The organism is Streptomyces flaveolus, from assembly GCF_000716535.1.
In the GTDB taxonomy this organism is placed as follows: domain Bacteria; phylum Actinomycetota; class Actinomycetes; order Streptomycetales; family Streptomycetaceae; genus Streptomyces; species Streptomyces flaveolus_A.
The window spans coordinates 1-40801 of the sequence record NZ_JNWV01000056.1; the positions used below are offsets into that span (position 1 = coordinate 1).

Below are 40801 nucleotides of genomic sequence, written 5' to 3' on the forward strand. Positions count from 1 at the left end.
GTCTTGCGTTTCCGACTCTATCAGATCTTTTCTCGACCCGATTTCCTCGGCGCTTTCCAGGTTCCCGCTCTCGCGTTTCCCTTTCCGGCGGTTCCGACTCTATCAGATCCTTTCGGCGTCTGACCCCCAGTCAGCGGGGTTTGCCTTCCCGGCCGTTGGGCCGTTCCGACGTCTCAAACCTTAGCGGATCCGCCCGGCGATTCCCAATCGGGCCGCCGAGTCCCTATTCGAATTGAATTCGGGCACGCCGAAATCAACCCGAAGGAGGGATCGTGCTGAAAGTATGAGTGGTGCCGCTCGAGGCGGCTGAGGTGCTACCGGAGAACCGTTACGGCTCCGCGGCAACCCGAAGAACTTTACGGATCGAGCAGGGGCGTGTCAACAGCCTGCTGTCAAGATCTTTTACGGGGCCTTCAGTCCAGGTCGCTGAGCCGGCCGCCGGCGTCCGGCTGGGCGTGCTCCACCCGGCGCAGCAGCCTGGTGAGGACCTCGCCGAGCACCAGGCGCTCCGCGGGAGTGAGGTCCTGGAGCAGGTCCTCCTCGAAGACCGTCGCGAGGCGCATCGCCTCCAGCCACTTCTCGCGGCCCTCGGGCGTCAGCTCGACGATGACGCGGACGCGGTTGGACTCGTCGCGCTCCCGGGTGACCAGTCCCTCGGCGACCATGCGGTCGATCCGGTGGGTCATGGCGGCCGGGGTGAGGCCGAGCCGCTTGGCCAGCTCGCTCGGGCCCATGCGGTAGGGGGCGCCGGAAAGGACCAGCGCCTTGAGGACCTCCCACTCGGCGTTGCTGATGCCGAGGGCGGCGGTCTGGCGGCCGTAGGCGACGTTCATCCGGCGGTTCAGCCGGGACAGCGCCGACACGATCTTCTCGACCTGGGGGTCCAGGTCCTGGAACTCGCGCTGGTAGGCGGCGATCTGTTCTTCGAGCGTCGGCTCTGTGACGCCGGGAGTGTCGGCCATGTCCGCAGTATCGCACGGAGGCCCTTTGCCTTGAAGTCCTTGACCATGTACTCTTTAGCCTTGAAGTTTAGCTTCTAAGTCTTCAGGTCTAACTAGTGAGAGAGGTGAACGTGACCAGGGCGATGGGCGCAGCGATGCGCCGGATCCACGTGGGCAACGCACTCAGCGCATTCGGGCTCGGCTTCACCGTCCCCTACCTGTACGTCTATGTGGCGCAGGTGCGGGGGCTGGGAGCCATGACGGCGGGACTCGTTCTCGCCGTCTTCGCCGTGGCCGCGCTGATCGTGCTGCCGTTCGCCGGCCGGGCGATCGTGCGGCGCGGCCCGCTGCCGGTCCTGCTCGCCGCCCTGGTGACCGCCGCTGTGGGCGCGCTGAGCCTCGGGCTGGCAGGCACGTCCGCGACCGTGCTGCTGTCCGCGGCGGCGCTCGGGGCCGGTCAGGCCGTGATGCAGCCGGCGCTGGCGACGATGATCGTGGACTGCTCCTCGGCGGACACGCGCTCGCGCGCGTTCGCGATGCAGTTCTTCCTGCAGAACCTGGGGCTGGGCGTCGGAGGCCTCATCGGCGGTCATCTCGTCGACACCACGCGCGTGTCCTCCTTCACGCTGCTGTTCGCGATCGAGGCCGCGATGTTCCTGCTGCTGATCTGCCTGCTGGCGACCGTGCGGATGCCGCGCTCGCCGCACCTGGCGGACGCTCCCGCAGGGTCGGCGAAGGGCAGCTGGAAGCAGTTGCTCGGAAACCGGGCGATGGTGCAGCTTTCCGTGCTGGGCTTCGTGATCTTCTTCGCCTGCTACGGGCAGTTCGAGTCGGGCTTGAGCGCGTACGGCGTGGAGGCGGCCGGGATATCCACGTCCGCTCTGGGTACGGCACTGGCCGCGAACACGCTGATGATCGTGGTCGCCCAGTTCGCCGTGCTGAAGTTCGTGGAGCGGCGCCGGCGGTCCCGGGTCATCGCCGCGGTGGGGCTGATCTGGGCCGTGGCCTGGCTGGCCGCCGGGTACGCGGGGCTGGGACACGGCAGCCAGGAGATGGCCACGGCCGCGTTCGTGTCGACGTACGCGCTGTTCGGACTGGGCGAGGCGATGCTGTCGCCGACGGTCGCCCCGCTGGTCGCCGATCTGGCACCGGAGGGCATGGCCGGGCAGTACAACTCCGCGTTCGCCCTGGTGAAGCAGCTGGCGCTGGCCGTCGGTCCGGCGGTGGGCGGTCCGCTCGGGGCCTCGCTGCACGGGCCGTACATCGTGACCTTCCTGCTGTTCTCGCTGGGGATCACCGTCCTGGCGCTCAGGCTTGGGCGGCGGCTCACCGCCGTACAGGACCGGCCCTGGCTGGCCCGCGGGACCCGGGTGGTCGCCCGGGGCGGGGCGTCCACGGGACCGGTGCCCGCGGAGGCGTGAGCCCGCGGTACGTCACGGCCGTCACCTCCGGGTGGCGGCCGTCGTCGTGTGCCGGGCGTGCCGGTCAGCGGGTCGCCGTGACCAGGACGGCCGTGAAGGGCAGCGTCGCCGTGCCGTCGGTACCGGCCCGGTCGGCGAGCTGCCCGCGGACCAGGCGGGCCGCCCGGGTGAGGGCCTCCTCGCCGCCGGCCTCCCGGATCAGGCCGCCCCAGAGGGTGGCCAGGTGGGCGGGGACGTACTGGTCCAGCGGGGGCAGGGTGATGCCGAAGGTGATCTCGCGGTGGGCGGTGTCGCCGTAGCCGGCCGTGCGCAGGGCGGTGGTGAGCTGCCCGGCGGTACGGGCGAAGGGGAGCGCGAAGTGCCGGGGCGCCTCCGGGCCGCCGTACTCCTCGACGGCCCGCTGCTGGGCGAGGAAGTAGGGCTGGCGGTCGAGGGGGGCCCACACCGTTGCCGCGAAGCGGCCCCCGGGGCGGGTGACGCGGGCGGCCTCGGCGAGGGCGGCGTCGAGGTCGGGGAAGAACTGGGCGCCCTGCTGGCAGACGACCGCGTCGAAGCCGGCGTCGGGGTACGGCAGCAGGTCGGCGGACGCCACCGTGAACTCGATGTCCGGGTAGAGGCGGGGGTGGCGGTCCCGGGCCACCCGGATCATGTCCGCGTCGATGTCGACGCCGAAGACCCGGCCGGCGGGACCGACCAGGGCAGCCGCCGCGCGGGCGGTGAAGCCGGTGCCGCAGGCGATGTCCAGGACGGTGGCCCCCGGACGCAGGTCCACGGCGTCCAGCAGCTCGCCGACGAATGGCGTCATGATCGGGGCGGAGTAGGTGTCGTAGCCCTCGGGGCCTTCGGGTGCGTCGCTCGGTACGCCGGATCCGTCTGCCATGGTCAGCTTCTAGCACCGCGCGGGCGTGTGGCCGCATCGCCGCGCTGACGGCTCCGGCAGCCGGTCAGTGCTTTGCCTTCGGCAGGACGAACTCGCACCACACCGCCTTTCCGCCGCCGGGGGTACGGCGGCAGCCCCAGTTGGAGGCGATCGTCGCCACGATGGCGATGCCCCGGCCCGACTCGTCGCCGGGCTCGGCGCGGCGGCGCCTGGGCAGATGGTCGTCGCCGTCGGTGACCTCCACGATGAGGCGGCGGTCTGTGCGGCGGAGGCGGAGCCGCATGGGCGGGGTGCCGTGCTGGAGGCTGTTGGCGACCAGCTCGCTGGTGGCGAGGACGCCGAGGTCGTGCAGCTCGGCGGGGAAGCGCCAACTGGTGAGGACACCGGAGGCGAAGGCACGCGCGCGGGGGGCCGCTTCGACGCCGCCGAGGAGTTCGAGGGCCGCGTTGCGGAAGAGGTCGCCGTCGGGGCCGGTCCGCGCGGGGTGCTGGAGGACGAGGACGGCCACGTCGTCGTCGTGGTCGGCGGTGACGCCGGCCGAGCGGACCAGGCGGTCGCAGACGACCTGCGGGGTGCCGGTGGCGCCGGCGAGGGCGCCCGCGAGCGCGGCGATGCCCTCGTCCAGGTCGGCGTCGCGGCGTTCGACCAGGCCGTCGGTGTAGAGGACGGCCGTGGAGCCGGGACCGAGGGCGATGGAGCCGGAGGAGTGCATCCAGCCGCCGGTGCCCAGCGGCGGGCCGGTGGGTTCGTCGGCGCGGGAGACCGTGCCGTTCTCGTCGCGGACCAGGATCGGCAGGTGGCCCGCGGACGCGTACACCAGGCGCCCCTCGTTCGGGTCGTGGACGGCGTAGACGCAGGTGGCGATCTGGTTGGCGTCGATCTCGGCGGCGAGGCCGTCGAGGAGTTGCAGGACCTCGTGCGGGGGCAGGTCGAGGCGGGCGTAGGCGCGGACGGCCGTGCGGAGCTGGCCCATGACGGCGGCGGCCCGCACCCCGCGGCCCATGACGTCGCCGATGACGAGGGCGGTCCGGCCGCCGCCGAGGGTGATCACGTCGTACCAGTCGCCGCCGACCGCGGCTTCGGTGCCGCCGGGCTGGTAGGTGGCGGCGATGCGCAGGTCGTCGGGCTGTTCCAGTTCCTGCGGGAGCAGGGAGCGCTGGAGGGTGACGGCGGTCTCGCGCTGGCGGCGCTCGCTGGCGCGCAGGCGCTCGGCGGCCTCGGCGTGGTCGGTGACGTCCGTGGCGAAGACGAGCACGCCGGCGTCGCGGTCGCCGTCCTCGGCGACCGGGGTGCAGGTGAAGGTGTACGAGCGGCCGTCCACGGCCTTGCGGGACTTCAGGGTGCGGGGCTTGCCGCTGCGCAGCACCTGGTCGAGCAGCGGGAACAGGCCCAGTTCGGCGAGTTCGGGCAGGGCCTCGCGGGCCGCCGCGCCGGTGGCGCGGGTGCCGAAGGCCGTCGTGTAGGCGTCGTTGACGTAGGCGATGCGGTGGTCGGGGCCGTGGACGAGGGCGACGAGGGCCGGGACGCGGTCCAGGACGTCACGCGCGGGCAGTTCGTCGACGGCGGGTACCGGGGGCGTGCCGTCGGCGGACTGTTCGGCGCGGGCCGCGGGCACGGAGCCTTCCCCCCGCCGGTCCGGGGAGACCGCCGTCTCGGTCCGCGCGGCGGCGCGGCGCTGCGTTCCGGGGAGCCGGGCGCTCCAGCGCGTGAAGTTCACTTGGGGAAAGCCTCATGGGTGCTAGGGCGGGCGGGTGCCCGTCCGACGTCGTAGGGCAGTCTGGCAGGGAGCGGGCCGCGGCGGGCGACAACCGTCAGACGCCGGGGCGGGCCGTGAAGTTCCTGAGTCCGGTCAGGACGACCCCTTCGGGTCGTCGGAGGGGCTGTGAGGAGGCTTTCCACCGGCCGCGAGTTCGAACTCCGCTCGGGGATGTTCGAGCGAACCGAGCGAGACGATCTCCCGTTTGAAGAGCCCGGCGAGGGTCCATTCGGCGAGCACCCGGGCCTTGCGGTTGACGGTGGGCACCCTGCTGAGGTGGTACACGCGGTGCATGAACCACGCAGGGTAGCCCTTCAGCTTGCGCCCGTAGACCTGCGCGACGCCCTTGTGCAGGCCGAGGGAGGCGACCGAGCCGACGTACTTGTGCGCGTACGTCTCCAGCGGCTCGCCGCGCAGGGAGTGGACGATGTTGTCGCCGAGGACCTTGGCCTGGCGGACCGCGTGCTGGGCGTTGGGCGCGGTCTCGGTGCCGGGTTCGGCGGCCGTGACGTCGGGTACGGCGGCGGCGTCGCCGGCGGCCCAGGCGTGCTCGGTGCCGTCGACGGTGAGCTGGGCGGTGCAGCGGAGCCGGCCGCGGTCGGTGCGCGGCAGGTCGGTGGCGGCGATCAGCGGGTGCGGTTTGACACCGGCCGTCCACACGACCGTGCGGGTCGGGAAGCGCTGGCCGTCGCTGAGGACGGCGACGCGGTCGGCGCAGGACTCCAGGCGGGTGTTCAGCAGCACCTGGATGTTGCGGCGGCGTAGCTGGGTGACGGTGTAGCGGCCCATCTCGGGGCCGACCTCCGGGAGGATGCGGTCGGTGGCCTCCACGAGGATCCACTTCATGTCCTCGGGGCGGAGGTTGTGGTAGTACCGCGCGGTGTAGCGGGCCATGTCCTCCAGCTCGCCGAGGGCCTCGACGCCCGCGTAGCCGCCGCCGACGAACACGAAGGTGAGGGCGGCGTCACGGACGGCCGGGTCACGGGTGGAGGAGGCGATGTCCATCTGCTCGATGACGTGGTTGCGCAGCCCGATGGCCTCTTCGACGGTCTTGAAGCCGATGCCGTACTCGGCGAGACCGGGGATGGGCAGGGCGCGGGAGACCGAGCCGGGGGCGAGGACGAGTTCGTCGTAGCCGAGGAGTTCGGCGGTCCTGCCCTCCTCGGCGGTGGCGAGGGTGGTGACGGCGGCGGTGCGTACGGCGTGGTCGATGGAGGTGACCTCACCGACGACGACGTGGCAGTGGTCCAGGACGCGGCGCAGCGGTACGACGACGTGGCGCGGGGAGATCGAGCCCGCGGCGGCTTCGGGGAGGAACGGCTGGTACGTCATGTACGGGTCGGGAGTGACGACGGTGATGTCGACCTCGCCTCTCCTCAGCTCGGCCTTCAGCTTCCGCTGGAGGCGCAGGGCCGTGTACATCCCGACGTAGCCGCCGCCGACAACCAGAATGCGCGCACGTTCCTTCACCATCCCATGACGCACCCGACGCTGTTGTTTGTCCACAGCCCCGGCAATTTGTGTGACCGGCGGCCTGATGTGCGCACGGCGGGCCGTGGCGTCCGCGCAGGACGAAAGGGGGCAGGTCAGCGGGGGCGGGCGACAGGGTGCGAAGGGCGGCAATCGGGACGTACGCACCCCGTACTCCGATCGGGGGGCGCACTGTGCGGAACCTGCCCCTTCTGAATTGACTTCCTCTCAACTATGTTCGTGTGTCGACGGGGTGTAGGGAATGTGGTCGAACGGGTCCGCGACGGGCGGATCCGGTCGGGACCGATGCCAGTTCCGCGCACCTCGCGTTCAGTGGCGGGGAGTCTCCGGGGGGAGACGTCATTACCGGGGGAAACACATGCATGTTCAGGACACGCATTGGGCATCGGCAGCTGCCGTCGCGCCCGGCGGCAAGGCGATGAGCGCGGCGGTGGGCAGCGGACGCGCGGACGCGCGGACGACCCCGCTGCGGGTGGACGCACAGCGCAACCTGGAGCACGTGCTGCGTGCGGCGCGTGAGGTGTTCGGCGAGCTGGGGTACGGCGCGCCGATGGAAGATGTGGCGCGACGGGCCCGGGTCGGGGTCGGCACGGTGTACCGGCGATTTCCCAGCAAGGACGTGCTGGTCCGGCGGATCGCCGAGGAGGAGACGGCTCGGCTGACCGAGCAGGCGCGGGCGGCGCTCGGGCAGGAGGACGAGCCGTGGTCGGCGCTGTCGCGGTTCCTGCGGACGTCCGTGGCGTCCGGGGCGGGGCGGTTGCTGCCGCCGCAGGTGCTCAGGGTGGGTTCCGGGGGGCCGGCCGAGGGCTCCGTCGGTTCCGCGGGTCCCTCCGGTTCCGCCGAGGAGGCTCGGGTGCCTCAGCAGCGGGTGCAGCCGGGGAGTGCCGAGCTGCGGCTCGTGGCGCAGGAGGCCGCGGTGGCCGATGACGCCGGGGCCGGGGCGCTGCTCGATGTGGTCGGGCAGTTGGTGGACCGGGCCCGGACGGCGGGTGAGCTGCGGGCGGACGTGTCCGTGGGTGACGTGCTGCTGGTGATCGCCACGGCGGCGCCGTCGCTGCCGGATGCGGCGCAGCAGGCGGCGGCGTCCGCGCGGTTGCTGGACATCCTGCTGGAGGGGCTGCGGTCCCGGGCCTAGACGAGCCCCGGTTTCGCCTTTGGGGGCGTTCCGTTGTGCACCGGCACCACCCGTACGACTGTCGCGATCGGGTGGTGCCGGTGACCCCTCCGGGGCGGATGCGCCGCCGGCGGCCGCGGACCGCCGCTGTGCGGCCGACGCACCGTCGGTGACCGCGGGGGCCTGGCGCGGTCGGTGGTTGCGGAGGCGCGGGCTCTTGGGGGCGTGGAGGGCGGGCAGGCCTTGCCGCCGGGACGTCGTGGCTCGTGAGGCCGCGGCAGCGAGCCGTCCACCAGCCTCCGGGCGAGCGGTGGACCCGGCCTTTGACGGCGGGCGCCGTGACGGGTGGTCCGGGGTGCGGCGGCTCACAGCCCCTCGCGGGGCCTGCTGCGGCCGGCACCGGCTCGGCCCGGGCGCTTCTCCGGTCGGCCCTGTGCCCCTCTCGTCGCCGCACACCCGGCACCCGGCTCGCCCGGCGCTCCTTGGGCCTCGCGACACCCCTGTCGGCGCCTCTCCGACCGGGTGCCTGCCCACCCCTGTCGGCGCCTCTCCGACCGGGTGCCTGCCCACCCCTGTCGGCACCCACTGACCGAGCGCCCCACTCGTCTCTGCCGGCACCCACCCTGACCCGCGCCTGTCTCTCCGTCGGGTGCCCCACGCGTCGGCTTCAACGTCCGTGTGTTCGACGGGTGTTCGGGGGTCGTGGGGGTAAGTGCGCTCGGATGAGTGGATGGGGTGTGCGCGGGGGCTCGGGGGGAGTTCGGTGTGGCAGGCTGAGGCGTGACGGGTTGGGCTGAGCCGGGGTCGGGGGCTGTCCGCGATGGGCGTTGACGGGTGGGACGAATCGCGCGGGGGCGACGGGGACGCGGAGTCCCGGGGGCTGACCTCACCCCAGGTGCCGCACCAGGGGGGGCGCCAGGCCTTCTCCGGCGGGGCCCGCGACGGGAACGTGCCGGCCCAGCGCGAGGGAAGCGGGCTGCCGCCTCCCCGGGGGACGCCGCCCGCCGACGCCGAGCTGATCGAGCGGATGCGCGGCGGTGACGACTCCGCCTACGAGGAGCTGTACCGACGGCACGCCGACGCGGTACGGCGCTACGCCCGCACTTGCTGCCGGGACGGGCACACCGCCGACGACCTCACCGCCGAGGTGTTCGCCCGCATGCTCCAGGCGGTGCGGGGAGGGTCCGGGCCGGAACACGCCGTACGGGCCTATCTGCTGACCTCCGTCCGACGCGTCGCCGCCCACTGGACGAAATCCGCCCGGCGGGAGCAACTCGTCGACGACTTCGCCGTCTTCGCCCAGCAGGCCGCCCGGGCCGCGGAGGCCTCCGACGACACCGCGTTCATCGGCTCCTCCGGAGCGGGCCTCGGTCTGGGCGCCGACGTGCGCGCCCTGCACGAGGCCGAGCAGTCCATGGCCATGCGGGCCTTCCGCTCACTGCCCGAGCGCTGGCAGGCCGTGCTGTGGCACACCGAGGTGGAGGACGAGTCCCCGAGCGAGGTGGCCGTCCTGTTCGGGCTGGACGCCAACGGCACCCGGGTGCTCGCCAGCCGCGCGCGCGAGGGGCTGAAGCAGGCGTATCTGCAGGCCCACGTCAGCGCCGCCCTCTCCCACGACGAGGAGTGCGCCCGCTACGCCGACCAGCTCGGCGGCTACGCCCGCCGCAAGCTGCGCGTCCGCGCCGAGCGGGGCCTGCGCAAACACCTGGAGGAGTGCGCCAAGTGCCGGCTGGCGGCGGCGCAGATCGAAGAGGTCGCGAGCGGTATCCCCGCTGTCGTCCCGGTCGCGGTCATCGGCTGGTTCGGGGCCGCCGGGTACGCCAAGGCCCTCGGGATCGTGGCCGGCGGCGCCGGGGTCGGGGCGGCCGGTGCCGCCGCCGCGGCCGGTGGCTCGTCCGGCAGGGCGAGCGGCGCGGGCGGGGCCGCGGCCTCCGAGGGGCTCGGGGCGCCGGTGAAGGCCGGCATCGCGGCCGGTGTCGTCGCGGTGGCCGCCGCCGCGGTCGCGCTGGCCCTGGTGAACGACGGCCGTCCGGCCGAGGAGGTCGCCCAGCCGGCCCCGGACCCCTCCCCGTCCGTGTCCGCGCCGGCCGTGCGGCCCGAGACGCCCACGCCCGCACCGCCTGCGCGCAAGCCCCCGCCGAAGCCCGTCGTCCTCGCACCCGAACCGGCGCCGACACCCACCCGCGCGCCCACCCCGGCACCTCCGGCACCCCCAGCACCCCCTGCGGAGCCCGCCCCCGAGCCCACCCCGACACCGACACCCACCCCCACGCCGAAGCCGAAGCCGAAACCCACTCCGACCCCGACGCCCACTCCGCCCCCGGCGCCCACCGTCTACGAGCTGAGCGAGCTGCGCTTCGACGTCGTCGGCGACGGCACCCGGCCCGAGATCACGCTCGGCGAGAGCACCTGGGTGTGGCAGCGGTACGGCATGTCCGTCGACGGCAAACGGTACGCACGCGGGGTCACCGTCCACGGCGACTCCTCCGTCACCGTCGCCCTCAACCGGCAGTGCACCGCGTACGACGCGCTGGCCGGCGTGGACGACATGACGCTCGGCCTCGGCAAGGTCTCCTTCTCCGTCTACGCCGACGGGGTCCGGCTGTGGCGGTCCGGCATGGTCAAGGGCCGCGACCCGGCCGTCCCTGTCCATGTCGACCTCACCGGGCGCACGACCGTACGGCTCGTGACGGAACCGCACAGCAACGCCTTCGACCGGGCGGCACTCGCGGACTGGGCGGAGTCCCGGTTCACCTGCCGGTAGCCGGGCCGCCCCCGGCTCCCGCGCCGGCCGCCGCCGCGGCGCCCAGCTCGCGCAGCACGTCCGCCACGCCGAAGGAGGCACCCCTGGCGCACTCGGCGGCGTAACGGTCGGCCGGGAGGACCGTGCGGGCCCGGGCGCGCACCCGGGCGGCCTCGCCGCGCTCCGGTTCGGGCCGGTCGAGGCCGTCGCGCCAGTGGTCCGCGGCGGCGAACAGCCGCAGCGCGCCCGGCAGATCGCCGAGCCGCGCCAGCAGACCGGCCGCCACGTCCACCAGACCGGCGGTGATCGACTCGGCGCACTGGTGGTCCACGGCCTCCCGCAGGGCCTCCGCCATGATCGGCAGCCCATGCACAGGCCCCGACTCGTCGGCCGCGAGCAGCGCCTCGACCACCCGCTGGGCCGCCACGAACTGCGGGGGCGGGGTGCCGTCCCGGATCACCGCGCGGATCGCCTCGTACAGCTCGCGGGCGTGTGCGTGCTGGTGGTCGTACAGGGCGATGTGGGCGCGCAGGAGCAGCACGAAGGCCCGGGACTCCGGTACCGCGTACCGGTCGGCGGCCGCTCCCGCCTCGTCCAGGGCGGCCAGCGCGGCCTCCCGGTCGCCGGAGCGGTAGGAGATCTCGGCGAGCCGGGCCATCAGGAACGGCGACTCGGCGTGGGCGCCCACCTCGTAGGCGAGCCGCAGCGCTTCCTCGTACTCGCCGCGCGCCTCGTCGTACCTGCCCCGGGTCATGGCCGCCTCGCCGGCCGCGCTGCACACCTGCGCCCGCATCCAGCGGTCGCCGACGTGCCGGCTGAGCGTCCGCAGCTCGGCCAGGTCCTCGTCGACGCCCCGCAGGTTGCCCGGGGAGTCGACGGTCACATGGGCGCGGTACATCAGGGCGACGCCGAGTTCCCAGTCGCCGCCGTAGCGGCGGCAGTTGGCGACGCACTCCGTCATCTGCGGGCGGATGTCCGTCGGGCCGCCCAGGTAGTAGGAGGTCAGCGGCCAGACGATGCCCGGGAGCCGGGCGGCCTGCGGTCCGCCGCGTTCATAGGCCGCCCGCACGCGCGCGAGGTACTCCCGGGCCCGCGCGTCGGCCGCGACGGTCTCCGTGCCCGTCTCGGCGGTCAGGAACAGGTCCAGCATGCGCAGGTCCATCCGCAGCTCGCGCAGCGGATGCCCGGCCTCGCCGTCGGGGGTGGCGAGGAAGGCGCCCACCGGGTCGACGGTCTCCGCCCGGGCCCTCACCTCGTCGGCCGGCGCGCCCGCGGGCAGGGTGTCCAGTGCGATGCCCAGGCGGAGCACCAGCCGCACCCAGGCCACCGCCTCCTGGCGGTGGTTGCGCAGCCACCAGAACCAGCCGGTGGCCAGGACGATGGCGCCCGCCTCCGCCTCGTCGCCCGCGCGGACCGCGCGGTCCAGGGCCGCGCGGATGTTGTCCAGTTCTGTCTCCAGGCGGGCGATCCAGGGCAGCTGGTCCGCCGACCGCAGCCGCGGCTCCGCCTCCTCCACCAGCGCCCGCACCCACGCGCGGTGGCGTCGCTCGGCCGCCGCGCGCAGCCCGGGGACCTCGGCCGCGCGCTCGGTGGCGTACTCGTGGATGGTCTCCAGCATGCGGTAGCGCATGCCGGCGCCGGTCCCGGAGCCATCCGGGTCGTGCGGGGCGGCGACCACCAGGGACTTGTCGACCAGCGCGCCGATCAGGTCCGCCGCCGGGCCGGTGCACACGGCCTCGGCCGCCGCGAGGTCCCAGCCGCCGGCGAACACCGACACCTCGCGCAGGACCGTCCGCTCCCGCTCGTCCAGCAGCTCCCAGGACCAGTCGACGACCGCGCGCAGAGTCTGCTGGCGGGGCAGGACCGTGCGGCTCCCGGAGGTGAGCAGGCGGAAGCGGTCGTCCAGGCGGTCGGCGATCTGCCGCGGGGTCAGCAGCCTGAGCCGGGCCGCGGCCAGCTCGATGGCCAGCGGCAGCCCGTCCAGACGGCGGCAGATCTCCGCGACAGCCCCGGTGTCGCCGAGCACCGCGTCGGCGTCGGGACGGACGGCTCTGGCGCGCTCGGCGAACAGGCGGTGCGCCTGCTCCGGGACGAGGGGCTCGACCGGGCGCACCGACTCACCCGGGACGCCCAGGGGTTCACGGCTGGTCGCGAGGATCGTGAGCCCCGGGCAGTGGGTGAGGAGGGTCTCGGCGAGGGCGGCTGCCGCGCCGATGACGTGCTCGCAGTTGTCAAGGATCAGGAGGTGGCTGCGCGGGGCGCAGTACTCGATCAGCAGGGCCGTGGGATCGGCCTGCGGGGTCGCCAGCTCGTTGGTCAGCAGCACGGTCTCGCGCAGACCGAGCGCGCTGACCACCGCGCCGGGCACCGCCTCCGGCCGGTCGAGCGGGGCGAGCTCCACCAGCCAGGCCGAGGGGAGCGGTGCGGCGGCCTCCTCGGCGAGGCGGGTCTTTCCCGAGCCGCCCGGTCCGGTGAGCGTGACCAGGCGGGCCCTGTGCAGGTCGGAACGGATGGCGTCGAGTTCTGGTTCCCGGCCGACGAAGGAGGTCAGGCGGGGGCGGAGGTTGCCGGTGCGTTCGGGGGGCTGCGGGGGCGCGGGGTGCGCCGGGGGTTCGGGGACGTCTGGTGACTGCTGCTTCAGCAACGAGGCGTGCAGGGACCGCAGTTCCGGGCCCGGGTCGGTGCCGAGGGAGTCGGCGAGGGTGCGGCGGGCGGACTCGTAGGCGGCGAGGGCGTCGGCCGGGCGGCCCGTGTCGCGCAGGGCGCGGATGAGGAGGGCGTGCAGGGGCTCGTCGTACGGGTGGGCGGTGGTCAGTTCCCGCAGCTCCGGTACGGCCTCCTGGGCGCGGCCCAGGGCCAGGGCCGCGGCGGCGCGGGCGCGGGTCGCCTCCAGGCGCAGGGCCTCGGGGCGGGCGGCGGCGGTGCGGTCGGGGAGGTCGGCGAGGGCGGGGCCGTGCCAGAGGGCGAGGGCCCGGGTGAGGGTGCGGTGGGCGGTGGCCGGGTCGCCGGCGGTGAGGGCCTGGGTGCCGGTGTGGGTGAGGCGTTCGAAGACGTGGAGGTCCACGTCGTCCTCGGTCGCTTCGAGGCGGTAGCCGCCGGGGGTGGAGGCGATGGCGTGTCGGCCGAGGGCACGGCGGAGGCGGCCGACGAGGGCCTGGAGGGCGGCGGGGGCGTCCTGGGGCGGGTCGTCCGCCCAGATCTCCTCGACGAGGGTGTCGGGGGCGGTGGTCCGGCCGGGGCGCAGGGCGAGGGCGGCGAGAAGGGTGCGCAGGCGCTGGCCGCCGATGGGTACGGGGGTGCCCTGGTCGTCCGTCGCTTGGGTCACGCCCAGGATTCTGTACCGCACCCGGTCATTGTGGCGGGGGGTGCGGGATGGGGCACGGGGGTTTCGGGGGTCGGCTCCCCCGCCGGCACCGTGCCGCCGACGGCGCCGCGGCTCCCCCCAGGGGCGCGGGGAACTGCGCGATCAGCCCTCGCGGACCCGCGGCCGCACGCCGAGCCGAGCCACCTCACCGCCCTCGCCCCACCGCTCCAGCCGTCACCTCTCACACGCCCACCACTCCGACCCCACCGCTCACGCCCCCGGCGTAAGCGCGCTTCGCCTCGGCTGAATCCCCGAAGGGACCGCGCGGGAGCGGGTCGGGGTGCCCGTCCAGCAGGTGCCGCGGCGGGAGAGGAGGCGACGGAGCCAGAGTTCGAGGGAGACGAGGTCGGCCAGGCCGTCCAGCGGAAGGGCCTCGCCCGCCGCGGCGGAGCGCAGCGCCTTGCGGACGACCCGCGCCTCCACCAGGCCCGCGTCGGCCAGCAGCGGCGTGGAGAACAGGTCGAGGAGGGGGTCGGCGGCCGCACGCAGCCCCGCGCGCGCTGCCGCCGCCGAGGATCCGTGGGAGGGCGCGCCCCAGCCGGGCGGGAGGTCGGTGACGCCGGCGCCTTCCAGGACCGTACGCAGGATGGCGGCGCGGGCGCCGGGCCGGACGCGCAGGGCCTCGGGGAGGTCACGGCAGGCGCGCACGACCTGGTTGTCGAGGAACGGCGCGTGCAGCCGCTGGGAGCGGATCTCCGCGGCCTGCTCCAGGACGCGGAGGTCGGCGGCGTGCCGGGCGAGTGCCGCACGCGCGCGGTAGTCGCCGGGGCGCTGCACGCCGGTCGCGGAGCGGTCCGCCTCCGCCTGGAGCAGAACCGATACTTCAGCCAGCGCCTCCCCCGTCAGCCACCGCGCGGCGGGCCCGGGTCTCGCCCAGGCCAGCGCGGCGAGGGACGCGCCGACCGCCCCCTTGGGCTCGTCGAAGCGGCGCCGCATCAGCCGCTCGGCCAGCACCTCCAGGCCCGCCCGGTAGGGGGTGCGGGCCAGGCGCCGGGCCGCGCTGTACACGCGCGCGGGGACCATCACGGAGCCGTCCGCGCGGGTGAGCGCGGCGACCGGCCGGACCAGGTGGCGCCGCTTGCGGTCCACCAGCAGGTCGGCGAGGCGGGCGGGGTGGGCGTCCAGGACCTGGCGGGCGCCGTGGCCGGTGAAGTGGTCGGCGCTGCCGGCGGCGAGCCGCGCGCGGTGCCGGGCCGCCTGGACCAGGGAGGGGCCGGGTTCGTCGGTCAGCGGGCCGTCGAGGTCGGCGTACGGCAGGGTCTCCTCGCCGCCGGTGACGACGACGTGGTGCAGCCGGGGATTGGCGGCCAGGGCCCCGGCGCTTTCGAGTTCGGCCTCGCGGCCGGTCACGGCCAGATCGTTGAACGTGACGGCGAGGAGCCGTTCGCCCGCGCCCGTGCCGTGGCCGAGGAGCGTGCCGGGTCGGCCGGGCAGCCCGGCGGCCAGCAGGGCGAGCGTGCCGGAGGCGGGTCCGCCGGACAGGTCGGCGCCGATGCCGGGGACCGGCATCCCGCGCGCGGCCCGCCGCTCGGCCGGCCCCATGCCGGGCACCGGCCCAGGGTCCAGGTCGGGCACGTGCCGGGGGGCCGCCAGCCGGGTGCGGACGGCCTCCACGAGCGCGTCCCGGACGGCGTCCACGGCGCGGCCGGGGTCGGCCGGGGGCGCGGCCACGGCGAGGGAGGCGACCGGCTCGTACCCGGCGACCTCCCGCGCCCCGGCGCGCAGCACCAACGCGTGCCCCGGCGGAATGCGCCGTACGCCGTCGTACGGGGTGCTGTCGCGCAGCGCGGCCGGGACGTCCGGGGCGGCGAGCAGGGCGGCGAGGTGGGTGAAGTCGAGGTTGGCCTCGACGAGGTCGGCGAGGGGCAGCGCGGCGGTGGCGTAGGCGGTGCCGCCGGCCCAGGGGGTGTAGAACACCGGCCGGGCGCCCGCGAGATCGCCGCAGACGGTGATGCGGCGGCCGGCCTGGACGACGGCCGTGTAGCTGCCGGGCCAGGTGGTCAGGTGGCGCACCGCGCCCCCGCGCGCGGTGAACAGGCCGCGCCGCAGCTCCTCGTCGGTGGCACCGCAGATGCCGAGGACGGCGATCCGGTGCTGTGCGTCGGCGTGCACCACGCGCACCTCGTCCGGGCGCCAGTCGCCGACGGCCCACAGCGGATCCGGGTCGCCCCACAGGAGTTGGGAGCCGACCGGGTGCAGGGTCTCGCCGTCGTACCCGACGGCACCGGCGAAGCCGATCCCGGCGGCGCCCGCGGCGGTGCTGCTCCAACCCACCAACCACCGCATCGACGCCTCCACAGGCTGTGGACGAACAGTGCACCGTACGAACCGGACCCCATGCTGCCATGAAGGGCGCACGGGAGAGGGACGGCGGCACCGCCTTCGATCGAGGGAAAGTCCCGGGCAACACGCGGGAAACAGGCGGCGCGGGCCTGGGGAGTTGGCGGACTGCCGTCGCGTGCGAGGTGGGCGCCACCAGGACGGAACCGCACGAGCCCGGCGCGAATGCGCCCCCTGTGCGCTCCCCCAAACCGCCCTTCACGCCCTCAAGTTGCATGGTCGGAGCGGCAATTGAGCACACTCACCAGGGGGCGGTTTTCGGCCAATTAAATGGAGGGGCACCGGAGATGAGCACGCTCCGTACAGGCCTGCGGAGCGCGCGGCGGTCCACACGCGCGCACGGTCCGGGAGGCGGGCATCGCCTCCCGGACCGGTCCGCCACCCGCGGGGATGTAGGTGGCGGTGTCCCCCAGCCCACTGGATCCAGTACAGCGGGCCGACCCACGCAAGAGCCATGGAACCGCTCCCCGGGTGGCCGGAGAAGAGCGCACGGACGGGCGCACGGCCACACGTGCGGGGGCACGCGGCGGCAGTCCGTGCACGGTGCGTACAGGGCCCGGACTTGCGTACGGACCACAATCCCGCCAACCGGAACAATGCCCCTTAACGCTTGGGATGCGGCGAACTACGCTGGGTTTACGAATGCCGCGTGGTTATGCCAGCGCGGCAGCCGTCTGTGTCGAGGGGTGGCGCATGTCCAGGGAGCAACGCGGGCCGAACGAAAAACTCGGCGCCGTTCTCGCCCTCGCGGGAATCAGCAACGCGGGTCTCGCCCGCCGCGTCAACGACCTCGGCGCACAACGCGGGTTGACGCTTCGCTACGACAAGACGTCCGTGGCGCGCTGGGTGTCGAAGGGCATGGTGCCGCAGGGTGCGGCACCGCACCTCATCGCCGCCGCCATCGGCCAGAAGCTCGGCCGGCCGGTGCCGCTCCACGAGATCGGCCTGGCGGACGCGGATCCCGCGCCCGAAGTGGGCCTCGCCTTCCCGAGGGACGTGGGCCAGGCGGTGAAGTCCGCGACGGAGCTGTACCGCCTCGACCTCGCCGGCCGCCGCGCCGGCTCCGGCGGCATCTGGCAGTCGCTCGCCGGGTCGTTCGCAGTCAGCGCATACGCAACGCCCGCCTCACGCTGGCTGATAACCCCCGCCGACAGCTCGGTCGCGCGGGAGGCGGGCTCCGCCGAGGGGTCCGGCGCACCGATCAAAGTCGGCCACAGCGATGTGCAGAAGCTCCGGGAGGCCGCCGAGGACGCCAGACGGTGGGACTCCAAGTACGGCGGCGGGGACTGGCGTTCGTCGATGGTGCCGGAGTGCCTGCGGGTGGAGGCGGCCCCGCTGCTGCTCGGCTCCTACTCCGACGAGGTCGGCCGCGCCCTGTTCGGCGCCTCGGCCGAACTCACCCGGCTCGCCGGGTGGATGGCCTTCGACACCGGGCAGCAGGAGGCCGCGCAGCGGTACTACATCCAGGCGCTGCGGCTCGCGCGCGCGGCGGCGGACGTCCCGCTGGGGGGTTACGTCCTCGCCTCCATGTCGTTGCAGGCGACCTACCGGGGCTTCGGCGACGAGGGCGTCGACCTCGCGCAGGCCGCGCTGGAGCGGAACCGCGGGCTGGCGACCGCGCGGACGATGAGCTTCTTCCGGCTGGTCGAGGCGCGGGCACACGCGCGCGCGGGAGACGCGCAGGCGGCCGGCGCGGCGCTGAAGGCGGCGGAGGGGTGGCTGGAACGCTCCCGACCCGGCGACAACGACCCGACCTGGCTCGGTTTCTACGGGTACGACCGGTTCGCCGCGGACGCCGCCGAGTGCTACCGCGATCTGAAGGCGCCGCGTCAGGTGCGGAGGTTCACCGAGCAGGCGCTGTCGAAGCCGACGGAGGAGTTCGTGCGGTCGCACGGGCTGCGGCTCGTCGTCTCCGCGGTCGCCGAGCTGGAGTCCGGCAACCTCGACGCGGCGTGCGAGCAGGGGGTGCGGGCCGTGGAGGTGGCCGGGCGGATCTCGTCGGCCCGGACGACGGAGTACGTGAAGGATCTCCTGCACCGGCTGGAGCCGTACGGCGACGAGCCGCGGGTGGTGGAGCTGCGGGAGCGGGCCCGGCCCCTTCTGATGGCGCCGGCGTAGGGGCCGCTCCCCCGCGCCCCCTGGGCGGTCCTGCCGTGACCCGTGTTTGAAGGCGTTCTCAGTGGCGCAGTGCACTATCGGAGGCGGAGGTGGTGCAGGTGCGGGCCGGGGCGTACGACTGTGATGTGCTCGTGATCGGTGGGGGGATCGTCGGGCTGTCGACGGCGTACGCGATCACGCGGGCCGCGCCGGGCACGCCCGTGACGGTGCTGGAGAAGGAGCCGGGGCCGGCCCGGCACCAGACGGGGCGGAACAGCGGGGTCATCCACAGCGGGATCTACTACCGGCCGGACTCGCTCAAGGCGCGGTACGCGGTGCGGGGCGCCGCCGAGATGGTGAAGTTCTGCGCCGAGTACGGCATCGCGCACGCCGTCACCGGCAAGCTGATCGTCGCCACCGGGCGGGAGGAGCTGCCACGGCTGCACGCGCTGGTGCAGCGGGGGCGCGAGAACGGCATTCCGGTGCGGGAGCTGGGACCCGCGCAGATCACCGAGTACGAACCGGAGGTGCGCGGCCTCGCCGCCATACACGTCGCCACGACCGGGGTGTGCGACTTCGTGGGCGTCGCGCGCGAGCTCGCGCGGGCCTCCGGGGCGGAGATCCGTTACGGCGCCCGGGTCGTGCGGGTGGACCGGCGGCCGGAGCGGGGCGTGGCCGTGCTCACCGCGAGCGGGGACGTCGTCCGCGCGCGCGTGCTGGTGAACTGCGCCGGGCTGCACTGCGACGAGGTGGCGCGGCTGACCGGTGACGACCCCGAGGTGCGGATCGTGCCATTCCGCGGGGAGTACTACGAGCTGGCGCGGCCGGAGCTGGTGCGGGGGCTGGTGTATCCGGTGCCGGACCCGGCGTTCCCGTTCCTCGGGGTGCATCTGACGCGCGGGATCGACGGGGGCGTGCACATCGGGCCCAACGCGGTGCCGGCGCTCGCCCGGGAGGGCTACGACTGGGGGGTCGTACGGCCCCGCGAGCTGGCCGGGACGGTCGCCTGGCCGGGTTCCTGGGCGATCGCCCGGCGGCACTGGCGGTACGGCGCCGGTGAGCTGCGCCGGTCGGTGTCCAAGGGGGCGTTCCTGGAGGCCGTGCGAAGACTGCTGCCCGCCGCGGAGGCGGAGGACCTGGTGCGGGCCCCGGCCGGGGTGCGGGCGCAGGCGGTGCTGCGGGACGGGACGCTGGTGGACGACTTCCTGATCCGGGAAGGGGCGCGGGCGGTGCACGTGCTGAACGCGCCGTCTCCCGCGGCCACGGCTTCGCTGCCGATCGGGCGGGAGATCGGGCGCCGGGCGCTGGCGATGCTCGGCTCGCTGTAGTGGGCCGTCGGCACCCGTAAAATCGGTCGTACTGTGTCTGACTCCCTGAACACCCCCGCCCCGCCCCCGGCCGCCCACGGCCCCGGTGTCGCCGTCCGGCACACCCGGGCCAAGGGGGAGCCGCGTTTTCCCGACGGGCCCAAGGCCGATCCGGCCGGGTCGCACTTCGAGCGGCGGATCCGGAGCTTCCAGCCGCGGCGGAGCCGGGTGACGGCCGGGCAGGCCGACGCGTTGCAGCGGCTGTGGCCCACGTGGGGGCTGGACATCGACGGGCAGCGGGTGATCGACTTCGGCGCGCTGTTCGGCAACGACCACCCCGTGGTCCTGGAGATCGGGTTCGGGATGGGCGAGGCCACCGCGCAGATGGCCGCGGGCGACCCGGACACCAACATCCTGGCCGTCGACGTGCACACCCCCGGCCAGGGCAACCTGCTGGCTCTCGCCGACCGCAACGGCCTGTCCAACGTCCGGGTGGGCAACGGCGACGCGATCATCCTGCTCCGGGAGATGCTCCGCCCGGACTCGCTGGACGGGCTGCGCGTCTACTTCCCCGACCCCTGGCCCAAGAAGCGGCACCACAAGCGGCGGCTGATCCAGCCCGAGTTCCTGACGCTCGCCGCGTCCCGGATGAGGCCCGGCGCGCTGCTGCACTGCGCGACCGACTGGGAGCCGTACGCCGAGCAGATGCTGGAGGTGCTCACCGCGCACCCCGACTTCGAGAACACCCAGGCGGACGGCGGTTTCGCGCCACGCCCTGAGTTCCGGCCACTGACCCGTTTCGAGGGGCAGGGACTGGACAAGGGTCATGTGGTGAACGACCTGCTGTTCCGGCGCGTACCGCACAGGACCGCTGAGCAGGGCCGATAATCCGCTCCAGCCCCTCGCCCCGTCACCGTTAGGGTCGATGCCGTGGCCACCAGTCCTCCGTTTCCGACGTATCCCCCGCGCCCCGGCGACGGTGTGCTCCGCCACCCGCACTGGTGGCAGCGCAGGTGGGTGCGATACGGGGCACTGAGCACGCTGCTGGCCCTGTCCGGCCTGGTCATCCTGGCGCTCGTACGGCGGCAGACCGGCACGGAGGGCTTCCTCGTCGGCCTCGGGCTGGCCGTTCTGCCCGTGCCCTGGCTGATAGCCGCCTTCCGGTGGCTGGACCGGGTGGAGCCGGGCCCCTGGCGGAACCTGGTCTTCTCGTTCGCCTGGGGGGCCTGTGCGGCGGCGCTGATAGCCATCGTCGCCAACAGCTTCGCGACCAAGTGGATCGCCACCTCGACCGCGGATCCGGCCAGTGCCGACACGCTCGGCGCCACCGTGATAGCCCCGATCGTGGAGGAGTCCGCGAAGGCCGCCGCCGTCCTGCTGGTGTTCCTCTTCCGCCGACGCCACTTCACCGGGATCGTGGACGGGGTGGTGATAGCGGGCGTCACCGCCACCGGGTTCGCGTTCACCGAGAACATCCTCTACCTCGGTACGGCCTTCGGGACCGACCAGCTCACCGGCGACCGCGGCATCGCCTCCGTCACCGCCGCCACCTTCTTCGTGCGCATCGTGATGTCCCCGTTCGCGCACCCCCTGTTCACCGTCCTCACCGGCATCGGCTTCGGCGTCGCCGCGCTGTCCGCCGAGCGGCAGCACGCGCGGCGGGTGCTGCTGCCGGTCTGCGGGCTGCTGCTGGCGATGGGCATGCACGCCTTCTGGAACGGCTCCTCCACCTTCGGCGAGTACGGCTTCTTCGCGGTCTACGGCGCGTTCATGGTGCCCGCGTTCGCGCTGGTGACCTGGCTCGCGATCTGGACCCGGCAGCGGGAGCTGCGGACCGTGCGGGCGGAGCTGCCCACGTATGTGCTGGCCGGGTGGCTGGGGCCGGCCGAGCCGCTCGCGCTCGGGTCGATGCGGGCGCGCCGGATGGCCCGGGACTACGCCCGGCACCACCACGGGCGACAGGCGGCGCGGGAGGTGGCCCGGTACGAGGCGTGCGCGACCTCGCTGGCGTTCCTGCGGCACCGGGGCCGGAAGGGGAAGGCCGGGCCCGACTTCGTCGCCCGGGAGCGGGAGCTGCTGGACGAGCTGTGGAAGCGCAGGCAGGTGGCCCGGCCCGCGCTGGAGTACGCGAGCAGGGCGTCCGTTCCGGCGCCCGTGCCCTGGGGGGCGGCGCCGTACGGGTATCCGGCGGTGCCGTATCCCGCGTACAACCCGTACCGGACGTAGCCGCGGGGGCTGACGAGGGACGGCGCCGCCGGGCCGCGCCGTCGTGGCGGAAGGGGTCAGCGGCGCAGAACGGTCAGGCGGACGCCTCCGTCAGCCGGGCCACCTCGGCCTCGGTCAGGTTCAGCTCCGCCACGCCCAGCAGCGCCGGGAGCTGTTCCACCGTCCTCGCCGAGGCGATCGGGGCCGTGACCGTGGGCTGGGCGGCGAGCCAGGCCAGGGCGACCGTCGCGACCGGGGCCTCGTGGGCCGCGGCGATCTCGTCCAGGGCCGTGAGGACCTTCTGGCCGCGCTCGGACTCCGCGTGCTTCTGGGCTCCTTCGGCGCGGGCGCTGTCGACGGTCTTGCCGGGCCGGTACTTGCCGGTCAGGAAGCCCGAGGCGAGGGAGAAGTACGGGACGGCGGACAGGCCCTCGCGGGCGACGAGGTCCTGCAACGGGCCCTCGTAGGTGTCCCGGGAGACCAGGTTGTAGTGCGGCTGGAGGGCGACGTAGCGGGCGAGACCCTCGCGGTCGGAGAAGTCGAGGGAGGCCCGCAGCCGCTCGGGGCTGATGTTGGAGGCGGCGATGTGCCGGACCTTCCCGGCCTTCACCAGCTCGTCCAGCGCGCCGATGATCTCCTCGACCGGCACCTCGGGCTTGTCGAAGTGGGTGTAGTAGAGGTCGATGTAGTCGGTGTCCAGGCGGCGCAGAGAGGCGTCGGCGGCGGCCTTGATGTTGGCGGCGGACAGGCCCTGGTACTCCGGGTGCTGGCTGACCTTGGTGGCGATGACGACGTCGGAGCGGTTGCCGCGGGCCTTGACCCACTTGCCGATGATCGTCTCCGACTCGCCGCCCTGGTTGCCCTCGATCCAGGCGGAGTAGGAGTCGGCGGTGTCGATGAAGTTGCCGCCCGCGGCGGTGTAGGCGTCGAGGACGGCGAAGGAGGTCTGTTCGTCGGCGGTCCAGCCGAAGACGTTGCCGCCGAGGGAGAGCGGGAAGACCTCGAGGTCGGAAGAGCCGAGTTTACGAAGTGACGTCATACGTCATGCCAACACCGGCGGTGGGTGATCGCATCCCACCGCCGGTGCGGAGTGCCCGCCAAGATCCGGCAAAGGTTCCCGCGCGGACGGGACCGTCAGGGGGTGAGGCCCTTGTCGCGCAGCCACACCATCGGGTCGATGCCGGTGGCCTGACCGCCGGGGTGGACCTCCAGGTGGAGGTGCGGGCCGGTGACGTTGCCGGTCGCGCCGACGCGGCCGATGACCTCGCCGGTGGTGACCTTCTGGCCGACGGAGACGTTGATGGAGGACTGGTGGCAGAACCACAGCTCGGTGCCGTCGTCCAGGGTGAGGATCGTGCGGTAGCCGTAGGAGCCGGCCCAGCCCGCCTCGGTGATCGTGCCGCTGTGCACGGCCTTGATCAGGGTGCCGGTGGGAGCGGCGAAGTCGAGACCGGTGTGGTAGCCGGAGGACCACATCGCACCGGCCTGGCCGAAGGTCGAGGTGATCGTGTACGAGGAGGTGGGCAGCGTGTACTGCTTGGCCAGCCGGGCCAGCCGCTCCTCCTCGGCCTTCTTCGCGGCGGCGGCCTCCGCCTTCTCCTTGGCCGCGGCGGCCTTGGCGGCGGCCTCCTTCTCGGCCTGGGCGGCGGCGTCGGCGCTCTGCTTCTCGGCGGCGGCGAGCGCGGCGGCGGTGGCCTTGCTCTCGGCCTGGCCCTGCTGCTGCTCGGCCTGGGCCATGATCCGGTTGCGCAGCGCCTCGCCCGCGTCGGCGGTGTCCTCACCGGCGGCCGTGGTCACGCCGACGCCGCTCAGCGTGGTCGTGGCGGCCTCGGCCGGCTGGGGGTCGGCGGAGTCGTCGTCGAAGAGGGAGCCGACCGAGGGCAGGTCCGGCAGGGAGATGGAGACCGGCGGCTTGCCGGTGTTGGCGCTCGCCATGCCGCCCGCGCCGACCGCGGCCATGACACCGACGCCGAGGACGGTGGAGCTGCGCGCGAAGCCGCCGCGCTGCTTGGCGACGCGGTGCCGGCCGCGCACCGGGGCGACGGACTCCTCGGTGGGGTTCCACTCCTCCCAGGGGCCCTCCTCGGCGTGGTAGGCGCCGTAGCCGAAGGTCTCGGGCTCGCGCTGTGCCGGGATGAACGGGGCTTCTGGGACAGGCCGGTTGGACGCCACGCGGGCGTGCTCCTTTCCTTCCTTTCGCCTACCGGGTTAGCTGACGGGTTCGGAGCAGGAAGGTCTCCTACGCGCGTATACCGGTCGTGGACTCCGTGAGTTCACGGCGGCATCCGCGTGATTCACCCCAGGGTGGTGGTTCCCCGGCTCCCTTGCGGGATTCGGCGCGTGCGCACGGAGCCGCCTCTTGTGACGGCTGTGACGACCGCGCTGCGTTATCGAACGTTAATAGACCTGACAGTCACTTTCCAAGCCGTTCGGCTTGATCATTCGCGTCTTTACCCGCGGAGTTATCGGCCACTACCCCGTCAAAACGGGCGAGTTGACCGGGCGTCGGTCCCGTTCAGCAGTCACTTTCGGTTTTGATGGTGACTCAGATGTTATGCGTACGGCGCTCGTCCGGTCACCTTCCGTGAGGTTCAGGGCCGCCGTACGGCGAGCAGCGCCATGTCGTCGGTCATGCCGCCACCGGAGTGCCGGCGCACCTCCTCGGCGAGTCGGCCGACGAGCGCGGCCGGCCCGGGGAAGGTGCGTCCCGCGAGCCGCCGTTCGGGCTCGTAGAACCGCCCGTGGGCGTCCCGGGCCTCGGACAGGCCGTCGGTGTGGAGCAGCAGGGTGGCGCCGCTCGGGAAGGCGGTCTCGGTGGCCCGGTCCGGCCACAGCCCGAGGTCGCCCATGCCGAGCGGCAGCGCGGGCTCGGCGGGGGCCAGGGTGCGCAGGGTGCCGTCGGCGTGCAGCAGCAGCGGAGGCGGATGGCCGCGGTTGACGATCCGTACGACGCCGTCGCCGTGCGGGAGTTCGGCGAGGACCGCGGTGGTGAACCCCTCGAAGGCGTCGATCCCGTCGCGCCGGGTGCCCTCGCGGGCCAGCGCCCGCTCCAGCCGCTCGGCGACCGCCTCCAGCGTGGCCTCCTGCTCGGCCGCCTCCCGGAACGCGCCGATCACCACGGCCACCGCGGCGACCGCGCCCATGCCCTTGCCGCGCACGTCCCCCACGACCAGCCGGACGCCGTAGGGGCTGTCCTGCACCGCGTACAGGTCGCCGCCGATGAACGCGTCCTGCCGTGCCGCCTCGTAGCAGGCGGCGATCTCGTAGCCGCCGATCCGCTCGTCCGGCTCCGGCAGGACGGCCCGCTGGGCGGCCTCGGCGATCTCCCGGGCGGAGGCGAGCCGCCGGTCGCCCCGGCGGACCACCCGGTTGATGGCGACGGCCAGCAGGGCGACCGTGGCCACGGTGACCACGTCGGTGAGGGTGCCCACGGCCGGATGGACCCCGGCGTCGGTGTGCACGGCGTAGGCGGCGGCGAGGGAGGCGAGTCCGGTCAGGACGGTGGTGCGCAGCGACGACAGGGGTGCGGCGACCAGCGGGGCCGCGGTGAAGAACGGGACGGCGGTGAAGTCGTCCGGGGCGAGCAGGCCGTACAGGACACCGCAGACGACGAGGAGGGCGGGCAGGGCGCGGGCCAGGGCACGGGGGCCCGGGCGGCGGCGGGCGCGCACCGGAACCGGTTCGTCGCCGAGGCCCGGATCGGGCACGGGGTCGCCGGGGAGCCGGCCGCCCGCCCTGGCGTACGGGGTCTCCTCCACCTTTCCAGGGCGCACCGCGTGTCTCCCAGTTGTCCGACGTACCTCCAGGTTTCCGGGCCCCGGGACGGGCGGCGACCGGTGTGGGCCGAAAGGGGTGTGCGAGCGGTCCCGCGCATGGCGTACACTGGAGTCACAACGACGCGGGGTGGAGCAGCTCGGTAGCTCGCTGGGCTCATAACCCAGAGGTCGCAGGTTCAAATCCTGTCCCCGCTACTGAAGGCTCAGGGCCCGGAATCCACTGGATTCCGGGCCCTGAGTCGTTTCGGGCTCGGCCGAGCGCCCCATCAGGGGCGCGGGGACCGCGCGACCAGCCGAAACGCGCCCGCACCCGCCCACCATGCGGCCATGGCGGGCGGGCAGGACCTCACAGCAGGTGAACGTTCGGCGCCTTGGCAAGCTCCTCCAGCTCGGGAAGCACGACGACCCGGGCACCCCCCGCGACCAGGACCCCGCTTCCGTCGGCCCCCGCCACGAAGGTGTCCGGCTCACGCCAAGCGGTGACCACCCTCCGCACCCCCGCCCGCAGGATCAGCTCGGCACAGGGCGCCGGCCGGGACGCACGACGCGCACACGGCTCCAGGCTGCTGTACACCGTGGCACCGGCCAGCCGCGCATCGCCCGCGTCGATCTTCGCGAGCGCCGCCTCCTCCGCGTGCACGACGGGATCGGCGCCCTCCCGCGAATGGCCCCGGGCCAGCTCCGTACCGTCGGCGGCGACGACCACCGCACCGACGCTGAACGCCGTCTCCGACGGGGGACACAAGGCCGCCAGTTCGCAGGCGGTCCGCAGCCAGTGGCGGTCGGCGGCGGTGGCGACCGCCCCGGTGCCGGGGGCCGTCGGCAGGTACCGCACGAGTACGACGTCCTCGATCCGGCGGGTGTCGAGCAGGCGCAGCCGGCCGGGCTGGTAGGCCCCCGGCCCGAACAGGCGGGGCGCCGCGGGGTCGCCGACGAACAGCGGGGCGAGGACGAGCTGGAGTTCGTCGGCGAGGCCCTGGTGCAGGAGCTGGGTGTGGACCGTGCCGCCGCCCTCGACCATCAGGCGGCCGACGCCGCGCACGTCGTGCAGGTGCTCCAGCAGGGCCCGCCAGCCCAGGGCGGGACCGAGCGGGACGACGTCGGCGGTGCGCCCGAGGAGGCGGGCGGCCCGCTCGGCGCCCCGGTCGGTGGTGTACACGATCTTGTCGCCGCCGGTGTGCCAGAAGTTGGCCCCGGGGTCGAGGTCGCCGGTGGCGGTGACCGTGACCTTCAGCGGGTACTCCGGCTTGCCCTCCGCCACCCGGGCCGCGCGCCGCTCGGCGGAGTTGACCAGCAGGCGGGGGTTGTCGGCGCGGATCGTGCCGGCGCCGATGAGGATCGCGTCGGCCGAGGCCCGTACCTCGTCGACCCGGTCGAAGTCGGCCGGGCTGGACAGCAGCAGGCGCTCGGGGCCGGTGTCGTCCAGGTAGCCGTCGAGGGAGACGGCGGCGGACAGCAGCACGTACGGCAGGGGCATCGGCGCCCTCTCTTCCGGAGGCCGACGGGATCGGCTTGGTTCAAGTTTTAAACAAACCTACACTGGCGGCATGACGACCCGCTGGCTCACCCCCGAGGAGCAGCGCGCCTGGCGCGCCTACATGGCCGCCTCCCGCCTCCTGGAGGACGCGATCGACCGTCAGCTCCAGCAGGAGGGCGGTATGCCGCACCTGTTCTACTCGGTGCTGGCCAACCTCTCCGAGGCCCCCGACCGGCGGCTGCGCATGACCGATCTCGCGGAGACGCTCAAGATCACCCGCAGCCGGCTGACGTACGCGGTGACCCGGCTGGAGCGGGACGGCCTGGTGCGCCGGGAGAACTGCCGCTGGGACAAGCGCAGCTCGCTCGCGGTGCTGACGGACGAGGGGATGGCCGTCCTGGAGCGTACGGCACCCGGACACGTCGAGACGGTCCGCAGCACCCTGTTCGACCGGCTCACCCCGGAGCAGGTGGGGCAGTTGGAGGAGATCTGCACGGGGATCGCGCGCGGGCTGCAGGGCGAGGACGACGCGTCCGGTACCGACGACGTCCCCTGGCGGCGCCGCTCGTCCTGCTCGTCACCGCCGGCGTCCTCCTGAGCGGGCCGGGCCGGTCGCCTGGGGCCGGGCCAGGCCAATTGCTTTAACTTTTAAGCAGGAGTAGGGTCCATGCGAACCGCTGCTTCAAATCTGAAGCAACTGTCCCGGAGGACCCGCATGCCCGACATCCCCGCCGCCACTCCGCGTGCCCGCGTCCGGGTACCGCTGCGCTTCGCCGACGGCTACGGCGCCGACGCCGAACTCGTCACCTTCCACGGCCTCGTCGACGGCCGGGAGCACCTGGCCGTCGTCCTCGGCGACCCCGGCCCGGTCCCGCTGGTGCGCCTGCACTCCGAGTGCCTGACCGGGGACGTCTTCGGCTCGGCCCGCTGCGACTGCGGACCGCAGCTGCGCGAGGCGGTCGAGCGCATCGCCGGCCGCGGCGGCGTCCTGCTCTACCTCCGCCAGGAGGGCCGGGGCATCGGCCTCTACAACAAGCTCGACGCGTACGCCCTCCAGGACGAGGGTCTCGACACCTACGCGGCGAACGCCGCCCTCGGCCTGCCCGAGGACGCCCGCGACTACACGGCCGCCGCCCAGATGCTCGGCGCCCTCGGCATCGGCGAGCTGGACCTGCTCTCCAACAACCCCGACAAGGCCGAACAGCTTCGCTCGCTGGGGATCGCAGTACGGGACCGGGTGCCGACCGGCGTCTTCACCACGGCCCACAACGTCCGCTACCTGCGCGCGAAGGTGCTCCAGACCCAGCACACGCTCCCGCTGGCCGAACTGACCGAGCTGACGGCGGGCTAGCCGGCCGCCGGACGCCCGGGGAGCCGGAGGGCCGAGAGGATGCCGAGGGCGAGCAGGGCCGCCGTCACGGCGTAGGTGAGGCGGAAGCCGGCCGGGGAGAGGGCGGTCGAGGAGGCGGTGGCCGGGCTCGCCGCGTCGGGGGAGGGAGCGGACCGGGCCGGACCGGCGGGCCGCGGACCGCTCATCGCGCCGCTCCCCGGGCCGGTACGGGGGTGCTCGTCGCGCCGCTCCCCACAGGCCGTACGGGAATGCTCATCGAAGCCACCCCTCAGCCCGCGTAGGGCCGCTCGGCGCGCGCGGTCCGCAGAACCCGGCCCCACCAGGTGAGCTGGCCGAGCATGCCCTTGGCCGCGCCCGCGCACACGTCGGCGTCACGCGGGACACCGTCCTCGCCCAGGCCGGACCAGGGGCCGTGCAGGCTGACCGAGTCGCGCACGGTCACGGCGTGCAGCTCGGCGAAGACCAGCCTCAGCTGCTCCACCGCGCGCAGCCCGCCGCCGAGACCGCCGTACGACACGAAGCCGACCGGCTTGGCCTGCCACTCCCGGTGGTGCCAGTCGATGAGGTTCTTCAGGGCCGCGGGGAAGCTGTGGTTGTACTCGGGCGTGACGATCACGAAGGCGTCGGCGGCGGCGAGCCGCGGAGTCACCTCCTTCAGCGCGGCGACGGTCTCGGGGCCCGGGGTACCGCCCCAGCCGGGCAGCACCAGCGGCAGGTCCACCTCGGCGAGGTCGACGACGTCGAGGTCGAGGCCCGGGTCGGCGGCGGTGGTGAGGAACCAGTCGGCGACGGCCCTCCCCAGGCGCCCCTCACGCACGCTGCCGACGACGACGGTGACGCGAAGCGGATCAGAAACGGACACGGCTGTCCCCCTTGTGGATGTGGGTCCGGCGGCCGCATCCGGCGACCGCCCCGAGATGAAAGTACAACGCTCGTTGTAAAAATTACAACGCTCGTTGTTACTCGGTTAGAGTGGGCTCGTCACGACGGAAGGGGCCACAGCGTGGGCGAGACGAACGAGTCCCGGCTGGAGCAGGCACGGCGCGAGGTGTCACCGCGCAAACTGCAGAAGCAGATGGCCATCGCGAGCGCGGCCTGCACGGTCTTCGGCCGCGAGGGCTACGCCCGCGCCTCGGTCGACGCGCTCGCCGCCGCGGCCGGTGTGTCCACCCGCACGCTCTACAACCACTTCCCCGGCGGCAAGGCCCAGCTCTTCCAGACGGTCGTGACCTGGACGTCGAGCGAGGTCCGGGACGCCCAACTGGCGCGCCTGCACGCCGTACTGGATCCGGAGCGCCCGCCGCACCCCGACGACCTGGAACGCGACCTGGTCGCGCTGGCCCGCGCCTTCCACGGGCTCATGACCGACTACGCGAACCACTTCGCCCTGGTCCGGCACATCCATGCGGAGGCCGACCACGTCCCGCCCGAGGTCCTCGAGGCCTGGCAGGAGGCAGGCTCGGAACCGGTCGGCCGGGCCCTCACCGAGGCGATGGCCCACCTCGAGGACGCCGGCCTGCTGGACCTCCACGGCGACGCGGCCGTGGCCGCCGGCCACTTCACGGCCCTGATCTCGCACCGCATCGTCCAGACGACCCACTACGGCGTCCTGCCCCTGCCGGAACCGGAGACGGACCGCCTGCTCAGGGCCGGTGTGAGCGCGTTCCTGCGGGCGTACGGGGCGGCGTAGCGCGAGGGCGAGTCCCCTTTGCCCCGGATCGCGGATTACCTCACCTCGTATCACCATGGATCTGGTCTGTACCAGGACTGACGGGCCCCGTGCCCGCATCACCGTGGAGGTCGCCGTGTCGGAATCCAACGTGACCGGCCAGGACGCCGCGCCGTCCCGCACCGCACGCTCGCGCCCGAGACGGATCATGTACGGCATGGGCGCGGCCCTCACCGGCGTACTGGCCGTCTCCTCCTGCGGCGGAGGCAACGGCGCCGGCGGGACCTCCACCCTCACCCCGACCGCGCCCGCCACGTCGAACTTCTCCGGCACCGTGCCGTCCGGCATGTCGTCCTGGGCGGAGTCGAAGAAGGCGGAGGCCAGCGCGTCCGCGTCCGCCGCGGCCTCGTCGGCCTCCGCCCGCGCGTCCGAGTTCGAGGCATCCGTGTCCGCGGACACCGAACGCGCCCGCGCGGAGGCCCAGAAGCAGCTCGCCAAGGTGAAGGGGCGGGGCAACGCGACGAACGACGTCTCCATGACGGGCGTCCCCCTGTCCCAGACCAACAACGTGCGCGCTCTCCTCGTCACGATGACCAACCGCACCGACAAACCCGCGTCGTTCGCGGTCCAGGTCGACTTCAGCGACTCCCACGGGAAGGTCGTCGAGACCGTCGTCGTGGGCGCGCAGAACGTCAAGCCGGGGCAGAAGGCGGAGCGCTACGCCATCAGCCACAAGCCTCCCGAGCCCCACCTGACCGCCGAACTGGCCAAGGCGCAGAGGTACTGACAGCGCGGGGGCCGGCACCGAGGCACCGGCAACAGCGGCCCGGGAACGCGACAGCGCCCGAGCCGGCCGAAGCCGTCCCGGGCGCTGTGCCGCAGGACGGAGGGGACGACCCCCCGGGCCCGCGGACGGTAGGCCGTGTGGGACTCGAACCCACAACCAAGGGATTAAAAGTCCCCTGCTCTGCCAATTGAGCTAACGGCCCGTGCGATGTTGCCTGTCCGAGCATAGCCGGACGAGGCCGTGTCGCCGATCGGGTATCGGGGACACGGCCACGTCGGATGACGCCGGAGTGGGGGGATGGTTACTTTTCGGCCGGGATGGGAGCCGGGGCGGGGCGCCGGGTGAGGAACCAGTGGCGGGCCGAGGCCAGCCACCAGGTCGCCGCGAAGCCGAGGACGACCAGGACGGCGACCGGGGCGTAGTTGAACGTCTTCCAGGTGACCGGGGAGACCTGCGGGAGCATGAACAGGACGGTGATCGCCAGCACCCAGGTCACCGAGAGCACTCCGACGAGGCGGGACCAGCGGCCCAGGTGCCAGGGGCCGGGGGTGAACGCGGTGCCCTTGCGGACGCGGAGGAAGGTCGGGATGACGTACGCGATGTAGAGGCCGATCACCGCGATGGACGTCACCGCCGCGTAGGCCGTCGTGTTGATCAGGTACGGCAGGCCGAGGGCGAGCGCGCCGAGCGCGGCCAGCCACACCGCCGCGACCGGGGTCCGGGTGCGCGGGCTGACCGTGTGCCAGACGCGGGAGAGGGGCAGCGCGCCGTCCCGTGAAAAGGCGTAGATCATGCGGCTGTTGGCGGTGACCGAGGCCATGCCGCAGAAGAGCTGGGCGCCGATCACCACCAGCAGCAGGAGCTTGCCGGCCGTGGCGCCGAGGGCGTCCAGGAGGATCTGGGCGGGCGGCGCGCCGGTGGGGGACGTGAGGGCCCCGTCGTACGACTGGATCGCGAACGTGAAGCCCAGCAGGAGGACGAAGCCCGCGATCCACGACGTCCAGATGGAGCGGACGATGCCCTTCGGGCCCGCGGTGGCCGCGTCGTGGGTCTCCTCGGTCATGTGGGCGGAGGCGTCGTAACCGGTGAAGGTGTACTGGGCCATCAGGAGACCCAGGAGCACCACGTACGCGCTGCTGCCCCAGCCCGTCTCGTTGACGAAGTGCGTGAAGACGAAGGACGCCGACTGGTGGTGGTCGGGGACGAACGCCAGCGCGCCGACGATCACCGCCACGCCGAGCACGTGCCACCACACGCTCACGCTGTTCAGGAGCGCGACGATCCGGACGCCGAAGGTGTTCAGCAGGCCGTGCAGGAGGAGGATCGCCGCGAACAGCAGCACCGTGCGCCCGGGGGTCACCTCGAAGCCGAACTGGAGGTTCAGGTAGGCGCCGAGGAAGGAGGCCGCGCCGAAGTCGATGCCGGCGGTCACCGCCACCTGGCCCAGCACGTTGAACCAGCCCGTGAACCACGCCCAGGCCGCCGCCGAACGCGGGGGCGCCAGGCGGTGCGCCCAGAAGTACAGGCCCGCCGAGGTCGGGTAGGCCGAGCAGATCTCCGCCATCGACAGGCCCACGAACAGCGTCATCAGGCCCACCGCCACCCAGCCCCAGGTGATCACCGCGGGGCCGCCGGTGGTCATGCCGAAGAGGTACAGGGTCAGGCAGCCGGACAGCACCGAGATGATCGTGAAGGAGACGGCGTAGTTCGAGAACGCCGACATACGGCGGGCGAGGACCTGGGTGTAGCCGAGCTGGGCCAGCCGTTCCTCGTCCGACAGGCCACCGGCGCTCACGTCATCTGTCATGCCCCCAGCAATTCCCTCCCTGCGGGCGTGACATGCGTCACTCGGTGACCGGAAACCGACCCCGGGCATGCGGAAGGGCCCGTACGAACGGTGTCGTACGGGCCCTTGCTCAGCTCACTCGGTGTCAGCCGTTGCGCTTCCAGCGCGGCTTGTCGTCGCGGCGGCCGAAGGAGCCGGTGCCGCGGTGGTCGTCACGACGGCCGTAGGGGCGCTCGTGGCCGCCGGCGCGGAAGCCCGGGCGGTCGTCGCGGCGGTCGCGGTTGAACGGGCGGTCGCTGCCCCGGTGGCCACCGCGCTCGTCCCGGCGGAAGCCACCGCGGTCGTCACGGCGCTCGAAGGAACGACCACCGCGGTCACGGTCGAACGGACGGCGCTCGCCCCGCTCGCCGCGGTCGTCGCGACGCTCGAAGCCACGGCCACCGCGGTCGTCCCGACGGTCGTCACGGCGCTCGAAACCACGGCCGCCCCGGTCGTCACGACGCTCGAAACCACGGCCACCGCGGTCGTCCCGACGGTCGTCACGGCGGTCGTCACGGCGCTCGAAGCCACGGCCGCCCCGGTCGTCGCGACGGTCGTCACGACGCTCGAAACCACGGTCCCGGTCGAACGGACGGCGCTCGCCCCGGTCACCCCGGTCGTCCCGGCGCTCGAAACCACGGGCACCCCGATCGTCCCGGCGCTCGTCACGGCGCTCGAAGCCACGGTCGCGGTCGAAGCCGCGCCGCTCCCGGCGCTCGTACGGCGCCGAAGCCGCCGGACGCTCCTCGCGCTCGGTCTCGCGCGCCGCGGGCTCCTCGGCCACGGCGAGCTGCTCCGCCGCCGTCGCCTGGGCCTCGGCCACCGCCGCCTCCGGGTCGTCGCCGCGCTCGCGGGCGACCCGGGCGACCAGCCGGTCGGCCTCCTCGCGCAGCTCGGTCGCGCGGCGCTGGGCGCGCTCGAGCTGCTTGGTGAGCTGGGCCACCTCGCGCTCGGCCTGCTGGGCGGCGTTGGCGGCGGACTCGGCCTGGACCTCGGTCATGGAGCGGGCGCCGGTGATCTCGGCGACCTCCGGGTCGAAGGCGCCGGCGCCCTGGATGATGTGGCGGGCCGCGTCGACGCCGGCGTCCTCCATCAGGCGGAAGATCTGGCGCCGCTGGTGCGGGAGGGAGAGCGACACGACCGTGCCGGTGCGGCCGGCCCGGGCGGTACGGCCCGCGCGGTGCAGGTAGTCCTTGTGGTCGCCGGCCGGGTCCACGTTGAGGACCAGGTCGATGCCGTCGACGTGGATGCCGCGCGCGGCGACGTCGGTGGCGACCAGGACGTTGACGTAGCCGTCCTTGAAGTCGGCCAGGGTGCGGGTACGGGCGCCCTGGGTCATGCCGCCGTGCAGCGCGTCGGCCTTCACACCGGCCTCGCGAAGCTGCTCGGCAACGCGGTCGGCGCCGAGCTGGGTGCGGACGAAGATGATCGTGCGGCCCTTGCGGGAGGCGATCGCGGCCGTGACCGGCGCCTTGTCCTTGGGCTTCACGATGAGGATGTGGTGCGACATGGTCGTCACCGCGCCCTGGGCCGCGTCCACCTCGTGCAGGACGGGCTCGTTCAAGTAGCGGTCGACCAGGGTCTTGATCTCGTTCTCCATCGTGGCGGAGAAGAGCATGCGCTGGCCGCCGGCCGGGACCTGGTCGAGCAGCTCGGTGACCTCGGGCAGGAAGCCCAGGTCGGACATCTGGTCGGCCTCGTCCAGGACGGCGATCTGCACGTCCTCGAGCGAGCAGGCGCCGCGGTTGATGATGTCGCGCAGGCGGCCGGGGGTGGCGACGAGGATGTCGACGCCGCGCTCCAGGGCGTAGATCTGGTTGCCCATGGAGGTGCCGCCGCAGACGACCTTCATCTTCAGGCCGAGGACGTCGCCGTACGGCTGGAGGGCGTCGGCGACCTGCATGGCCAGCTCGCGGGTCGGGGTGAGGATGACCGCGCGGGGCTTGTGCTTCTGCGTCCGGCCGCCGGCCAGCTGGGCCAGGGTCGGCAGGCCGAAGGAGAGGGTCTTGCCGGAGCCGGTGCGGCCACGGCCGAGGATGTCCTTGCCGGCCAGGGCGTCCGGGATGGTCGCGGCCTGGATCGGGAAGGGGGTCGTCACGCCGTTCTGTGCGAGCTTGCGCACGATGCCCTCGGGGAGGCCGAGGTCGGCGAAGGTGGTCTGGGGGGTGTCAGCGGCCTCGGGGGCCTGGGTGACCTCGGTCGTCTCGTCGACGAGGGCGTTCTCGATCTCGGTGGTGTTCTCGATCTCGATCTCGTTCTCGGACACGACGATCTGGTCAGTACTGGACACGGACATGCGAATGCGAAACCTTCCGGAGTCTCTTCGGCACGCGCCCGTCAACTCCGTGAATCGCTCACGACCGCCTCAATGCGGTCCGCCACGGCAAAGGAGAGTACGCGCCACACGGCGCGCTCTGTGGTGGCGCCGGGCAAATGGGATCAAACGATCTACCACCATACGCACCTACCACCCCCGAAGGCAAACCGAGCCGCAGAGGCGCAGCTCACACTCTCCTTTCCGCCGCAACGGCGCTCCGCCACGCCGACGTGACACCTGGCGTCGGCCGGCCGGCCGACGGCTCTCACGCCGGCACGCCCGCCGCCGGTGCCGGCTCCCGCTGGACCAGTTGCGGCCCCGTCTCCTCGTGCGCCGACGAGGACGGCTCGGCCGACGGCGGCTCGGAGACGGGCGGCGGCGGGGTGGAGGCCGGCGGCTCGGGCGGGGCGGAGGTCACGGGGGGAGTCGGGGGAGCCTGCGTCGGCACCGGCTCGCCGGGCTCGGCGGTCTGCCCCGGCTCGGCCGGCGCGTGGGAGGCGCTGCGCGCGGCGGACGGGGTGGCCGACGCCGAGCCCGGCTTGCCCCGCTTCGCCTTGCCGCCGTGCCCGTGCTTGCCGTCACCGGACCCGCCGCCCTCCTCGGCGAAGCCGCCCGCGCCGGCCACCGGGCCGCCGTCGGGCGCCTCGCCGCCGCGCTGCCCCGCCGAGTGGGAGGGCCGGGCCCGGCCCGCGTCGTCGCCCACGTTCACACAACCGGCGGCGGCGGTGACGGCCAGTACCGCGACGGCGAGACGGACGGGTACGTACATGGGGCGCACGGCGGCCACCTCCGGGGGCAAGGAAAGGAGTCAACCTCCCCAACTCCCGCCGCCCACAAGAGGACACGCGCCCCACCCGCATCGACACCCAGCACCCGCACACCCGAGCGCGACCCGACCCCCGCCCGGCCCACGCGAACTGGCTCCGGCCCAGCACCCAGACCCACGCCTCGCCATCCGGTCACCGGCGCCCACCACACGCTGCCCCGCCCACCGGAGCATCCCGGCCCGCTCAACACCACGGCCCGCACTCAGCCGCGCGACGCGATCCCCGCCAGCACACCGGCTACGCGAATCAGGCCGCCCTCGCGAGTCGGTCCCCGTGTGCGCCGCCGTGCTCAGCCGTAGCCGAGGGCGTGCAGGCGGGCGTCGTCGATTCCGAAGTGGTGGGCGATCTCGTGCACCACGGTCACCTCGGTCTCCGCGACGACGTCCTCGCGGCTGTCGCACATCCTGAGCGTGGGCCCGCGGTAGATGGTGATCCGGTCCGGCAGGACACCGGCGTACCACTCGCCCCGCTCGGTGAGCGGGGTGCCCTCGTACAGCCCGAGCAGCTCGGGGTCGTCGGCGGGCGGCTCGTCCTCCACGAACACGGCCACGTTGTCCATGAGCCGCGTCAGCTCCGGCGGAATCCGGTCGAGCGCCTCGGCCACCAGTTCCTCGAACTCCTCGCGCGTCATCTCCAGCACAGGGTCATTGTCCGGGAACACCGCCGCATATCCACCAGGGGACGTGGGCATACGGCACCAATGGCCCGCGTCCCCGTCGCAGCCCTGAGCACCATGCTGAACCGGACCCCGAACCGCCCACGCCCCGCCCGCCCGCTTCCCGCCCTGGAACTCGCCGACCGCCCCAGCCCCTGGCTGCGCGCCCTGGGGCTCACCACGGTCGTCCTCGTCGGCGCCTGGCTGGGCCTGCTGGTCGTCGGCAACGTCCGGGCCCCGGTCGGCCCGATGGACACGACGATGGCGCTGCGCCCCTCCGTCAGCGGCGGCACGAAGATCAACGTCTCCCCGCTGGGCTCGCTCAGCCTGGACAGCCATGTGGCCCCGGTCCGCCTGGACGTGAACGTCGACCAGCTGGACCCGCTGCGCTCGCAGGCACTGGTCGACCACCCCGAGCGGCTCTCGGGCCTGCAGGACGAGGTCGCCCGGGACGTCGAGCACGGCACGCTGGACCTGGCCGTACGATCCTGCGTCGCCGTGGTCTCCGGGGCCACCGCCCTCGGCCTCGCCGTGTACCGCCGCCCGCGCCGGGCCCTGGCGGCCGGCGGGCTGGCCCTGGCCCTGCTGGCCGCCTCGGGCGTGTCGGCGTACGCCACCTGGAACCCGAAGTCGGTCCTGGAGCCGCGCTTCTCCGGACTGCTCAGCTCGGCGCCGTCCGTGGTCGGCAACGCCCGCAGCATCGTCACGGAGTTCGACGTCTACCAGAAGGAGTTGGCGCGCCTGGTGACGAACGTGACGAAGCTCTACGACGTCACCTCGACCCTCCCCGCCTACCAGCCGGACCCCTCCACCATCCGCGTCCTGCACGTGTCGGACATCCACCTCAACCCGGCGAGCTGGAAGATCATCGGTTCGCTGGTGGAGCAGTACAAGGTGGACGTGATCGTCGACTCGGGCGACACGATGGATCACGGTACGGCGGCGGAGAACGGCTTCCTCGACCCGATCCGGGACCTGGGCGTGCCCTACGTCTGGGTGCGCGGCAACCATGACTCGCGGACGACCCAGCGCTACCTGGAGCGCATGAAGAACGTGCACGTCCTGGACGACGGCAGGGCGGAGACGGTGGCGGGCCTGCGGTTCGCGGGCATCGGTGATCCCCAGTTCACCCCGGACCGCTCGGCGGTGCCCGGCGGTGACGCCTCCGAGCAGTTGGCGGGCGACCGGCTGGCCAGCGCCCTGCGCGATCAGCGGACGGCCGGCACCCCCGTGGACGTGGCGGTCGCGCACGAGCCGTCCGCCGCCCGCGAGACCGACGGCACCGTGCCGCTGGTGCTGTGCGGGCACCTGCACCACGAGGGGACCGAGCTGCTGCCGTACGGCACCCGGCTGCGCATGGAGGGCTCGACCGGCGGCAGCGGGCTGCGGGCCGTCGAGCGCAAGTACCCGGCCCCGATCGAGGCCTCGATCCTCTACTTCGACCGGGACAGCCGCAGGCTCCAGGCCTGGGACGCGATCGAGCTGGGGGGCCTGGGACTGACAACGGCCGAGGTCAGCCGCCATCTGGCGGACGAGAACCAACCGGGCGCCACCGGTGCCTCGCACTCCCCTTCCCCGACCGCTCCCAGCACCTCGCCGTAAACCGTTTTGGCGATACCCCCCGCCATCCCATATGCTTCTCACGTCCCCGACGCGCTGAGAAGCGCCCAGGCGGGCCGATAGCCCTCATCGTCTAGCGGCCTAGGACGCCGCCCTTTCAAGGCGGTAGCACGGGTTCGAATCCCGTTGGGGGCACGCAATACCGTGTGCGACACTGTTGCACGCACGCTTGGTCCTGTGGAGCAGTTTGGAGTGCTCGCCACCCTGTCAAGGTGGAGGCCGCGGGTTCAAATCCCGTCAGGACCGCTGGTGTTTCACGTGAAACACCGTGGCTGGGTAGCTCAGTTGGTACGAGCGTCCGCCTGAAAAGCGGAAGGTCGCCGGTTCGACCCCGGCCCCAGCCACAGCCGCCCTGACCAGGGCTTGAGCCCCTCTCCGACTATCACCGGAGAGGGGCTCTTTTGTGTCGTCTACGCCAACCGGTACGCCAACGGCTCTCAGGAGAGGGTGTCGCCCAGCTTCCGGAGCGCCTTCCGCTGCTCGTCCAGGGACGTGTGGGCGTAGACCTTCATGGTCACCCCGATGTCACTGTGCCCGACGATCTGCCGGACGACGTGAGGCGGCACCCCGAGATCAAGCAGGAGCGAGACGGCCGAGTGCCGAAGATCGTGGAATCGGATCTCCAGACCGAGACGCTTCCGGAGCGGGTCCCAACTCCGCCGGAGGTTGTCCGGCTCCAGCGGAGTACCGATACGGGACGTGAACACCAACCGCTGCTCCTTCCACCCCATGCCGGCCGCGGCTCGCTCCTGCGCCTGCCGCTCGCGGTGCTCGGCGAGCACCTTCACCACGAGGGGCGGCAGGGGCACTGTGCGGACGGATGCCTTGGTCTTCGGCTTGACCAGCCGCAGCTCTCCCCCGACGCGCTGTAGCGCGCGCTCGATGGTCAGCGTCTCGCGGTCCAAGTCGATCGCGTCCCAGCGCAGGCCCAGCAGCTCCCCGCGCCGCATGCCCAGGACCAGGGCGAGCACGTACAGGGCGTGCAGGCGGTCCCCCTCAGACGCGCGGAGCAACAACCGGGCATCGGCGACACTGAGACCCTTCCCGGTGTCGTAGGTGGGCGTGGGGACCTGCACAAGCTGCGCGACGTTCCGCACGATCAGCTCCTCACGCACGGCGTTCTGTAGCGCGTTACGCAGGACGGCATGGATGGACTGCACCATGCGCCGGGACAGCAGCGTCTTGCAGCACTCGCCGGCCGCGCAGCACTCCGGCTCCGGTCGCTCCTTGTCCCAGCCGTGCTTGCAGCACTGGCACTCAGCGGCGACGCGGGCGAGCCAGGTCCGGACCTCGGCGGCCCGGAGCGTGCGGATCTTCTTCCGCCCGAGACCGGGGATGAGGTGGACACGAGCCACACTCTCGTAGCCCTGGTAGGTCTTGGGACGGCGGTGGACCCTGACCACCGTGGCGAGCCAGTAGGTCAGGTAGTCCCCCAAGCTCATATTCGTGTCGGGCACCGGAATGCCCTGATTCTCCTGTGCCTGGAGTTCGGTGATCTTCTGCCGCACTTCGTCACGGGTCTTGCCGTAGACCGAGACGCGCTTGCGGATGCCGCTGGTGGTGGTCACGTACACGCGGCCGTGGTAGGTGCCGTCCTTACGGATGGTGATGCTGCCTTCGCCGTTGGCGCGTTTGGCCATCAGGCGGCCTCCCTTAGCTGGGTCTGGATGAACGTGTGGAGCGCATCGGCCGGCACTCGGCGGGACCGACCGATCTTGAAGCTCTGGAGCTGGTTCGAGCGGATGAGGTCGTAGACCTTGCAGCGGCTCAGCCGCAGCGCGGCCATGACCTCGGGGACCGTGAGCGCTTCGTGACTCGTGGGCAGAGCAGTGCTCATGCGGTGACTCCTCCGGGGGCAGTCCTTCGGGGGGCCTCTCTGAGGGCCGCTACTTCCGCTACCTCCGCTACCTCGCAGGTCAGAGACCTGTACTAGGTAGCGGAAAGGGGTAGCGGTAGCGGATGGGTAGCGGCGGGGTAGCGGCTCGCGGTGGTGCTTGCCGCTACCCCGTTGTTGCTGGTCACGCGGCGTTTTCGGTGCCGGGTAGCGGAGGTAGCGGACTTTCCGGGGGTGGGGGGCAGTAGCGGGCCCACGCGTCCCACAGATCGGCGGCGTAGTAGCCCTTGAGGACGCTTCCGGCGGTCTTGATGTTGCGGGAGGTGATGGGCTCGTTGTCGGCCGTCATGTACTCGGCGAGCATCCGGGACAGCCGTCGGTTGTCGAGCGGCTTGCCGTGGAGGTCGGCCCATGGGGCGTCGTCCAGGGCGTTGAGGCGGTCCAGGATGGCGACGGTGGGCAGGCGGTCGATGCCGGCCATGACGTGGTCGCGCAGGTCGGTCAGCAGCCGGACACCGAGACTGCCTTTGTCGTTGGCCTTGGACGCGGTGACCAGGGCCACGCACGCCTTGCGGGCCCTCTCGGGCCAGTGCCCGCCGGCCGCGTCGGCGATGGCGATCAGGGGTTCCCACACGTCGGCCGGCCGGTCGGTCACCCCGTCCGGCATGTCCGGCCACGCCCCCATGACGAACCCTCGCGCCTGCTCGGCCCACGCGGCGAGCCGGTCACGGAGCCTGTGGCCTTCGGCTTCGTGGACGCGGGCCCGGAAGGGCTCCACCTTCTCGTTCCTGGCCCGTCGGCGCATGCGGATGATGACGGAGCGGCTCATGATCGTGTCGGGCAGGGAGCCGAGTCCGGCGACCGCGACCGCGCAGTACGACGGGAACGCCTGAACGGTCTGGTTGCCGCCGTCGCCGATGCACCGGTAGGTGACCCCGGTGCGGCGGTGTCCGGCGTTGAGGAACCCGCGCAGTTCCTCGTTGTCCCCGGCCTTGGGGCCGAAG

At 73.1% G+C, this 40801-nt stretch carries 31 protein-coding genes, 5 tRNA genes and 1 riboswitch; of the genes, 16 read left to right on the forward strand and 20 right to left on the reverse strand.

Annotated elements, in window-relative coordinates:
• Positions 1 to 413: 413 nt before the first annotated feature.
• Positions 414 to 962, reverse strand: coding sequence for a MarR family winged helix-turn-helix transcriptional regulator (locus tag OO52_RS41275; RefSeq protein ID WP_030656949.1), 549 nt, complete (start codon positions 960 to 962; stop codon positions 414 to 416).
• A gap of 122 nt (positions 963 to 1084) precedes the next feature.
• Between OO52_RS41275 and OO52_RS41280 the strand changes: the two genes are divergently transcribed.
• On the forward strand, positions 1085 to 2362 hold the full coding sequence (locus OO52_RS41280; RefSeq protein WP_199820072.1) for an MFS transporter: 1278 nt from the start codon (positions 1085 to 1087) through the stop codon (positions 2360 to 2362).
• Between the two features lie 64 nt (positions 2363 to 2426).
• On the opposite strand, the gene OO52_RS41285 is transcribed toward OO52_RS41280, so the two are convergent.
• The 3 genes from OO52_RS41285 to OO52_RS41295 all read right to left on the reverse strand — a co-directional run bounded on the left by OO52_RS41285 (position 2427) and on the right by OO52_RS41295 (position 6471).
• Entirely contained in the window at positions 2427 to 3242 is an 816-nt protein-coding gene (locus OO52_RS41285) for a class I SAM-dependent methyltransferase (RefSeq protein WP_030656954.1), read from the reverse strand.
• A 64-nt stretch (positions 3243 to 3306) separates the two neighbouring features.
• Positions 3307 to 4959 (reverse strand): ATP-binding SpoIIE family protein phosphatase, encoded by a 1653-nt coding sequence (locus tag OO52_RS41290; protein WP_030656956.1) that lies wholly within the window; start codon positions 4957 to 4959, stop codon positions 3307 to 3309.
• A 132-nt stretch (positions 4960 to 5091) separates the two neighbouring features.
• Entirely contained in the window at positions 5092 to 6471 is a 1380-nt protein-coding gene (locus OO52_RS41295; protein WP_030656958.1) for an NAD(P)/FAD-dependent oxidoreductase, read from the reverse strand.
• Positions 6472 to 6847: 376 nt separating this feature from the next.
• Between OO52_RS41295 and OO52_RS41300 the strand changes: the two genes are divergently transcribed.
• Both OO52_RS41300 and OO52_RS41305 read left to right on the forward strand, forming a co-directional pair.
• Entirely contained in the window at positions 6848 to 7624 is a 777-nt protein-coding gene (locus OO52_RS41300) for a TetR/AcrR family transcriptional regulator (protein WP_030656960.1), read from the forward strand.
• Positions 7625 to 8423: 799 nt separating this feature from the next.
• Positions 8424 to 10367, forward strand: a complete 1944-nt coding sequence (locus tag OO52_RS41305) for a sigma-70 family RNA polymerase sigma factor (protein WP_030656962.1) — start codon at positions 8424 to 8426, stop codon at positions 10365 to 10367.
• Here OO52_RS41305 and OO52_RS41310 read toward each other — a convergent pair.
• Positions 10354 to 13692: a BTAD domain-containing putative transcriptional regulator gene (locus OO52_RS41310; RefSeq protein WP_199820059.1), complete on the reverse strand. Its 3339-nt coding sequence runs from the start codon at positions 13690 to 13692 to the stop codon at positions 10354 to 10356. The two genes, OO52_RS41305 and OO52_RS41310, sit on opposite strands and share 14 nt — an antisense overlap.
• A gap of 228 nt (positions 13693 to 13920) precedes the next feature.
• Positions 13921 to 15996 (reverse strand): asparagine synthase-related protein, encoded by a 2076-nt coding sequence (locus OO52_RS41315; RefSeq protein WP_030656966.1) that lies wholly within the window; start codon positions 15994 to 15996, stop codon positions 13921 to 13923.
• Positions 15997 to 16743: 747 nt separating this feature from the next.
• Here OO52_RS41315 and OO52_RS41320 point away from each other — a divergent pair.
• The 4 genes from OO52_RS41320 (at position 16744) to OO52_RS41335 (ending at position 21680) form a co-directional block, all read left to right on the forward strand.
• On the forward strand, positions 16744 to 18168 hold the full coding sequence (locus OO52_RS41320; RefSeq protein WP_030656969.1) for a hypothetical protein: 1425 nt from the start codon (positions 16744 to 16746) through the stop codon (positions 18166 to 18168).
• Between the two features lie 89 nt (positions 18169 to 18257).
• The gene (gene lhgO, locus OO52_RS41325; protein WP_030656972.1) at positions 18258 to 19475 is read left to right on the forward strand and encodes an L-2-hydroxyglutarate oxidase; all 1218 of its coding nucleotides are present in this window, start codon (positions 18258 to 18260) and stop codon (positions 19473 to 19475) included.
• 33 nt (positions 19476 to 19508) lie between these two features.
• Positions 19509 to 20342: a tRNA (guanosine(46)-N7)-methyltransferase TrmB gene (trmB, locus tag OO52_RS41330; RefSeq protein ID WP_030656975.1), complete on the forward strand. Its 834-nt coding sequence runs from the start codon at positions 19509 to 19511 to the stop codon at positions 20340 to 20342.
• Between the two features lie 42 nt (positions 20343 to 20384).
• Complete coding sequence (locus tag OO52_RS41335) at positions 20385 to 21680, forward strand: PrsW family intramembrane metalloprotease (RefSeq protein WP_030656978.1); 1296 nt, start codon at positions 20385 to 20387, stop codon at positions 21678 to 21680.
• Positions 21681 to 21753: 73 nt separating this feature from the next.
• Here the strand turns inward: OO52_RS41335 and OO52_RS41340 are convergent, their stop codons facing one another.
• From OO52_RS41340 to OO52_RS41350, 3 genes are all read right to left on the reverse strand, one after another.
• On the reverse strand, positions 21754 to 22698 hold the full coding sequence (locus OO52_RS41340; RefSeq protein WP_030656981.1) for an aldo/keto reductase: 945 nt from the start codon (positions 22696 to 22698) through the stop codon (positions 21754 to 21756).
• A 95-nt stretch (positions 22699 to 22793) separates the two neighbouring features.
• Positions 22794 to 23831: a M23 family metallopeptidase gene (locus OO52_RS41345; RefSeq protein WP_030656984.1), complete on the reverse strand. Its 1038-nt coding sequence runs from the start codon at positions 23829 to 23831 to the stop codon at positions 22794 to 22796.
• Between the two features lie 10 nt (positions 23832 to 23841).
• A riboswitch (cyclic di-AMP (ydaO/yuaA leader) is annotated at positions 23842 to 24008 on the reverse strand.
• Between the two features lie 242 nt (positions 24009 to 24250).
• Positions 24251 to 25432 (reverse strand): PP2C family protein-serine/threonine phosphatase, encoded by a 1182-nt coding sequence (locus OO52_RS41350; RefSeq protein WP_030656987.1) that lies wholly within the window; start codon positions 25430 to 25432, stop codon positions 24251 to 24253.
• 124 nt (positions 25433 to 25556) lie between these two features.
• Between OO52_RS41350 and OO52_RS41355 the strand changes: the two genes are divergently transcribed.
• Positions 25557 to 25630 (forward strand) — tRNA-Met (locus OO52_RS41355).
• A gap of 151 nt (positions 25631 to 25781) precedes the next feature.
• On the opposite strand, the gene OO52_RS41360 is transcribed toward OO52_RS41355, so the two are convergent.
• Complete coding sequence (locus OO52_RS41360; protein ID WP_030656991.1) at positions 25782 to 26912, reverse strand: dihydrofolate reductase family protein; 1131 nt, start codon at positions 26910 to 26912, stop codon at positions 25782 to 25784.
• Between the two features lie 70 nt (positions 26913 to 26982).
• On the opposite strand from OO52_RS41360, the gene OO52_RS41365 reads away from it, so the two are divergent.
• Positions 26983 to 27510, forward strand: coding sequence for a MarR family winged helix-turn-helix transcriptional regulator (locus OO52_RS41365; protein WP_030656994.1), 528 nt, complete (start codon positions 26983 to 26985; stop codon positions 27508 to 27510).
• A 117-nt stretch (positions 27511 to 27627) separates the two neighbouring features.
• On the forward strand, positions 27628 to 28263 hold the full coding sequence (locus OO52_RS41370; RefSeq protein WP_030656997.1) for a GTP cyclohydrolase II: 636 nt from the start codon (positions 27628 to 27630) through the stop codon (positions 28261 to 28263).
• On the opposite strand, the gene OO52_RS51835 is transcribed toward OO52_RS41370, so the two are convergent.
• Together OO52_RS51835 and OO52_RS41380 are read right to left on the reverse strand one after the other, a co-directional pair.
• Complete coding sequence (locus OO52_RS51835; RefSeq protein ID WP_030656999.1) at positions 28260 to 28448, reverse strand: hypothetical protein; 189 nt, start codon at positions 28446 to 28448, stop codon at positions 28260 to 28262. The genes OO52_RS41370 and OO52_RS51835 overlap by 4 nt on opposite strands.
• A gap of 83 nt (positions 28449 to 28531) precedes the next feature.
• Positions 28532 to 29125, reverse strand: coding sequence for an NADPH-dependent FMN reductase (locus OO52_RS41380; protein ID WP_030657000.1), 594 nt, complete (start codon positions 29123 to 29125; stop codon positions 28532 to 28534).
• Positions 29126 to 29266: 141 nt separating this feature from the next.
• On the opposite strand from OO52_RS41380, the gene OO52_RS41385 reads away from it, so the two are divergent.
• Together OO52_RS41385 and OO52_RS41390 are read left to right on the forward strand one after the other, a co-directional pair.
• Positions 29267 to 29953, forward strand: coding sequence for a TetR/AcrR family transcriptional regulator (locus tag OO52_RS41385; protein WP_030657001.1), 687 nt, complete (start codon positions 29267 to 29269; stop codon positions 29951 to 29953).
• Positions 29954 to 30068: 115 nt separating this feature from the next.
• Positions 30069 to 30719 carry a hypothetical protein gene (locus OO52_RS41390; RefSeq protein WP_030657004.1) on the forward strand — a complete coding sequence of 217 codons (651 nt, stop codon included), beginning with the start codon at positions 30069 to 30071 and terminating at the stop codon, positions 30717 to 30719.
• 129 nt (positions 30720 to 30848) lie between these two features.
• Here the strand turns inward: OO52_RS41390 and OO52_RS41395 are convergent.
• The 5 genes from OO52_RS41395 to OO52_RS41415 form a co-directional block, all read right to left on the reverse strand.
• Positions 30849 to 30921, reverse strand: a tRNA-Lys gene (locus OO52_RS41395).
• Between the two features lie 99 nt (positions 30922 to 31020).
• Complete coding sequence (locus OO52_RS41400; protein WP_030657006.1) at positions 31021 to 32526, reverse strand: amino acid permease; 1506 nt, start codon at positions 32524 to 32526, stop codon at positions 31021 to 31023.
• A 124-nt stretch (positions 32527 to 32650) separates the two neighbouring features.
• Positions 32651 to 34840 carry a DEAD/DEAH box helicase gene (locus OO52_RS41405; protein WP_030657008.1) on the reverse strand — a complete coding sequence of 730 codons (2190 nt, stop codon included), beginning with the start codon at positions 34838 to 34840 and terminating at the stop codon, positions 32651 to 32653.
• A gap of 286 nt (positions 34841 to 35126) precedes the next feature.
• Positions 35127 to 35639 carry a hypothetical protein gene (locus tag OO52_RS41410; RefSeq protein WP_030657010.1) on the reverse strand — a complete coding sequence of 171 codons (513 nt, stop codon included), beginning with the start codon at positions 35637 to 35639 and terminating at the stop codon, positions 35127 to 35129.
• Positions 35640 to 35977: 338 nt separating this feature from the next.
• Positions 35978 to 36328, reverse strand: a complete 351-nt coding sequence (locus tag OO52_RS41415) for a metallopeptidase family protein (RefSeq protein ID WP_030657012.1) — start codon at positions 36326 to 36328, stop codon at positions 35978 to 35980.
• Between the two features lie 60 nt (positions 36329 to 36388).
• Here OO52_RS41415 and OO52_RS41420 point away from each other — a divergent pair, with 60 nt between their 5' ends.
• From OO52_RS41420 to OO52_RS41435, 4 genes are all read left to right on the forward strand, one after another.
• Positions 36389 to 37945 carry a metallophosphoesterase family protein gene (locus OO52_RS41420; protein WP_030657014.1) on the forward strand — a complete coding sequence of 519 codons (1557 nt, stop codon included), beginning with the start codon at positions 36389 to 36391 and terminating at the stop codon, positions 37943 to 37945.
• 80 nt (positions 37946 to 38025) lie between these two features.
• Positions 38026 to 38098 (forward strand) — tRNA-Glu (locus OO52_RS41425).
• A 36-nt stretch (positions 38099 to 38134) separates the two neighbouring features.
• Positions 38135 to 38209, forward strand: a tRNA-Asp gene (locus OO52_RS41430).
• Between the two features lie 24 nt (positions 38210 to 38233).
• Positions 38234 to 38307 (forward strand) — tRNA-Phe (locus OO52_RS41435).
• A gap of 93 nt (positions 38308 to 38400) precedes the next feature.
• Here OO52_RS41435 and OO52_RS41440 read toward each other — a convergent pair.
• The 3 genes from OO52_RS41440 to OO52_RS41450 form a co-directional block, all read right to left on the reverse strand.
• A complete protein-coding gene (locus tag OO52_RS41440; protein WP_030657017.1) occupies positions 38401 to 39603 on the reverse strand; it encodes a site-specific integrase in 1203 nt (400 codons plus the stop codon).
• The gene (locus OO52_RS41445) at positions 39603 to 39800 is read right to left on the reverse strand and encodes a helix-turn-helix domain-containing protein (protein ID WP_030657019.1); all 198 of its coding nucleotides are present in this window, start codon (positions 39798 to 39800) and stop codon (positions 39603 to 39605) included. The genes OO52_RS41440 and OO52_RS41445 overlap by 1 nt, the downstream gene beginning before the upstream one ends.
• Before the next feature lie 181 nt (positions 39801 to 39981).
• Positions 39982 to 40801, reverse strand: an 820-nt coding sequence (locus OO52_RS41450; RefSeq protein WP_037630874.1) for a DUF3631 domain-containing protein, incomplete at its 5' end; no start/stop codon positions are given.

Coding starts and splice junctions, on each gene's coding strand:
- OO52_RS41420 (WP_030657014.1), top strand. CDS start 36,389: ATGGCCCGCGTCCCCGTCGCAGCCCTGAGCACCATGCTGAACCGGACC.
- OO52_RS41370 (WP_030656997.1), top strand. CDS start 27,628: ATGCCCGACATCCCCGCCGCCACTCCGCGTGCCCGCGTCCGGGTACCG.
- OO52_RS41405 (WP_030657008.1), bottom strand. CDS start 34,840: ATGTCCGTGTCCAGTACTGACCAGATCGTCGTGTCCGAGAACGAGATC.
- OO52_RS41440 (WP_030657017.1), bottom strand. CDS start 39,603: ATGGCCAAACGCGCCAACGGCGAAGGCAGCATCACCATCCGTAAGGAC.
- OO52_RS41305 (WP_030656962.1), top strand. CDS start 8,424: ATGGGCGTTGACGGGTGGGACGAATCGCGCGGGGGCGACGGGGACGCG.
- OO52_RS41445 (WP_030657019.1), bottom strand. CDS start 39,800: ATGAGCACTGCTCTGCCCACGAGTCACGAAGCGCTCACGGTCCCCGAG.
- OO52_RS41280 (WP_199820072.1), top strand. CDS start 1,085: ATGGGCGCAGCGATGCGCCGGATCCACGTGGGCAACGCACTCAGCGCA.
- OO52_RS41320 (WP_030656969.1), top strand. CDS start 16,744: ATGTCCAGGGAGCAACGCGGGCCGAACGAAAAACTCGGCGCCGTTCTC.
- OO52_RS41300 (WP_030656960.1), top strand. CDS start 6,848: ATGCATGTTCAGGACACGCATTGGGCATCGGCAGCTGCCGTCGCGCCC.
- OO52_RS41340 (WP_030656981.1), bottom strand. CDS start 22,698: ATGACGTCACTTCGTAAACTCGGCTCTTCCGACCTCGAGGTCTTCCCG.
- OO52_RS41285 (WP_030656954.1), bottom strand. CDS start 3,242: ATGGCAGACGGATCCGGCGTACCGAGCGACGCACCCGAAGGCCCCGAG.
- OO52_RS51835 (WP_030656999.1), bottom strand. CDS start 28,448: ATGAGCGGTCCGCGGCCCGCCGGTCCGGCCCGGTCCGCTCCCTCCCCC.
- OO52_RS41315 (WP_030656966.1), bottom strand. CDS start 15,996: ATGCGGTGGTTGGTGGGTTGGAGCAGCACCGCCGCGGGCGCCGCCGGG.
- OO52_RS41360 (WP_030656991.1), bottom strand. CDS start 26,912: ATGCCCCTGCCGTACGTGCTGCTGTCCGCCGCCGTCTCCCTCGACGGC.
- OO52_RS41295 (WP_030656958.1), bottom strand. CDS start 6,471: ATGGTGAAGGAACGTGCGCGCATTCTGGTTGTCGGCGGCGGCTACGTC.
- OO52_RS41275 (WP_030656949.1), bottom strand. CDS start 962: ATGGCCGACACTCCCGGCGTCACAGAGCCGACGCTCGAAGAACAGATC.
- OO52_RS41365 (WP_030656994.1), top strand. CDS start 26,983: ATGACGACCCGCTGGCTCACCCCCGAGGAGCAGCGCGCCTGGCGCGCC.
- OO52_RS41400 (WP_030657006.1), bottom strand. CDS start 32,526: ATGACAGATGACGTGAGCGCCGGTGGCCTGTCGGACGAGGAACGGCTG.